The following is a 56,963-nucleotide window of genomic DNA, read 5'->3' as shown; positions in this document are numbered from 1 at the left end:
TGGCGGCGAAGGGCTCGCGGTTTTCGGACCGGGTGCCCTTGGCGGAGTGGCGGAGTGGCGGAGTGGCGGAGTGGCGGGGCGGCGGGGCGGGGTGGTGTTGTGTCCGCGGGCCCGGTGAGGGCTGGGCGCGCAGTTCCCCGCGCCCCTGAGAACGGGGCTGTGCCCCGGTCTTGCATGCACTCAGCGCAGGGTCTCCGCCTGGATTCCCAGTAGTTGTGAGAGCACCTGTTCGCCGGTGTCCGTCACCTTGACGGCTCGCTGCGAGCCGATGCGTACGCACCAGTTGGCGGCCAGGGCGTGTTGGCAGAACGCGGCGCCCGCGATTCCCGCCAGGTGGGGACGTCTTTCCGTCCAGTCCAGGCAGGCGCGGGCGAGCGGGCGCCGACCGGTGCGTACGAGAGGGATGCCGACACCCTCGAACCAGCCCACGCCCTCGTCGGTGAGCGCGAACCCGGTGTCCTGGCGGAGCAGTCCGAGGCCGGTCAGCGCGTCGGTGACCGCGATGCCGAGGCGGCCGGCCAGATGGTCGTAGCAGGTGCGGCCGCGGGCCATCGCGCTGCCGGCACCGGCCTCGCGCAGCGTGCGCGGCTGAGCGGCCGCCGTCGGTGGGACCTGGGCGGCGAGATCCTCGACGAGCTGGGCGACCCGGGCGTCGGCCAGCCGTACGTACCGGTGCCGCCCCTGCCGCTCCTCGGTGAGCAGCCCGCCCGCGACCAGCTTGCCCAGGTGCTCGCTGGCCGTCGACGCGGCGACCCCGGCGTGCCGTGCCAGTTCCCCGGCGGTCCAGGCCCGCCCGTCGAGCAACGCCAGCAGAAACCCGGCCCGCGTCTCATCGGCGGCAAGCGAGGCGAGGGCGGCGAGCCCGGCGGCCCCGGCCCCCGCACGAGAGAAGGTCATGCCCCCATCATGAGCGCCCCACACTTCGGCCACCGCCGAAGAATGTGGCGGCGCCTCCAGGGCGCGAGGGCCTTCAAGGGGCGCGGGGAACAGCCCAGTCTTGCGCCTTGGCCCTTGAGGGGCGCGGGGAACGGCGCGCTCGCCCCCACCGGCCCGCACCGTGCATCGGCCTACTCACGCAACCCCGCGTACTGCGACGCCAACCCGTCCAGCAACGCGGTGAGCCCCGTCTCGAAGGCCCGCTCGTCGATCTTCTCCTGCTGCTCGGCCAGAAGATGCGCCTGCCCGAGATGCGGATAGTCCGCCGGATCGTACGCCGTCTCGTCGTCCACGAACCCCCCGGCGAACGACGACAACGCGGACCCCATCACGAAGTACCGCATCACCGCCCCGATGGACGTCGCCTGCGCCGCGGGCCACCCCGCGGCGACCATCCCCCCGAACACCGCGTCCGCGAGCCGCAGCCCGGCCGGCCGCCGCCCCGGCCCCCGCGCCAGCACGGGAACGATGTTGGGGTGGTCGCGCAGAGCGGCCCGGTAGGACACGGCCCAGTCGTGCAGCGCGGTCCGCCAGTCCCGCCCGTCCTCGAACATCGACAGGTCGACCTGCGCGCTCACGGAGTCCGCGACGGCCTCCAGGATCTGGTCCTTCGTACGGAAGTGGTTGTAGAGGGACGGGCCGCTCACCCCGAGCTCAGCCGCCAGCCGCCGCGTGGAGACCGCGGCGAGCCCCTCCGCGTCCACCAGTGTCCGTGCCGCCGCGACGATGCGGTCGGTGCTGAGGAGGGGCTTGCGCGGTCGGGCCATGGCCCACATAGTAGGGCTGCGCATCACAAACTAGCAGTGCTAATTAAAAGCAGGGGTTGATCACAGTGAACCTGGAACTCAGCGCGGAGCAGACCGCCGTCCGACGGCTGGCCAGGGACTTCGTCGCGCGCGAGATCACCCCGAACGTGATCGCCTGGGACCGCGCGGAGGACGTCGACCGCTCGATCGTCAAGAAGCTCGGCGAGGTCGGCTTCCTCGGCCTCACCGTCGACGAGGAGTACGGCGGCTCCGGCGGCGACCACCTCGCGTACTGCCTGGTGACGGAGGAACTGGGCCGCGGCGACTCCTCGGTCCGGGGCATCGTCTCGGTCTCGCTCGGTCTCGTCGCCAAGACCATCGCGTCCTGGGGGACCGAGGAGCAGAAGCGCCAGTGGCTGCCGGGCCTCACCTCCGGCGGGTACGTGGGCTGCTTCGGCCTCACCGAACCGGGCACCGGCTCCGACGCGGGCAACCTCTCGGCGAAGGCGGTGCGGGACGGCGACGAGTACGTCGTCAGCGGCAGCAAGACGTTCATCACCAACGGCACCTGGGCGGACGTCGTCCTGCTCTTCGCCCGCTCGACCGACGCCCCCGGCCACAAGGGTGTCTCGGCCTTCCTCGTGCCCACGGACAGCCCCGGTCTGACCCGCCGCGCCATCCACGGCAAGCTCGGACTGCGCGGCCAGGCCACCGCCGAGCTGACCCTGGAGGGCGTCCGTGTACCTGCCTCGGCGATGCTCGGCCCCGAGGGCAAGGGCTTCGCCGTCGCCATGTCCGCGCTGGCCAAGGGCCGGATGTCGGTGGCGGCGGGCTGCGTGGGCATCGCCCAGGCCGCACTGGACGCCGCCGTGACGTACGCGACCGAGCGCGAGCAGTTCGGCAAGGTCATCGCCCGCCACCAGCTCGTACAGGAACTGCTCAGCGACATCGCCGTGGACGTGGACGCGGCACGGCTGCTCACCTGGCGCGTCGCGGATCTCGTCGACCGCGGGGAGCCGTTCGCCACCGAGTCCTCGAAGGCCAAGCTCTTCGCCTCGGAGGCCGCGGTGCGCGCCGCGAACAACGCCCTGCAGGTCTTCGGCGGCTACGGCTACATCGACGAGTACCCGGTCGGGAAGCTGCTGCGGGACGCCCGGGTCATGACGCTCTACGAGGGCACCAGCCAGATACAGAAGCTGGTCATCGGCCGCGCGCTGACCGGCGTTTCGGCCTTCTGAGTACGCAACCTGAGAGCGCAACCTGAGTACGCAACCTGAGTACGCGACTTGAGTAGCTGAGCGGATGTGGTTCCGGCCACCTGCGCCGACTCTGGTCGCATGAGTGAGACACAGGTCAAGCAGCAGTCCACCGCCGCCTTCTACGGCCAGGCGGTCCTTTCGTTCGCCGTCGCCATCGTCGCCACCGCCATCGGCATCTTCAAACTGGAGGCCGACACCTGGGTGCGCGCCTTCCTGGGGATCGCCGTGCTGTACCTCGTGACCTCGGCGTTCACCCTCGCCAAGGTGATCCGGGACCGGCAGGAGGCCGGGCAGATCGTCAGCCGAGTCGACCAGGCCCGCCTGGAGAAGCTCCTCGCGGAACACGACCCCTTCGACAAGCTGTGAGTCCGGCGGGAGCCGAGTTGGATGCCGACAGCTCTGAGCGGGCACTCTAAGCGCTCGCTCAGTATCGGAGGTATGGTGTTCGTTCTGTCACTGGAAGGGGCGAACGGGCGATGAGTACGGCGGAGGAGACGGCCGGCGGCGAGCTGCAGCCGTGGGCCGAGGTCACCCCTGACGCGGCCCGGCGGCTGCTCGTCGCCGCGGTGGAGGCCTTCGCCGAGCGCGGGTACCACGCGACGACGACCCGTGACATCGCGGGCCGGGCGGGGATGAGTCCGGCCGCGCTCTACATCCACTACAAGACCAAGGAAGAGCTGCTCCACCGGATCAGCAGGATCGGCCACGAGAAGGCCCTCGGCATCCTGCGGACCGCGGGCGCCCGCGAGGGCAGTCCGGCCGAGCGGCTCGCCGACGCCGTGAGCTCCTTCGTCCGCTGGCACGCCGGCGGACGCACCACCGCACGGGTCGTGCAGTACGAACTGGACTCGCTCGGCGCCGATGCCCGCGCGGAGATCATCGCCCTGCGCCGCCAGGTCGACGCCGAGGTGCGCGCGATCATCGAGGACGGCGTGGCCGCGGGTGACTTCGACGTCCCCGACATGCCGGGCACCACGCTCGCGGTGCTCTCCCTGTGCATCGACGTGGCCCGCTGGTTCAACGTGAACGGCCCCCGCACCCCGGAGATGGTCGGCGACCTGTACGCGGACCTGGTCCTGAGGATGGTCGGCGCCCGCTCGCACGCTTAGCGGCACGGGGCTGCCGCGGGCCGGGGGATCTCTGCGGGCCCGGTGGGGGCTGGTCGCGCAGTTCCCCGCGCCCCTCAAGGCGGGCTGTCGCCCTGCCCGAGGGGTGTCTGCGGTTCCGTTGTGGCTGGGCCGGGCCGCAGCCCCCAGGGGCGCGGGGAACTGCGCGGTCAGCCTTCGCCGGCCCCGCGGACACTCTCGGACCGCCGATAGCTTGCCTGCCTTTCAGGGGCGCGGGGAACTGCGCGCTCAGCCCTCACAGGGCCCGCAGGCAACCCCGGCCGCCGGTAGCCTGCCTGCCTTTCGGGGGCGCGGGGAACTGCGCGCTCAGCCCTCACAGGGCCCGCGGGCAACCTCCGACCGCCGGTAGCCTGCCTGCCTTTCAGGGGCGCGGGGAACTGCGCGCTCAGCCCTCACAGGGCCCGCAGGCAAACCCGACCGCCGGCAGCCTGCCTGCCTTTCGGGGGCGCGGGGAACTGCGCGGTCAGCCCCCACCGGCCCCGCAGGTACCCCTCCCGGGGCCCGTCCGGTCAGAAGTAGTAGCGAGACACCGACTCAGCCACACAGACCGGCTTCTCCCCACCCTCCCGCTCCACGGCGAAGCCGACAGCCACCTGCACGCCCCCCGTCACCTCGTCCACCGCGGTGATCTTCGCCGTGGCGCGCAACCGCGACCCCACCGGCACCGGAGCCGGGAAACGGACCTTGTTCGTCCCGTAGTTGACGCCCATCTTCACGCCCTCGACCGCGATGAGCTGAGGTCCGAACAGCGGCAGCAGCGACAACGTCAGATACCCATGGGCAATGGTCGTCTTGAAGGGACCGTTCGCGGCCTTCTCCGGGTCCACATGGATCCACTGGTGGTCGCCCGTGGCCTCGGCGAACAGATCGATCCGCTTCTGGTCGACCTCCACCCAGTCGCTGTACCCCAACTGCTCGCCCACCGCCGCCTTCAGTTCGTCGGCGGACGTGAAGATCCTCGGCTCTGCCATGTCCCTGGCCTCTCGCGTCGCTGCGTCTGTGTCTCTGTGTCTCTGCGCACTATCCCTAAGCAACTGCTTAGCATGGTCGCAGCGGGGTTCCCTGTCAACGGACCGTAAGGGTGGCGGGCTGGGTAGGGTTCGAGGGGTGCCCCAGATTCCCGAGAAGATCCATGAACTCACGGTCGGCCAGTTGTCGGCCCGCAGTGGAGCCGCCGTCTCGGCCCTGCACTTCTACGAGTCCAAGGGCCTGATCAGCAGCCGTCGCACCGCGGGCAACCAGCGCCGCTACCACCGTGACGCCCTGCGCCGGGTCGCCTTCGTACGGGCCGCGCAGCGCGTCGGCATCCCGCTGGCCACGATCCGTGACGCCCTCGCCGAACTCCCCGAGGAACGCACACCCACCCGGGAGGACTGGGCCCGGCTCTCGGCGGCCTGGCGTTCGGAACTCGACGAGCGCATCACGCAGTTGGGCCGCCTGCGGGACCACCTCACGGACTGCATCGGCTGCGGCTGCCTCTCCCTGGAGAACTGCGTCCTGTCCAACCCCGACGACGTCTTCGGTGAACGCCGGAGCGGCTCCCGCCTCATGGCCGAACACGCCGGACAACGCGCACGCCGGACCCCGGACCAGCAGCCCGAAGGGAACCCGGAGCCCGGAGAGTCCCGCTGAGACAGTTCCCGGACCCCGGGCTCCCTGGAACGCGACAGACCCCCTGGACGCGACAGACGCCCCGGACGCGACAGAGGCCCCGGGCGCCCCGTCACTCGTACTCCGTGCCGCCCTTGCGCGTCAGATACGCCGGGCTGACCGCCTTCGCGACGGCCCGGCCGCCCGTCACCGGGCTGTAGCGCTCGGTGGCGGGCCGGATGACGACCCCCTCGCGCAGATGGATCCCCTGCCCCGAGACGGTCTCGCGGCCGGAGGCGAACTCCAGTACCCGTCCGATGTCGTACGGACCCGTGTACAGGCTTGGTACGAGAGGCAGTTCACCGGTGAGCAGCTCCTTCGCGTCCAGCCAGCGGACCTCGCCGTCGATGTCCGCGGACACGTCGAACACCGCGTAGCCGAGGGTCTCGCGGCGGCCGTCGGCGCCGTACGTCAGGTCCTGGACGCCCGCCCCGTACACCTCGCCGAAGACGCCGACGCGGCGGGCCCCGAGCCGCTCGGCCAGCCGGGCCGCGACCGCCGCGACCCCGTGGCCGTGGACCGCACGCCAGTACAGGTTGCGCGAATCCTCCCGCAGGGCCAGGCCTTTGGCGCCGAAGCCCTTCGAGGAGACCTGGACGCGGCCGTCCTCGGCGAAGTACGTGAGCAGGCAGGCCGTGCCGTGCAGCTTCTCGGTCAGGACCACTTCCTCGCCCGGGGTGAAGATGCCGGGATACCGCTGGATGTTCTCGATGTCGACCCAGGGCAGCAGGTCGGGGGCCGCCTCGATCTCGCCGTCCATGGTGGGAGGGACGGGTGGTACCCACTTGGTGACGCCCAGCCGTTCCGCGAAGTCCGTGCCGTCGGCGGCGGCCCGCGCCAGGTCCACGTCGGCCAGCGCGCTCGGCCGGCAGACGATCCCCTGCGACAGCTCGCCGCGCAGCCGGACCGCCTTCACCCGGTCCGAGCCGCTGCCCGCGAGGCGCCCGGTGAGCCCCAGCTCCGCTATCAGCTCCTGTGGCAGCACGGACTGTTCCGGGATGTAGACGGCGCTCTCGCCGGTGCGGTACGCACCCTTGGCGACCACGGCCCGGTACAGGCCCACCTGGGCCAGTTCGAGCGCGTCGGCGTTCGGATGCTCGTGGACGGTCAGCAGTTCGGCGGTGACGCGCAGCGTCGACATGGTGGGGCTCCTCTGGGTTGCACACGGCCTCAGCCGGGTCTCGTCGCCTCCCACTGTGCGGACGGGAAAGGGGTGGAGCGACGGCTTTTGGGGCTGCTATGACCGCCGGCTCCACCGACGCCGGGCAGATGCCACGGTCGCCGGGCGGATCCCACGGCCGTCGACGTCATGGCCGCCGGCCGGACGGCCCCGCCCCCGACCCGTACCTGACCAGTGCCTCCGTCACCAATTCGGCGTTGGACGTGGCCCGTCGGCCGTCGGGGAGCGTCAGCGTGTCCTCCATGCCGATGCGGGTCGCCAGGCCGAGGCGCCCGGCGAGGGCCAGCACGGGCCAGGTGCCGCCCTCCTCGCCGTGCAGCAGGACGGGGCGGCCGTGCGCGGTGCCGATCGCGGTCAGCAGCCCGTGGGCCGTGTCTTCGGCCGTATCCGGATCCGGGTCCGTCACCTCCGCCAGGACGCGCAGCACCCGCGGTCCCAGCGGTGACGCCGCGAACCGCGCGGCCCCGTCCGTGCCGGACCAGATGCCCGCCTCGACGCCCACGCCCCGCTGCAGGAGGGCCGCGGCGACCTCCTCGGCGCCCGGCTCGTGCCAGTTGACCGATGCGTGGTCGGGCAGGACGCTCCACTCACGGACGCGCGCGACACGGGCCGCGGGGTCGGGTTCGGCCCAGGCGCCGGTGGTCACTCCGACGGGAACGTCCACCTGTGACCGGATTTCGTCCAGTGTCGCCGCAACCGCCTTCGCCGACAGCGTGTCCTCTCCACAAGGGGATTTGGGATGCACATGGATGTCCGACGCCCCGGCCGCGACGGCTTCCGCCGCGGAGCCGGCCATCGCTTTCGGCGACAACGGCACGAGCGCGCCGTCGCCGGACCCGCGCCCCCCGTTCACACAGACCTGGACCATGCCCCCGATGGTGCCAGGCGGCACCGACAACCGGAGATCGAAAGGGGATCAGGCAATGAGTCTGGCCATCTGCTCGCTCAAATGGGAAGCCGCGCACACGGGGGCCCAGCGGATCACGTACGACAGCGACGGGTACCACCTGGTGCGCTTCCCGTACGTGACGGGCGAGGAACAGTACGACCGCTGGAGCATGCACGACCCGGGGCAGGGCGGCGGTGCGTCGACGTTCCCCGACGTCCGCTCGGGTCTGATCTGGCCGAGCCACGACGGCTGGGGAGTCCTGTCGGCGCTGGTCTTCTGGGAGGCGGACGCCGACGGCCTTGAGTACCGGGCGCGTTTCGTGCGCGACCCGCTGAACCTCACCGCGGCGGGTTACAACTCGACGGCCACCACCGACTGCTCGCCCACCCGGGGCGGCCAGTACCGGTCCTACATGTGGCAGATGTTCGTCCACCCGGGCACGCCGGTCGGCCTGAAGGTGTCCGTGCGCGGCGCGGGGGACAGGAAGGTCTCCACACCGCTGATGTGCGCCGAGTTCAAGCTCGCCATCCACACCGACGTCAAGGTTCCGTAAGCCTGTACCCGGGGGTGCGGCTTCCTCCGGCGCACCCCCGGCGTGCGCTACCCCGCGACCGCCATGAGGAGGCGTCCCCGGCGGCATTCCGCCAGCGCCTCGGAGGTGAGGACCGGTCGGGGGACCACGATTCCGCAGGCCGTGCAGACCGGGCCTGAGGACGGTTCGTGGGCCAGGTCGTACTTCCAGACGAGGCGCTCGCCCGAGCAGACCGGGCAGACGGCGCCGGGCTCCCGCTCCAGGGCGGCGATCAGCCGGCGCAGCACCTCGGCGAGCGGCTCATGGGGGTGGACGCCGGGGTCGTCGCACCAGGCGACCCCGAAGCCGCCCCAGGTGAGCCGGTGCCAGTCGTCCACGCTGCCGGGGCTGCGCAGACCGTCGTGCTTCTCCTTCTTGCGGCGCTGGGCGAACCCGGCCTCGTAGGTGAGCCAGACGGAGCGGGCCGCCTCCAGTTCGTCCAGCGCGGCCACGAGCCGCACCGGATCGGGGGAGCGGTCCTCGGGGTCGAACCCGGCCCGGGAGCAGAGATGGTCCCAGGTCGCCCGGTGACCGTAAGGAGCGAACCTCTCAAGGCACTTGCGCAGTGAATAGCGCCGCAGTGCCAGATCGCTCCTCGGGTCGCGCACCTGTCTCGCCAGACTGCGGAATCCCGCCATCGCCCTGCACCTCCGTCACACCTGCACCTGTACTTCGGTCACTTCGGCGTCGTCGTCGTAAGGACGTCGCCGAATAGACGTATCGACACGCGATTCGGCTCCATCTGTTTTTCGGCGACCGCCACAAAACCGCCAATCATCCGGTTATCGGCCATCCGCAAGACGGTTGTCGGCCGTCTCCCGGCTCGTTCCCGGCCGTCGTCGGTGGCGGTCGGCGGCTCCGGCGGGGCTCCGTCGGCCCCTTCGGCGCCGAAAGTGACGCATGTTCATCTTCTAACCCGGGGATACCGGCAGTAACATCCCGCCCACCCCCGTCGTGAGGAGTCAGCCATGCCCCGGCGTATCCCACGCACCATCCTCGACAGACTGAGAACTCCCCGCAGATTCCCCAAGTTCCTCATGGGCGCTTCGGTATGCGTTCTCATTGCCGGTCTTTTGTCACCGCTTTCCCAGGCGGTCGCCGCCGACACCCCTGTCGTGGCGGCGAACGACTACTGCGGCAGCCAGTGCTCGGACATTCTTCCCGCAGGTCAGAACGGCAACGCGACCCTCGCCGAGATCCTTCTCAACCAGGCTTTCGGCACCCAGCCCGCCCACGCGGACGATCAACTGGCGCCCTACGCCGATCTGGCGTCCGGCTATTCCGCGCTCACCGACGCCAAAATTAACGATTTCTTCAGGGACGCCTCGTTCGGGGTCCCCGCCGACCAGGTCGAGTCCACCCTGAAGCCCGCGGGACGCACCGACGTGACGATCGTCCGCGACAAGAAGACCGGCGTGCCGCACATCACAGGCACCACCCGCTACGGAACCGAGTTCGGCGCCGGTTACGCCGCCGCCCAGGACCGGCTGTGGCTGATGGACGTCTTCCGGCACGTCGGGCGAGGCGAACTGACCCCCTTCGCGGGCGGCGCTCCCTCCAACCAGGGCCTGGAACAGGAGTTCTGGCGCCACGCCCCGTACACCGAGGCGGATCTGCAGGGGCAGATCGACAGCGCCGTAGCCGACAACGGCGCCCGGGGCCGGCAGGCGCTCGCCGACGTCAGGGCCTACCTCGCCGGCATCAACTCCTACATAGACGCCTCGGACAGTGGACGCTACTTCCCCGGCGAGTACGTCCTGACCGGCCACAAGGACTCGGTCACCAACGCGGGCACCATCGAACACTTCAAGGAGACCGACCTGGTCGCCCTGGCCTCCGTCATCGGCGCGCTCTTCGGCTCCGGGGGCGGCGGCGAGGTCAACAACGCCATCTCGCTGCTCGCCGCCCAGTCCAAGTACGGCGTGGAGGAGGGCACCAAGGTCTGGGAGTCCTTCCGCGAGCGCAACGACCCCGAGGCCGTACTCACCCTCCACAACGGCGAGAGCTTCCCGTACGCCACCAGACCGGCCACCCCGCAGGGCGCCGCGCTGCCCACGGCGGGCACGGTGACCGAGGAACCCCTGGTCCACGACCGCACCGGCAGCGCGGCCACTTCCACGGCCACCGGGACGTCCGCCTCGGCGACGGCGAGCGCCCTCAGCTCCGCCAAGCGCGGTATGTCCAACGCCCTCGTGGTGAGCGGCAGATCCACCGCTAGCGGCCACCCGATCGCCGTCTTCGGACCGCAGACCGGCTACTTCGCGCCACAGCTGCTCATGCTCCAGGAGATCCAGGGTCCAGGGCTCAGCGCCCGCGGCGCCTCCTTCGCCGGCCTGAGCATGTACGTCGAACTCGGCCGCGGCCAGGACTACGCGTGGAGCGCCACGACCTCCGGCCAGGACATCATCGACACCTACGCGGTCGAGCTGTGCCAGGACGACACCCACTACCTGTACCGCGGCACCTGCACGGCCATGGAGAAGATCGAGCAGACCAACGCCTGGAAGCCCACCACCGCCGACAGCACCCCCGCGGGCTCCTACCGGATGCAGGTGTGGCGCACCAAGTACGGCCCGGTCACCCACCGGGCCACGGTCGACGGCAAGAAGGTCGCGTACACCACGCTGCGCTCCTCCTTCCTGCACGAGGCCGACTCGATCATCGGCTTCCAGATGCTCAACGACCCGGACTACGTGAAGAGCCCACAGACCTTCCAGGCGGCGGTGCAGCACATCAACTACACCTTCAACTGGTTCTACGCCGACTCGGAGCACACCGCCTACTACAACAGCGGCGACAATCCCGTACGCGCCGACGGCGTCGACGCCGAGTTCCCGGTCTGGGCGCAGGCGCCGTACGAGTGGAGGAACTGGACGCCGGCGACGAACACCGCCGACTACACCCCGGCGTCCGCCCACCCCAACTCGATCGACCAGGACTACTACATCTCCTGGAACAACAAGCAGGCCAAGGACTACACCGCGGCTCCCTGGGGCAACGGCTCCGTCCACCGCGGCAACCTCCTGGAGGACCGGGTGCGGAAGCTGGTGACCGCGGGGGGAGTGACCAGGGCGTCGCTCACCAAGGCGATGGCCGACGCGGCGCTGGCCGACCTGCGCGCCGAGGACGTACTGCCGAAGCTGCTCCAGGTCGTCAAGAGCTCGCCGGTCACCGACACGACGGCCGCGGCTGCCGTGACGAAGCTGTCCGACTGGGTGACGGCGGGCGCGAGGCGCAAGGAGACCTCGGCCGGTTCGAAGGCCTACGCGAACGCCGACGCGATCCGCCTCCTCGACGCCTGGTGGCCCCTGCTGGTGAAGGCCGAGTTCGAACCCGGCCTCGGCAGCGATCTCTACACCGCGATGACCGCCAACCTCCCGGTGGACGAGGCCCCCTCGGCGGGGCACGGGCCCACGGGGTCGCACGCCGGCAGCTCCTTCCAGTACGGCTGGTGGAGTTACGTCCACAAGGACCTCCGCGCGGTGCTCGGCGAGTCGGTCCAGGGCGGCCTCACCGAGCCGTACTGCGGCGGCGGCAGCCTCAGCGCCTGCCGGGACATCCTGATCAGCACGCTCAAGACGGCGGCCGGCCGGACCGCCGCCCAGGTCTACCCCGGCGACGACCTCTGCTCGGCGGGCGACCAGTGGTGCGCCGACTCGGTCAACCAGCGGACGCTGGGCGGCATCAAGCACGGGAAGATCAGCTGGCAGAACCGGCCGACCTACCAGCAGGTCGTGGAGTTCACCTCGCACCGGTGACGCACACGCCGGCGACGTGAGTACGGGTGTCCTGGCGGCGGGTCAGCGGATGCGGCCCGCCGCCAGGACCACCTGGGCCAGTTCCCGGTGGCAGATGTCGCTGTGGGCGCCCGCCGGGGCGCCGCCCCGCCGCACCACCGCGGACACGTCGATGTTCACGCATCCCGAAGCGGGCAGTCCCGCCCGCAGCGCGTCGGCGAGCGTGAACGCCTTCGTGCCGGACACCGACTGCACCCCGTCGTGGCCCAACGCCCCCCACCTGGAGCCGAGAAGACGGGGAAGGGCGAGGTCGGCGGCCGTCCGGTCGTCGCCCGCCGTCCGCGAGGCCAGCGGATAGACCGTGCCGAGCGCCGAGTCGAAGCGGGAGAAGCAGCAGACCAACGGCCCGTCGACACGGTCCTGTTGACCGCGCAGCACACCGCCGTCCCGTACGTCGTGCGGGAGCCGCTCCGAGAACGCGTAGTGCGAGAAGGCCGCCTGGAGCAGCGTCACGGACTTCACGGTCCGCACCCCCTTGGGCAGGCCGCGCAGCGCGAACGACACCAGGCGCCCGCCGAAGCTGTGCCCCACGAGATGCACCCGCACCCCGGGCGCCGTCCGTGCGAGCCGCCCGACCAGCCGCCCGAGCCCGCGCTCGCCGACCGTGCCCGCACGGCGTTTCATCGCGAAGTACGCGGCCTGCCGCAGCAGTTCGTGTGCCCCGTCCCAGGCGCGCGCGAGGCGGGGCACTGCCTGCGCCCCCTCTCCCGCGGCTTCGGCGCCGGCGTCCTCGGCCAGTGCCCGCGCGAACTCCCGGCAGGTCCGCGCGGTGTCCCCGAGGAACATCCGCGGATCGTTCGGAGCCCCGTTCGCCGCCCTGTCCGGAGCCCCGGGCGGGGGCCCGGAATCCGCCAGGGTGTCCGCGGCGAACGCGGCACCCGGCGCCTCCGGCCGCAACTCGACGAGCAGCCGCACCAGCCGCCCGTACTCCTCCAGAGCGGCGTCGCCCTCGGGCTGTTGATCCAGCATCCGGGCGATCTGGTCGACCAGTGTGGCCCGGCCCGGAAAGACCGTCAGCAGGGCACCGCGCGTGCCCTTGTCCAGCGCCGGGCCCACGGACACCGCGGCGACGCTCCGCCCGAAGTCGGGGATCGGCTCGTCGGTGAACCGCATCGACGGCCACAGCACGCCCACGTATCCGAGGCGGGCGTTCGGCGCGAGGGCGGGGACGGGTTCGAAGAAGCGGCTGTAGAGCCCGGTCGCCGTCGAGCGGTCGTTGTTCCAGCCGTGCGCGAACACGATCAGGTCCTTGACGCCCCGGTCCACCGCTTCCCGGAGCAGCCGGTCGCGCTGCCGCGCGTCCACGTCGCCGTCCGCGTCGAACGTCAGCTCCCAGTAGGGCGTCACGCCCACTTCGAGATCCGCCATGACAAGCCCCCTTCGGCCTCCGCGACCCGTGCGACGTGCACGTAATCGTCCCGCCGACCGGGGGAGTCGGCCAGGGGCCACGTCCAGTCCGACCGGCCAGAACCCATGTTTCGGCGGATGATCCAGAACGGGTGGTCCAGGATAGGGGATCCGATGCGGGTGGGATGCCGCGGCCGATCGGGAGCGGCCGTCTCAGCGGTACAGGAGGTACTCCTTGCGTACGCGTCGGAAGGCGGCCAGTTCGCCCTGCCAGGCCGCCACGACCTCGTCGGCCGTCGCACCCGCGTCGATCATCGTGCGCACCGGCGTGGAGCCCGTCAGCTTGTCGATCCAGTTGTCCGGACGCCAGGCGAAGCCGCTCCAGACCCGCTTGGCGGTCACCAGCAGCGCGATCCCGGTGCGTACGGGGTCGTACGCGGCGCGGTCGTGGACATGGATCTGCACACCGCCGACCGTCCTGCCCTGGAACTTCGAGAACGTGGGCGCGAAGTACGCCTCCCTGAAGTGCACGCCCGGCAGCCCGAGTTGCTCCGCCTCGGCGGCCCACCGCCGGTCGATTCCCTCAGCGCCGAGCAGCTCGAACGGGCGGGTCGTGCCGCGCCCCTCCGACAGGTTCGTCCCCTCGAAGAGGCAGGTGCCCGAGTACACGAGAGCGGTGTCGGGTGTGGGCATGTTCGGGCTCGGCGGCACCCAGGGCAGCCCCGACGCGTCGTAGAAGTCCGACCGCCGCCAGCCGGACATCAGTACGGTCTCCAGGGGCACCGGCTCCGCGAGGAACTCCCCGTTGAACAGCCGGGCCAGCTCCGCGACGGTCATCCCGTGCGCCTGCGAGATCGGCTCCCGGCCGACGAACGTGGCGAACTCCTTGTGCAGTACGGGGCCGTACGCGCCGCGGCCCGTCACCGGGTTCGGCCGGTCCAGCACCACGAAACGCTTGCCCGCGATCCTGGCCGCGTCCATGCAGTCGTACAGCGTCCAGATGTACGTGTAGAAGCGGGCGCCCGCGTCCTGGATGTCGAAGACGACCGTGTCCACGCCGGAGGCGGTGAAGATGTCGGCCAGTGGCTGCCCGCTCTTGAGGTAGGTGTCGTAGACCGGGAGGCCGGTCGCCGGGTCGTCGTAGCGGCCCTCGGAGCCGCCGGCCTGCGCGGTGCCGCGGAAGCCGTGCTCCGGGCCGAAGACGGCGACGAGGTTCACACGGTCGTCGGCGTGCGTCACGTCCACGAGGTGGCGGGCGTCCCGGGTGATGCCTGTCGGGTTGGTGACGATCCCGACGCGGTCGCCTTCCAGGAGGGAGTAGCCGTCCGCCGCGAGGCGTTCGAAGCCGGTCCGCAGGCGGCGGGTCGCCGCGTCCGGGGCGGCGGATGCGGTCGCGGCTGTGGCGGGCGTGCCCGTCGAGACCGCCGCCGCGGTCGTGGTGGCGGCCAGGAGGCTTCGTCTGGACAGGCGGCGCATGTGACCTCCGTGATGTCGGAAGGCTGGCACTGGCATGTGCACGTTATGGCTTCCGCCGGTTGTTCGTAAGCCGCGGCGCCGCTGTGGCCGGCCGCGCAGCTCGCCCCCGCCCCTTACGGGCCGCGGGTCGCGCCCACGTGGCGGAGCCGCACATCGACGCGGCCCTGTGCCCCGTACGGGGCCCCCGCAGGCCCCTTCCGGACGGCATACCGACTGGTTAGTCTGGTGGTGAGCGGAGCAGAGCAGAGATGTCGTGTCGAAGGAGACCGATGGTGGAAGCCTTGCAGGATGCCGGAGTGGTCGTCACCGGGGCGGGTGGGGGGATCGGGGCCGCGCTGGCCCGGCGGTTCGCCGCCGCCGGGGCCCGCGTCGTGGTCAACGACCTGGACGCGGTGAAGGCCGCGGCCGTCGCCGAGGAGATCGGCGGGACCGCGGTCCCCGGTGACGCCTCCACCATCGTGGCCGAGGCCCGGGACGCCCTCGGCGGCACCGTCGACGTCTACTGCGCCAACGCCGGGCTGCCCTCCGGCGGCTCCGAGGCGGCCCCCGCGCGGGTCTGGGAGCTCGCCTGGGACGTGAACGTGATGGCGCACGTCCGTGCGGCCGAGGAGCTGCTCCCGGCCTGGCTGGAGCGCGGCAGCGGCCGTTTCGTCTCCACCGTCTCGGCGGCCGGACTGCTCACCATGATCGGAGCGGCCCCGTACAGCGTCACCAAGCACGGCGCGTACGCCTTCGCCGAGTGGCTCTCGCTCACGTACCGCCACCGCGGTGTGAAGGTCCACGCGATCTGTCCGCAGGGGGTCCGCACCGACATGCTCGCCGGCACCGGCAGTGCCGGGGACCTCGTCCTGCTGCCCACCGCCATCGAGCCCGAGGCCGTCGCGGACGCCCTCTTCGCGGGGATCGAGGAGGACCGCTTCCTGATCCTTCCGCACCCCGAGGTCGCCGAGTACTACCGGGCGCGCGCCGGCGATCCGGAGCGCTGGCTGAAGAACATGAACCACATCCAGCAGAAGTGGGAGGCCGACGGCCGATGACCACCGCCTCCCTGTACGCGGCCCAGCCCTGGCTCGCCCTCCTGAACGAGGCCCAGCGCGGGCCCGTCAGCCCCGACGACTCGCCCGTGCACACCCTGCGCAGGGTCGTCGCCGAGACGCCCGACCGCACCTTCCTCGCCTACTTCGACGGACGGCTCAGCTTCCGCGAGGTCGACGAGCTGAGCGACTCGGTCGCCGGTCACCTGGCCGGACGCGGTCTGGAACGCGGCGACCGGGTCGCCGTCCTGCTGCAGAACAGCCCGCTCTTCGTGCTCGCCGTCCTCGGCGCCTGGAAGGCCGGCGCGACCGTCCTGCCCGTCAACCCCATGTACAAGTCCGGCGAGGTGACCCACGTCCTGCGCGACGGCGAGGTCGCGGCGCTGATCTGCGCCGACCGGGCCTGGGAGTCGTATCTGCGCGACACGGCCGCCGACTCTCCCGTACGCATCGTGCTGACCGGCTGCGAACTGGACTTCCAGACGCGGGGCGACGCGCGCGTGCTGACCTTCGAGCGGCTGCCGCAGGCGCCGGACGCCGACGACCTGACGACCGTCGCGAAGGCCGGCCTCAAGGCCCCGGCCGACCGCGACCCGGAGCCTGCGGACATCGCGCTGATCAGCTACACCTCGGGGACGAGCGGCGCTCCCAAAGGAGCCACCAACACGCACGGCAACGTCATGTACAACGCCGAGCGCCAGCGCACGGGCCTGGCACTGCCCGAGGCGCCCGTGTACTTCGCGATGGCTCCGCTGTTCCACATCACCGGGATGGTCTGCCAGTTCCTCGCCTGCCTCGACAGCGGGGGCACGCTCGTCCTCGCGTACCGCTTCGAGTCGGGAGTCGTCCTCGACGCGTTCGCCGAGCACCGGCCGCACTACACGGTCGGCCCGTCCACGGCCTTCATGGCGCTGGCCGCGCATCCGTCCGTGGCGCCGGACCACTTCTCCTCCTTCGTGAACATCTCGTCAGGCGGCGCGCCGCTGCCGCCCGCGCTCGTCGAGAAGTTCCGGGCGGGCTTCGGGCCGTACATCCGCAACGGCTACGGACTCACCGAGTGCACCGCGCCCTGCGCCTCGGTGCCGCCCCATCTGGAGGCGCCGGTCGACCCCGTCTCCGGGACGCTCGCCGTGGGCCTGCCAGGACCGGACACGGTCGTACGCATCGTCGACGACCACGGCCAGGAGGTGCCGTTCGGGGAACAGGGCGAGATCCTCGTACGGGGCCCGCAGGTCGTGCCCGGCTACTGGCGGCGCCCCGAGGCCACCGCGGAGACCTTCCCGGACGGGGAGCTGCGCACCGGTGACATAGGTTTCATGGACACCGACGGCTGGCTCTATGTCGTCGACCGCAAGAAGGACATGATCAACGCGTCCGGCTTCAAGGTGTGGCCGCGCGAGGTCGAGGACGTGCTCTACACCCACCCGGCCGTGCGTGAGGCGGCTGTCGTCGGGGTGCCCGACGGGTATCGCGGCGAGACCGTCAAGGCGTACATCAGCCTGCGGCCCGGCGCGGCGGAGGACCCGGCCGCACTCGCCGCGTACTGCAAGGAGAGACTGGCCGCCTACAAGTACCCGCGGCAGGTGGAGATCCTGCCCGACCTGCCGAAGACGGCCAGTGGGAAGATCCTCCGGAGGGAACTGCGCTCCCGTCCGCACGACGGTCCGTAGACAACGCCATAGACAACGTCATCCACAGCGCGGACAAACAAGGCGGCGCGCAACCGGAACGCCCTGAACGGCCTCTACAACGTGAACAACATGAAGAACACTGGAAGGCAGGTGGCGGCAGTGCCCAGGACGACGGACGGGGACGGCACGCCCGTTCCGAGGCGACTGCTGGCCGCCGCCACCCGGCTCTTCGCCGAGCGCGGCTACGACCGCACCTCGGTCCAGGAGATCGTCGAGGCGGCCGGTGTCACCAAAGGCGCGCTGTACCACTACTTCGGCTCCAAGGACGATCTGCTCCACGAGGTGTACGCGCGGGTGCTGCGGGTGCAGCAGGAGCGGCTCGACTCCTTCGCGGACGCCGACGCGCCGGTGGAGGAGCGGCTGCGGGGCGCCGCCGCCGATGTCGTCGTGACCACGATCGACAACCTCGACGACGCGTCGATCTTCTTCCGCTCGATGCACCATCTGAGCCCGGAGAAGAACAAGCAGGTGCGGGCCGAGCGGCGGCGGTACCACGAGCGGTTCCGCGCGCTGATCGAGGAGGGCCAGGAGGCGGGGGTCTTCTCGAAGAAGACCCCGGCGGACCTCGTCGTCGACTATCACTTCGGGTCCGTGCACCACCTGTCCACGTGGTACCGGCCCGACGGCCCGCTCACCCAGCAGGAGGTCGCCGACCACCTCGCCGACCTGCTGCTGCGGGCGCTTCGGCCATAGGTACCTGGGGGCGCGGGGAACTGCGCAAAGGGGGGCGAGGGGGCGGAGCCCCCATGCGGTGACGGGACGGGTAGGGGCGGCGGGGGCGAAAACCCTGCCCCAGCCGCCCCTACCGGTGGATCAGACGTACCGGTGGATCAGACGTACCGGTGGATCAGACGTACTTCTTCAGCTCGTGCCGCGCCAGCGACCGCTGATGCACCTCGTCCGGCCCGTCGGCCAGCTTCAGCGTGCGAGCGCCCGCCCACAGCTCGGCCAGCGGGAAGTCCTGACTCACACCCCCCGCGCCGTGCAACTGGATCGCCTTGTCGATGATGTCGACGACCGTACGAGGCGTGGCGATCTTGATCGCCTGGATCTCCGTGTGCGCGCCCTTGTTGCCCACGGTGTCCATCATCCAGGCGGTCTTCAGGACAAGCAGCCGAAGCTGCTCGACGGCGACCCGCGCGTCCGCGATCCAGTTGTGGACGACCCCCTGCTGGGCCAGCGACTTGCCGAACGCCTCACGGGAGACCGCCCGCCGGCACATCAGCTCGATCGCCCGCTCGGCCATGCCGATCAGCCGCATGCAGTGGTGGATACGGCCGGGCCCGAGCCGCGCCTGCGCGATGGCGAAGCCGCCGCCCTCCTCGCCGACGAGGTTCGCGACCGGCACCCGCGCCCCGTGGAAGACGACCTCCGCGTGGCCCCCGTGGGAGTGGTCCTCGTAGCCGTACACCTGCATCGCGCGCTTCACCTCGACGCCCGGGGTGTCGCGCGGCACCAGGATCATCGACTGCTGACGCCGGATGTCGGAGCCCTCGGGGTCCGTCTTGCCCATCACGATGAAGATCTTGCAGTCGGGGTTCATGGCCCCGGAGATGTACCACTTGCGGCCGGTGACGACGTACTCGTCGGTGCCGGACGCGGTATCGGTGGCCCGCTCGATCAGCGTGGTGATGTTGGTGGCGTCCGAGGAGGCCACCTCCGGCTCGGTCATCGCGAACGCCGACCGGATCTCCCCGGCGAGCAGCGGCTCCAGCCACTGCTTGCGCTGCCGCTCGTCGCCGAACTGGCTGAGCACCTCCATGTTGCCGGTGTCCGGCGCCGCGCAGTTCAGCGCGGTGGGCGCCAACTGCGGGGAGCGGCCGGTGATCTCGGCGAGCGGCGCGTACCGGAGGTTCGTCAGCCCGGCCCCGTACTCGGAGTCCGGCAGGAAGAGGTTCCACAGCCCCTGACGGCGGGCCTCGGCCTTCAACTCCTCGACCACGGCCGGGGTGTCCCACGGCGAGTCCAGCCGCTCGCGCTGCTCGTGGGCGACGGCCTCCGCCGGATAGACGTACTCGTCCATGAAGGCGAGCAGCTTGGCGCGCAGTCTCTCGGTGCGTGCGTCGAATGCGAAGTCCATGATGCGGTCAGCCTTCCTGAAGGGTGGTCAGGCCGTGCTCGATGAACACGGGCACCAGGTCGCCGATCTGGTCGAAGCCCGCGCCGACGGTCTGGCCGAGCGTGTAGCGGTAGTGGATGCCCTCCAGGATCACGGCGAGCTTGAACCACGCGAACGCCGTGTACCAGGCGACGGCGGACACGTCGCGCCCCGAGCGCGCGGCGTACCGCTCGATCAGCTCGGCCGGCGACGGGTGCCCGGCGGCCGTCGCGGTCGTGGAGACGGGGGAGTCGGTCAGCCCCAGCGGCATGCTGTACATGACCAGCAGGCCCAGGTCGGTGAGCGGGTCGCCCAGCGTGGACATCTCCCAGTCGAGGACCGCCCTGATCCGGTCGTCCTCGCCGATCAGTACGTTGTCGAGGCGGTAGTCGCCATGTACGACCGTGGCCGTGGGGGAGTGCGGCAGCTCGCGCCCGAGGGCGGCGTGCAGCTCGTCGATCCCGGCCAGCTCGCGGTTGCGGGAGGCGTCCAACTGCTTTCCCCAGCGCCGCAGTTGCCGGTCGAGGAAGCCCTCGGGCCGGCCGAAGTCGGCGAGGCCCACCTCGGCGGGGTCCACGGCGTGCAGCTCGACCAGGGTGTCGACGAGGCCGAGGACCGCACTCCGTGTGCGCTCCGGGCCGAGCGGAGCGAGCTGCTCGGCGGTCCGGTAGGGCGTGCCCTCGACGAAGTCCATGACGTAGAACGGCGCGCCCAGCACCTCCACGTCCTCGCACAGCAGCAGGGTGCGCGGCACGGGTACGGCGGTCGGGTGCAGCGCGCTGATCACCCGGTGCTCGCGCTTCATGTCGTGCGCGGTGGCCAGTACGTGCCCGAGCGGCGGCCGGCGCACGACCCACTTGGAGGTGCCGTCCGTCACCGCGTACGTGAGGTTCGACCGTCCGCCCTCGATCAGCCGGCCGGTCAGCGGGCCGTCGACCAGTCCGGGCCGCTCGCTGTCGAGCAGGCCGCGCAGCCGGTCGAGATCGAGACCTGGCGGGTGGTCTGGACTCATCGTGTTTCCTCCGTAGGCGGGAATCAGGACTCCCCACATGATGCCGACCGGTCGGTATGCCGTCCAGTGGGCAAACGAAACGTGATGGGCGTCTCGGCCGCGAAAGGTCATGGGAAACCCCGGGCCGCCACTCGCGGCTCGGGGTTTCCGGGACTCCTCCGTGGGGGCTGTCGGGCCCCGTGTCGTTCAGTGGTCGTCCCAGTGCCCTTCGTGGCGGGCGTGGCGGTGACCGTCATGAACGTAGTCGACGTGGTCGCCGTGCGTCACGGCCGGGTGCCCGCAGCCGTCGCCGTGCTCATGGCCGTGCCCCGCGTGGGAGACGTGTCCGGCCGGCTCGCACTCGTCCCAGTGCTCCGAGTGCCTGCGATGCAGATGCCCGTCGTGCGCGTAGTCGACGTGGTCGCCGTGCGGCACCTCGGCGTGCCCGCAGTCCGGACCGTGGACGTGCTGGTGGGAGGGGTGTTCGTGGTGAAGGGTGGTGGTCATGGTGCTCGCTCGCCTTCGATGTGCGGAGTGTGACATGGGCCGGGTCGGCCACATGAACCACGATATATCCGTCCAAAACGCCACGTGATGAACGTGATGAACGTGATGGACGTGACGATTGCCGGAACCTCAGAAGACCAGCGCCGCCGCGCAGACGGCCAACGCGATCGTGCACAGGGCGGCCGTGCTCGCGTGCCTGTGGGTGAACGCCTCCGGAGGCACGCTCCCGGACAGGGCGCGGATCCGTCGGTGTGCCACGGCGAGGAACCCCAGCCACAGCCCGCAGCACAGCGCGCACACCACCAGGGCGGTCACACCCGGTCCTTCGCTCAGCGCCGACTTTCCCGCGAGCACGGCGGCCACGGTTGCCGCCAGGGTCGTCCGCCGCCAGGCCAGCCGGGTGCGCTCCGGCTGCAGTCCCGGGTCCCGGCCTCCGGGTCCGCCGGCGCCCGCCGTCACTCCCAGCCCGCCAGCACGACCACCACCATCGCGATGGCCACCAGGGCCACACCGACGCTCAGCAGCGCCGGAAAGCGGGACACCGGCAGGTCCTCGCCCCTGCGCATCGCGCGCTCGCAGCGGACCCAGTGGTTCACCGACCGCAGCGCGGACAGCGCTCCTGCGGCCAGCAGTCCGAGCGCCAGCCCGGCCCGCCACTCCCACCGCAGATCCGGCAGGAACTGGTCCACGGCGAAACCGCCGCCGATCAGGGCGAGCGAGGTCCGCAGCCATGCCAGGAACGTCCGCTCGTTCGCCAACGAGAACCGGTAGTCAGGGGTGACCCCTTCCTCCTCGATCCGCGCGGGCGCGAACCACAACCGGACGTTCCGCACAAATTCGATCACACCAACGACCCTACCGGCACCCTGACAAGGGCCCCGCAGACCCACTACGGGGCGTGGGGAACGGCGCGGTCCTGCCGCGTTTCGCCTTTCGGGGGCGCGGGGAACGGCGCAGTCTTGTCGCGTTTCGCCCCTCAGGGGCGCGGGGAACGGCGCAGTCCTGTCGCTTTACGCATTTCAGGGGCGCGGGGAACGGCGCGACAAGCCCCACCGGCCCGCACAGGTGAACGAACCTGAACAAACCTCAACCCGTCCCCGCCCCACCCGCACGAAACGCCCGCAGCCGCGCATACGCAGCCACTCCGTCCGGCACGAACTCCCACTCCCCCAGCCGCTCCTCCACCTCGCCCTCGGGCAGGAACGCATGCCAGGCGACCTCCTCCACCTGAGGCCGCACAGCCACCTCGCACCGCACCTCGTACACGGCCGACCACCAGCTCTTCCCGGCCCCGTCGTCGTACAGGAACTTGAACAGGAAGGACGGCCGGGCCAGCCCGGACACCCCCAGCTCCTCCTCGGCCTCCCGCAGCGCCGCCTCGTCGTAGCTCTCGCCCGCGCCCACCACCCCGCCGACGAACATGTCGTACAGGGAGGGGAACACCAGCTTGGTCGACGTGCGCCGGTGCACGAACAAGCGCCCCTGTGCGTCCCTGACCTGGATGAACGCGCACCGATGCCGCATCCCGCGCGCGTACACGTCCCCGCGCCGGGCCCGGCCCACCACCTCGTCGTGCTCGTCGACGACGTCGAGAATCTCGTCAGCGGAACTCATCCGACCATCAAAGCAGCCCGCCGCCGGCCCGCCCCGGTCGATCGGGAGGCCGGGAGGCAGGGAGGCAGGGAGGCAGGGAGGTCAGCGGGGCTGCAGATCCCGCAGCCGCTCCTTCAGCGCCACCCCGTTCGGCATCGCGGGATGCAGTCCCAGCAGGACGACCCCCACCACGATCCCGGCGAGTCCGGCGGCCTCCCAGGCCAGCGCCCCGGTGTCGGCCCGCAACCGGTCTCCGAGAAAACCCACCCCGCACGCGATCCCGGCAAGCGGCTGCGCGGCCGTGAGCGCGGGCAGCGACATCCGCAGCGGCGCGGTCTCGAAGGCACTCTGCATGAGTACGAGCCCGGTGATCCCGAGGGCGATGACCGCGTACAGCTGCCAGCCGGTGGTGAGCGCGACCCAGCCGCCGTCGGAGAAGCGCTGTCCGCTGACCCGGGTGAGCGCGTCCTGGACCCCGTACAGCAGGCCCGCCGCCACTCCGAGTGTCGGTCCCGAGCTGAGCCGGGACCGCTTGGCGTACGCGGTGAGCAGCAGCGCGAGGCCCACCATGACCCCGATGATCAGCCAGTGCCGTACCGGGTCGGAGATCGCGTCGCCGCCGCGCGGCTGCCCGGCCACGATGAAGGCCGTCACCCCGCCGGCCAGCAGCAGAAGCCCGCCCCAGCCCTGCCGGCCGAGCGGTCGGCGGGTCTGGCGCCGGGAGAGTACGAGTGCGAAGAGCAGATTCGTGGCGAGGAGCGGCTCGACGAGGGACACCTCACCGTGCGCCAGCGCGATCGCGCCGAGCACCATGCCCACCACCATGAACGCGATGCCGCCCAGCCAGCGCGGCACCTTCACGAGGTCCAGGAGCAGCCGGGGGGAGAGGAAGTCGCCCAGGGGAGCGTGCGCCGCCGCGTTCTGCTGGAGGACGAAACCGACGCCCAGACAACAGGCCGCGCCGACGGCGAGGACGAGAACCAGAACCGACACGCTGCGTACCTCAAGACTTCGGACGGTGACGGGCGGGGGTGTGGTCGCGATCGACTGTAGCCCGAGTACCCGCGACCGGGCAGTTGACTGGGTCACTCCGTTGCCCAAGGATCTGACCGGTCGGTAACAAGCGATCGGTAACAAACGATCAATGACAAGTGATCAGTGACCGCCGGTCAGTGACAAGCCCCAGGAGGACCCGCTCATGGCGTACGACGCAGATGTGATCGTGATCGGAGCGGGGCTCGCCGGGCTCGCGGCGACCGCGGAACTCGTCGACGCGGGGCGCAAGGTGATCCTCCTCGACCAGGAGCCGGAGCAGTCGATCGGCGGCCAGGCGCACTGGTCGTTCGGCGGCCTGTTCTTCGTGGACTCGCCCGAGCAGCGCCGGATGCGTATCAAGGACAACCGCGCGCTGGCCCTCCAGGACTGGATGGGCACCGCGGCCTTCGACCGTCCTGAGGACCACTGGCCCCGCAAATGGGCCGAGGCGTACGTCGACTTCGCGGCCGGCGAGAAGCGGAGCTGGCTGCACAAGCAGGGCGTGCGCTGGTTCCCGGTGGTCAGCTGGGCCGAGCGCGGCGGCTACGACGCGAACGGCCACGGCAACTCCGTGCCGCGTTTCCACATCACCTGGGGTACGGGCCCCGGCATCGTCGCCCCCTTCGAGCGGCGGGTCCGCGAGGGCGTGGCGCGAGGCCTCGTACAGCTGAGGTTCCGCCACCGCGTGACGGGTCTGTCGCGCAGCGCGGGCGCGGTCGACACGGTGAGCGGCGAGGTCCTGGAGCCGTCGGGCGTCGAGCGCGGCCGGGCCAGCGGCCGCACGGTCAGCGGCGCCTTCGAGCTGCGGGCCCAGGCGGTGATCGTCACCTCGGGCGGCATCGGGGGCAACCACGAACTCGTGCGGGCCAACTGGCCCGAGCGCCTCGGCGCCCCGCCCGAGCGGATGATCTCCGGTGTGCCCGCGCACGTGGACGGCCGGATGCTCGGTGTCGCGGAGGACGCGGGCGCGCACTTCATCAACCGCGACCGCATGTGGCACTACACCGAGGGCATCCAGAACTGGAACCCCGTCTGGGACAAGCACGGCATCCGTATCCTCCCCGGCCCGTCCTCGCTCTGGCTGGACGCCCGCGGCAACCGGCTGCCCGTACCGCTGTTCCCGGGCTTCGACACGCTCGGCACGCTGGAGCACATCATGGGCACGGGGTACGACTACACGTGGTTCGTGCTCAACCAGAAGATCATCGGCAAGGAGTTCGCGCTCTCCGGCTCCGAGCAGAACCCCGACTTCACCGGCAAGTCCGTCAAGGGCGTCTTCCAGCGGGCACGGGCCGACGTGCCGGGGCCGGTGCAGGCGTTCATGGACAAGGGCGCCGACTTCGTCGTCGAGAAGGACCTCGGCGCACTCGTCCGCGGCATGAACGCGCTCACCAAGGAGCCGCTCATCGACGAGGCGGAACTGCGCCGCGTGATCACCGCGCGCGACCGCGAGATCGCCAACCCCTTCACCAAGGACCTCCAGGTGATGGCCGTCCGCGGCTCCCGCGCCTACCTCGGCGACCGGCTGACCCGCACGGCGACCCCGCACCGCATCCTCGACCCGAAGGCCGGTCCCCTCGTCGCCGTCCGCCTCAACATCCTCACCCGCAAGACGCTCGGCGGCCTGGAGACCGACCTCTCGTCGCGGGTGTTGACCGAGGGCGGCGACCCGCTGTCCGGGGTGTACGCGGCAGGGGAGGCAGCCGGTTTCGGGGGCGGCGGAGTGCATGGGTACCGGGCCCTCGAAGGGACGTTCCTGGGCGGCTGCCTGTTCTCCGGGCGCACGGCGGGGCGGGCGGCGGCGAAGGCCGTGGACTGACGGTGAGGCTCAACTCACCCCGCCCGGCGCCGTGTTGAAGCGTGTCAGTCATCATGGGGCCTTGACGTGAACCCGTGACGGGGGGTTGGCTGTCCGTGACCGGGAGCTGACAGAACCAGTCGACGGTGAATGTCAACCGGTCGCACAGAACAGACACTGAACATCCGCGTCGTGCGAGGGAGTTCCGCGGTGTCCCCACCTCCGCCGCCCCTCGGCCGCGCCCGCAAGCGCGCGGTCCAGCCCTTCGACGCCGCGCTCGACGACACCGAACTCGTCGCCGCCCGAGCCGCGTTGGCCCAGGGACGGTGGACCGCCGTACGCGCCCTGCTGGCCGCGACCGGTGACGACTGGGACCGCCGGGGCCACCGCGTCACGACCCTCGCCCAGGAGAGCGGCACGCTCGCCTGGGCGCGCGACTGGCAGCTCGCCGAACCCGAGTCGCCGGACGCCGCCGTGCTGCTCGCCGTCGCCACCGTCCAACGCGCTCTGCACGGCAGGGAGAAGCCGGCCAGGGCGCGTGAGGCGTGCCGTACCGCGGCCGAGGCACTGCCCGCCGACCCCACGCCCTGGCTCGGACTGCTGATGCTGGAGCGCGTCCTGGGCGCCGACCAGGACGTGGTGCGGCTCTTCGACGAGGTCCGCCACCGCTACCCCGACCATCACCACGCCCACCATCTGATGGTCGCCCGGCTCGCCGAGCGGCGCCCCGAGTCGGGGCAGGACCCGCTGCACGAGGTCTACGACTTCGCGACCTGGTCCGCCGAACAGGCGCCCGCCGACTCTCCGCTGGCGATCCTGCCCGTCGTCGCGCACGCCGAGCGCTATCGCGCCCTGGCCGCCGCCGGCAGCGAACCGCCCGACCCGGTGGCCTCCGGGCACTGGGTCGGGCGCCGGGCACGCCAGGTGATGAAGTCGGCCTTCGACTGGTGGCTGGAGTGGGAGCGCGACGACCATCCGCGCAGCCGGCTCGACCTCAACTTCCTCGTCCACGCCAAGTTCTGCGAGGGCCGGGGCGCCGAGGCCGCCGCCCTGTTCCACCGCATCGGACCGCACGCGACCGCGGTGCCGTGGTCGTACCCCGACCGGGACCCGCACAAGGCATTCCGTGCCGCACGCGACAGCGTGCTCGGCACGGTCTGAACGACCCCCCAGCCCTCCAGCCCTCCAGCCAGCCAGTCAGCCCGCCGGCCGAACGCCGTCGGCCTGCCAGCCGAAAGGACAACCCCGCCATGACGACGGGCAGTTCGCACACCACGAGTGCGTCGAGCGCGAGCACGGGCACGAGTACTGGTACGGGCACGAGTACTGGTAAGGGCACGGGCGGTCCGGCCGCCGACGGCGGCGGCATCAGCACCTTCAAGGGCCAGGACCGGGCTCTGCGTTCCGACCGGCTCGGTACGGGGGGCCTGCTGCTCTCCGTCCTCGCGGCGACCGCCCCCCTCATGGTGGTCGCAGGTGTCATGCCCACGACATTCGCGGTGATGGGTATCGTCGGGCAGCCCCTGCTCTTCGTCCTGCTCGGCATCGTGCTCGTCCTCTTCAGCGTCGGATACGCCGAGATGAGCCGCCACGTCCACAACGCCGGCGCCTTCTACGCGTACATCTCCCGAGGACTCGGCGGCCTGGCCGGCTCGGGTGCCGCGGCGGTCGCCCTCGTCGCCTACAACGCCCTCCAGGTCGGCATCTACGGCATCTTCGGCTTCGAGGTGTCCGGCCTGTTCGCCACCTACCTCGACATCGAACTCGCCTGGTGGATACCGGCGTTGCTGGCCGCCGTCCTCGTCGGAGCCCTCGGCTGGCTGAAGATCGACGTGAACGCGCGCGTGCTCGGGGTGCTGCTGCTCATCGAGGTCGCCCTCGTCGTGATCTTCGACATCGCGGCCGTCGCCGACCCCGCCAGGGAAGGCCTGTCGCTGCACGCCTTCAACCCGGACACCCTCACCGGAGCGGGCCTCGGCACCGCCCTGTGCTTCTGCGTCGCCGCGTTCCTCGGCTTCGAGCAGGCCCCCGTGTACGCGGAGGAGACCAGCCGTCCGCACATCCTGGTCCCGCGCGTGATGTTTCTCGCGATCGGGTTCGTCGCCGTGTTCTTCGCGCTCAGCTCCTGGGCGCTGACCGTCGCCGCGGGCCCCTCCGGGATCGTGGGCGCCTCCCAGAAGCAGAGCGCGGGACTGCTGTTCTTCCTCACCGAGTCACGGCTCGGCGCCACGTTCACCGACGTGCTCCATGTGCTGTTCGTGACCGGCATGTTCGCCGCGATGCTCAGCTTCCACAACGTCGTCGCCCGGTACGCCTTCGCCATGGGCCGCGAAGGACTGCTGCCCGCCGCCTTCGGCCGGACCACGGGCGCGAGCGGCGCGCCCGGCACGGGCTCACTTCTCCAGTCGGCCGTCGCCGTGGTGGCCGTCGTGGCGTTCGCCGTCGCCGACGACAAGCCGGTCGGCGACCCGACCGCGCCCGTACTGCACCTCTTCACCTGGATGGGCAACGTCGGCGCGCTCGGCGTCATCGTGCTGATGGCCACGGCCTCGCTCTCCGTCGTCGTCTTCTTCGTCCGCCGGGGCGCCGGGCGCCCCCAGGCCTGGCGCCTGGCCTGCTCGGCGATCGCGGGACTCGCGCTCCTCGTCATCGCCGTCTACACGATCAAGGACTTCGACGTCCTGGTGGGCGCGGGACCCGGCTCCTCGCTGAGCCGGCTGCTGCCCGGCATCATCGTGCTGGCCGCCGCCGCGGGCGTCGTCCAGGGCCTGTTCCTGCGCGCCCGCAAGCCCGAGACCTACGCCGGCATCGGCATGGGCAACGAGGCGTTCCAACTGGACAAGGCGGCGGGGTCCGACTCCTGAGAAATACGTAAGAAGTCATTACGGAACGCTGACGAGCACCCTTGGGCCCTGGCTTCGGGGGCCCCGGGGTGCTCGAATCAGTATGTGAACCCGGAACTTTCGTCAGCGGCCGCGGGAGGTCCCGAAGAGGGTGGCGCCCCGGTGGGGCGCCGGCTCATGCTCGGGATGCTCGGACTCGGCGCCCTCGGTGTGGTCACCGCGCCCACCCTCCAGCGCGGCCTGGAATCCTTCCTCGGCGGCGCCGCCGACAAGGACCCGACCGGTCTGACCGGCCTGCTCCCCAACGGCGGCGGCTTCCGCTACTACTCGGTCACCTCCTCCGTCCCGCACAAGGACGAGGACTCCTACCGCCTGAAGATCGACGGCCTGGTCGACCACCCCGGTACGTACACCCTGTCCGACCTGCGCGCCCTGCCGCAGACGCGGATGGTCCGGGACGTCCAGTGCGTCACCGGCTGGCGGGTGCCCGACACCCCCTTCGAAGGGGTACGCCTCTCCCGGCTGCTGGACGCGGCGGGGGTGCGCCCTTCGGCCGGGGCAGTGCGCTTCACCTGTTTCGACGGGGCGTACTCGGAGAGCCTGACGCTGGACCAGGCCCGCCGTGCCGACGTCGTCGTCGCCCTGCGCATGCAGGACAAGGACATCAACCACGCCCACGGCGGCCCCGTGCGCCTCTACGTGGCCCCCATGTACTTCTACAAGTCGGCGAAGTGGCTCTCCGGCATCACCGTCACCGAGGACGTCCGCCCCGGCTACTGGGAAGAGCGGGGTTACGACGTGGACGCCTGGGTCGGCCGTTCGAACGGGCGTGACGATGAGACCACCTGAGACACCACCTGAGACACCGCCCGAGACACCGCCTGAGGCCGACGTCTCCGGGGCACCGCCCGCCGGCGAGCGCCTCGCGGGTGCGCTGCGGGTCCGCCGCTTCACGCCCGCCGAACGCTGGGTCCACCGGACCACGGCCCTTCTGATGGGGCTGTGCGTGCTGACCGCGGGCTGCCTCTACCTGCCCCAGCTCGCCGAACTCGTCGGCCGCCGCGAGCTCGTCGTGCGGGTGCACGAGTGGTCCGGGCTGCTGCTTCCGGTGCCCGTTCTCGCCGGGCTCGCCTCGCGCGCCTTCCGGGCGGACCTGCGGCTCCTCAACCGCTTCGGACCGCACGACCGGGTCTGGCTGCGTTCCGCGCTGCGCCGGGACGCCCGGCCCGCATCCCGGCCGGCCGGTAAGTTCAACGCCGGACAGAAGACGTACGCGGCCTGGATCGCCGGGGCCGTCCTGGTCATGGTGGGCACGGGGCTGCTGATGTGGTTCACGCACCTCGCCCCGCTGGTCTGGCGCACGAGCGCGACCTTCGTCCACGACTGGCTCGCGCTGACCATCGGACTCGTCCTCGCGGGTCACATCGGGATGGCCCTCGCCCGCCCGGAGTCCCGGCGGGGACTGCGAACGGGCTCGGTCAGCCGGGAGTGGGCCGAGCGGGAGCACCCGCTCTGGCGGCCGTGACCGACCGGACGGGCTACCGGGCGAGCGTCGCCGCCAGGAGTTCGGCGGCCCCGGCGACGAGTGCCTCGTCCATCGGGGCGGACTGGTCGGACTTGGTGGACAGGACCGACAGCACGACAGGTGCCCCGCCCGGCGTCCAGGCGATGCCCACGTCATTGGTCGTGCCGTACTTGCCCGTGCCCGTCTTGTCGCCGAGCGCCCAGTCCGCGGGCAGGCCCGCGCGGAAACGATTCGTGCTGGTGGTGTTGGCCAGCAGCCACTCGGTCAGCTGCCGCCTGTCCCGGGGCACGAGCGCGTCACCGAGGGCGAGCTTCGCGTACGTCCGCCCGGCGGCGGCGGGGCTGGTGATGTCCGTCGTACGCCATGGCTCGGCCGAGTTCAGCTCGGGCTCCCACCGGTCGAGGCGGGTCGTGGTGTCCCCGATCGAGCGGCAGAAGCGGGTGATCGCGGTCGGGCCGCCCAGTTCGCGCAGCAGCAGGTTCGCCGCGGCGTTGTCGCTGTGCGCCATGGCCGCGTGGCACAGGGCGGCGACGGTCATGCCGTTGGCGAGGTTCTCCGCACGGCCCGTCAAGGGGGAGCCCCCCGCGTCCTCCAGATCCTGTGCGGTGTACCGGATCAGCAGGTCCAGGTACTCGCCGTGCCGGTCGAGGTCGCGCAGGACGGCCGCGGCGGCGAGGGTCTTGAAGACCGAACACATCGGGAAGGTCTCGTCCGCGCGGTACCGCACGGTTCTGCCTGTGGCGGTGTTGCGGGCGTAGACGCCCAGGCGGGCGTCGTGCGTCCGCTCCAGCTCGGCGAGGGCCTTGACGATGTCGGGCGTGGTCGCTCCGGACGCCGCCTGGGCCGCGTGGGCCGCGGGCGCGGCGGTCGCGAGGGCGGCTCCGGCGCCCAGGGCGAGTGCGGTTCGGCGGCCGGGGTGGGGGATTGAGCTTTTCAAGGTGACTCTCTCTTCCGCTGCGAGCGTGATCACTTGCATGGAGGAAGACTTCTGAGGGGGCCCGGTGGTTCCTGGGGCGTGAAGTGGCCGGTCGTGGGGGCTGGTCGCGCCGTTCTCCGCGCCCCTGAAAGCCGAAAGGCAAAAGATTGCGCCGTTCCCCACGCCCCTGGAGAGCCCTCCCGGGCCCCCCGGAGGTATCCCCCGGCCGACCACCAGGTTGCCGGGGAAGGAGCCCCGCCGCGCCCTACGAGGACGGCTCGTCCGCGCGTACGGCGGAGTCGGCGCCCGCGGCCACCGCGTACTCCAGTGCCCGCGGCAGCAGGTAGGTCGCCGTCACGTGCGCGGCCCCGCCGCCTTCGCCACCGCGACGACCAGGCAGCCGACGGGGCCGCACCGGTCACCGGGACGTGCTTCCCGCGCACGTCGCCGCCCGGCGCAGCGCGTGCAGGGCGACCGAAAGCGGCTCGGCCGGTGCGGCCCGCCGCAGCGGGAGCTTCGCCGACAGTGACCTCGACCGGCCCGACGGCACCACGACCTGCGCCGAGAACCCGCCCTGCACAAATGAGGAGCACCTGACCTGAGGAGCGCCTGAGGAGCGCCTGAGGAGCGCCTGAGGAGTACCTGCGGAGCGGGAGTGCTAGATCACAAGCGACAGCAGCAGCACCAGGCCTCCGGCGACCACCGAGATGATGGTCTCCATGACCGACCACGTCTTGATGGTCTGGCCGACGCTCAGGCCGAAGTACTCCTTGACCAGCCAGAACCCGGCGTCGTTCACATGGCTGAAGAACAGCGAACCGGCGCCGATCGCCAGGACGAGCAGCGCCGTGTGCGTGGTCGACATGTCGGCCGCCAGCGGGGCCACCAGACCGGCCGCCGAGATGGTGGCGACGGTCGCGGAACCTGTCGCGAGCCGGATCGCCACCGCGATCAGCCAGGCGAGCAGCAGCGCGGGGATCGACCAGTCCTTGGAGATGTCCAGGATCATCTGGCCCACCCCGCAGTCGATCAGCGTCTGCTTGAAGCCGCCGCCCGCGCCGACGATCAGCAGGATGCCCGCGATGGGGGCGAGCGACTTCTCGACGGTCGTCGAGAGCCGGCCCTTGGTGAACCCGGCAGCGCGGCCGAGCGTGAACATGGCGACGATCACGGCCGCGAGCAGCGCGATCAGCGGGGAGCCGATCACGTCGAAGACGCGCTGCACCAGGTGGGTCGGGTCGTCGACGACGATGTCCACCAGCGCCTTGGCCAGCATCAGCACGACCGGCAGCAGCACGGTGGCGATGGTGACGCCGAAGCCGGGGCGCTTCTCCAGGTCCTCGGAGGCGCGCTGGGGGATCATTTTCTCCGGCGCCGGGACGTCCACCCAGCGGGCCGCGTACTTGGAGAAGACCGGCCCCGCGATGATCACGGTCGGGATGGCGACGAGGATACCGAGGGCGAGGGTGACACCGAGGTTCGCCCCGACCGCGTCGATCGCGACCAGCGGGCCGGGGTGCGGTGGGATCAGCCCGTGCATCACCGACAGGCCCGCGAGCGCCGGGACGCCGATGCGCATCAGCGAGTAGTTGCCGCGCTTGGCCACCATCAGGACGACGGGGATGAGCAGGACGATGCCGACCTCGAAGAAGAGCGGCAGCCCGATCACCGAGGCGATCAGCACCATCGCCCAGGGCATCGAGCGGCCGCCCGCCCTGGCGAGGATCGTGTCGACGATCTGGTCGGCGCCGCCGGAGTCCGCGAGCAGCTTGCCGAGGATCGCGCCGAGCGCGATCAGGACGCCCACGCCGGCGACGGTCGAACCGAGACCGGCCGAGAAACTGGTGATCGCCTTGTCGAGCGGTGCACCGGCGAAGGCGCCGAGCGCCAGCGACCCGATGGTCAGCGCGAGGAAGGCGTGGAGCTTGAATTTGGTGATGAGCAGGACGATGACGGCGATGCCCGCCAGTACGGCGATGCCCAGCTGAGCATGGCCCGCCGAGGTGATCGGCTCGACGGGATCCGCTGCCAGCAGCTCGACGCTGAGTCTGGTCACGGTGCGTTTCCTTGTATGGGAGGGAAGAGGGGAGGGGCGCCCTGCGGGAGGCGGGGCTTTCAGTGGGCGAGGCCGTCCAGCGCCGTCACGGCTCGTTCGGTGATCTCGTCGGGGGTGCCGATGACGTCCACGGCGACACCCGTCTCGTCCGCCTGCAGCGGCTGGAGGGTGGCGAACTGGGAGTCGAGGAGCGCCGTGGGCATGAAGTGGCCCTGGCGGTGTGCCATCCGGTCCTCGATGAGCTCGCGGTCACCGGTGAGGTGCAGGAGGACGACGTCGGGAGCGGCCGCCCTGAGCCGGTCCCGGTAGTCACGCTTCAGCGCGGAGCAGCTGACGACGCCGCCGAGTCCGGCCCGCCCGTGGGCCCAGGCGCCGATGGCGTCCAGCCAGGGTCGGCGGTCCTCGTCGGTGAGCGGAGTACCGGCCGACATCTTGGCGATGTTGGCCTCGGGGTGGAAGTCGTCGGCCTCGGCGTAGGGAACGCCGAGCCGGTCCGCAAGCAGGGGCCCGATGGTGGTCTTGCCCGTGCCTGCCACGCCCATCACCACAACGACGTGGGGGGTGGTCATAGCTGCCTCGCTGTCTTCTTCGACATCGGATTCGGATGAATGTCAGGTGCCGCATCCGTCACGACACTGAAACCCATAGGTCAGACGAATTCAAGAGTCTGTGACGTATAAGTCTGACTTTTTGTTCGGGCTCTCTCCCTCGTACCCTGAACCCATGAGCACACCCGGCCGGGGGCTGCACGGCCATGTACTGGAAAGCCTCGGGCCATCGATCACCGCGGGCGAGTACCCCCCGGGCAGCGTTCTGCGCACGGACGAACTGGCGCAGCGTTTCGAGGTGTCACGCTCGGTGATGCGTGAGGCGGTCCGGGTCCTGGAGTCGATGTACCTCGTCGAGTCCCGCCGCCGGGTCGGCGTGACCGTCCGTCCCGCGAACGAGTGGAATGTCTACGACCCGCAGGTCATCCGGTGGCGTCTGGCGGGTGCCGACCGGCCGCGCCAGCTGCGCTCGCTGACCGTGCTGCGGTGTGCCGTGGAGCCCGTCGCGGCGGGGTTGGCCGCGAAGCATGCCACGGCCGAGCAGTGTGCGGAACTGACCGAGTGCGCGCTCGGCATGGTGGCGCACTCACGCGGCCACAAGCTGGAGGGGTATCTCGTCCATGACATCGCCTTCCACCGGATCGTGCTGAACGCCTCCGGCAACGAGATGTTCGCGCGGCTCGGGGATGTGGTGGCCGAGGTGCTGGCCGGGCGTACGCATCATCAGGTGATGTTCGAGGATCCCGACCCCGCGGCGGTGACGCTGCATGTGCGGGTCGCTGAGGCGGTGCGGGCCGGTGACGCCGTGCGGGCGGAGGCGTTGACGCGGGAGGTCGTGCTCGGTGCGCTTCAGGAGTTGGACATTCTCAGCCCGGAGGGCTGACACGTCCCGACTTGCTGCCGGCTGCGGGTACGTCGTGGCTGGTCGCGCCGTTCCCCGCGCCCCCTGGGAGCTGCGCCCCCTGAAAGGCAAAAGCCGAAAGACCGCGCCGTTCCCCGCGCCCCTAGGACACGTCTCCGTCCACATACACCCAGGCGCCGTCCGCCCGTTCGAAGCGGCTGTGTTCGTGGAGTGAGCCGCCCGCGTAGGTCGCGCGGAATGTCACCGTGCCCGTGGTGTGGAAGGGCGTGCCCTCCGTCGTGGCCAGGATCACCAGGCCCGTCCAGCGTGTCGCCGGGTCCAGGTCCAGGTGGGTCGGTCTGGTGCGGGGATGCCAGGTGCGCAACAGGTATGCCTCGTCGCGCTTGACGAACGCGCAGTAGCGCGAGCGCATCAGTGCCTCGGCGGTCGGCGCCGCACCCTCACCCCGGTGAAACCGGCCACAGCACTCCTCGTACGTCTCCGCAAGACCGCAAGGGCATGAGGGGTTGTGCGCGGGAGCGGAACGGCGCTGGTTGCGAGAGTGCGGGGTGCGTCGGGACATGCGCTCCATTCTGCTGCACCACGGCCTGTGGCGGATCGGTGAATCAGGCGCTCCGACACGAGTACATCGTGTGCGAGCTGTGTGCACTGCCCTCCACCGAATCTCCGCAAGGGGTGGCGTGAACACGCCTTGCATACGCAACTGCTCAGGCAGCACGGTGGATCGAGCACTTGAGCATCAGGAGTCACAAGCGTGCTGCTTGACCCCGGACGGCCGTCCGGCCGGGGCACTGACGGGGGAAACTGATGCGGTGCCGTGGACCGGTTGTGCTCTCGTGCGCCCGGTGGAGCTCCGCGTGCGCCGGACAAAAAAGCCCCCTCTGTCGCCTCTTGGTGCATATGATCCGATGCCCGAGCATGGATTTGGAGGGGGAACGCCGATGACCTCGGTGAACGCTGCCAGGCCGACTTATCCCGGCGTCTACGTCGAAGAACTTCCCAGCAGCACACGGACCATCTCGACCGTCACCACTTCGGTGACCGCCTTCGTGGGGCACACCCGGCGCGGCCCGCTGAACGAGCCGGTGCGCGTCACAAGCTTCACCGAGTTCGAGCGCCGTTTCGGGGGCCTGAGCTCGCGGAGCGCCGTCGGCTACGCGGTGCACCAGTTCTTCGGCAACGGCGGCACGGTCGCCGTGATCGTCCGCGTCGCCAAGGCGAACAGCGGCAAGGCCGCCCGCGTCACCCTGCAGTCCACCGAGGGCCACAGCGCAAGCGCGGTCCTCGAAGTGCACGCCAAGGAGTCCGGCGGGTGGGGCAACGGCCTGCGCGTCGCCGTCGACTACGACACACCCTGCCCGGACGAGACCTTCAACCTGAGGGTGTACGACGCCAAGGGCCGGGCCCGGGAGAGCTTCACCGGGCTGTCCATGGACACCTCGCACGGCCGGTACGCGCCGACGGTGGTCAACGCCGGGTCGCGGCTCGTCCGCGTCGAGGCCGTGGGCGAGGGCCGGCCCGACCCGTCCGGCACCGTTTCCAAGCCGTTCGGCCACGAACTGCCCAATCTCGCCGTCGACCTGACGGTCAAGATCGGTGACGTCGAGCGCGAGTTCACGCTGTTCGACCCCGACTGCGACGGCGAATCCCCGTCCACCGTGGCCGAGTTGGCCCTGCTGCTCGAACGCAAGCTGCGGGCGCTGCCCGACGCGCCGGGGCGACACGCCTTCGCGGGCGTCGAGGTCACCGCCTTCGGCAGGCGCCTACAGGTCGTCGCGGGCTCCACCGACCCCGACGACGTCGTCCGGTTCGTCGGCGAGTGCGCCAACGACCTGGGCCTTGAGGCCTCCGTCAACCCGCCCGTCTTCCCGCTGGAGGACGGCGAGGACGGCGAGGCCCCCGGCCCGCGCGACCTCATCGGCAGCGAGGCAGGCAAGACCGGCCTCCAGGCGCTGCGCGGGGTCGCGGACGTCAACCTGCTCGTCCTGCCGGAACTCGCGGCGTACGAGTCGGCCGACGACGCGATCACGGTCGTCTCCGCGGCCCAGCGGCTCTGCGAGGAGCGGCGGATCTTCCTGCTCGTCGACGCGCCCGGCACCTGGGTCAGCGTGGACACCGCCCGCGCCGGACTCGCCGCCTTCGACGCCGTCCGCGGCAACCACGCCGGCCTGTACTTCCCGCACCTGCGGCTCACCGACCCGCTCACCGGCCGGCTGCGTTCCTTCCCGCCGTCGGGCGCGGTCGCGGGTGTCATCGCGCGCACGGATGCCGAGCGCGGCGTGTGGAAGGCGCCGGCCGGCACCGAGGCACGGCTCGCGGGCGTCCACTCGCTCACCGTCGACCTCACCGACCGCGAGAGCGGACTGCTCAACCCGCTCGGTGTCAACTGCCTGCGCACCCTGCCGATGGTGGGCCCGCTCGTATGGGGGGCGCGCACCCTGGAGGGCTCCGACGCGCTCGACAGCGAGTGGAAGTACGTGTCCGTGCGACGGCTCGCCCTGCATGTCGAGGAGAGCCTGCAACGCGGCCTGCATTGGGTCGTGTTCGAGCCCAACGACGAGAACCTGTGGCAGCAGATCCGCCTCGGCGCCTCCTCGTATCTGCACACGCTCTTCCGGCAGGGCGCCTTCAAGGGCGGCACACCGCGCGAGGCGTACTTCGTCAAGTGCGACCGCGACACCACGACGGACGAGGACATCGCGAACGGTGTCGTCAACGTACTGGTCGGCATCGCACCGGTCAGGCCGGCCGAGTTCGTGGTCGTCAGAATCCAGCAGACGTCCGGGCAGTTCGAGCTCTAGAACCGACAAGCCGGCGAGGGAGAACGTGAAGGAAACCGATGGCTGAGTTCACTGTCAACGCCCAGCGTTTCGACCCCTACAAGAACTTCAAGTTCCTCGTGCTGTGGGACGGTCGCACGGTCGCGGGCATCAGCAAGATCAGTCCACTGAAGCGGACCACCGAGGTCGTCAAGCACCGGCACGGCGGCGACCCCAGCTCGCCGCGCAAGTCGCCGGGGCGCTCCGAGTTCGAGGGCATCACGCTGGAGCGCGGGGTCACGCACGACGCCGAGTTCGACCGCTGGGCCAACAAGGTCTGGCAGGTCGGCGCGGGCCTCGGCTCCGAGGTGTCCCTCGCCGACTTCCGCAAGGACATCGTGATCCAGGTCCTCAACGAGGCCGGGCAGGTGGCCGTCTCGCACAAGCTCTACCGCACCTGGCCCAGCGAGTACCAGGTGCTCGGCGAGCTGGACGCCAACGCCAACGCGGTGGCCATCCAGTCGCTGAAGCTCGAATGCGAGGGCTGGGAGCGGGACTACGAGGTGCCCGAGCCGGAGGAGCCCTCGTTCCTGAACCCCGCCTGACCGGCGGGGGGTTGCGCGACAGCCAGGACAGCCAGACGGCTGGACGGGGCTGAACGGCTAGGACAGCAAGGGCTGCGGGGGCTGCGGGGGCAGCGGGGAGCCAGAACGGCCAGAACGGCTAGAACGGCTAGTACGGCCAGTAGCTCTAGTAGGGCCAGTAGGGAACGGGGGCGGGCATGACGATCACTCGGGCGGCCGAACTACTCACCACCTGGGAGACCGGGCTTGCCCAGGTTCCGTCCGGACGCGCCCTGCTGCTGCACCGCGCGGCCCGCCCGGACGCCGGGGGCGAGACGCTGTCCGCGCTGCCGGTGGGCGAGCGCGAGGCGGACCTCTTCGCACTGCGCCGGACTCTGTTCGGCGAACGGATGCAGGTCCGCCTCGGCTGTTCCGCCTGCGCCGAGGACATGGAATTCGACCTCGAAGCGGCGGAGTTGGCCCGGTCGACAGGCAGTCCCGCCCCGTCCTCGGTGCGGGTCGCGCAGGACGGCTGGGAGGTCGAACTCCGGGTGCCGAGTGCCGCCGACCTGACGGCGGCGGCCCGGCACCCGGAACCCCGCCGGGCCCTGCTGGAACGGTGCGTCGTCTCGGCCGTACGCCACGGAGCCGACGTCCCCGCCGACGCGCTGCCCGAGGAGGTGCAGCGCCGGCTGGCAGAGGCCGCCCAGGAGGCCGACCCGGGCGCCGATCTCACGCTCAACGTCAACTGCCCCGAGTGCGGAGCGGCCACCCGCGCCGAACTCGACATCGCCTCCTATCTGTGGACCGAACTGGACGCATGGGCGCGCGACGTGCTCCTCGACGTCCATCTGCTCGCCACCGCCTACGGCTGGAGCGAGCCGGAGATCCTGGCGCTGAGCCCGCTGCGGCGCCGCTACTACCTGGAGCTGTGTGCCGATGTCTGACCCCCTGGGCGGACGCCCCGAGCAGGAGCGGGCGTCAAGGTCGCCCGACTTCTTCGACCGGCTGCTCGCCCGGCACACCCCGGCCGCCGTGCCGCCCGCGGACGTGGTGCGGCTGCGACCGCGACTGGCCGGCCCCTTCGAACGGGCCGAGGCGGTACGGGCCACCGCGCCCGAGCCGGACACGGCGGGAGCACTGTGGCCGACCGCACCCCAACAGAGCCCGTGGGGCCCGGACTTGGTGAGCCCGACCGTGCGCGAGGTCCAGCTCCGTACAGAGCGCGAGCGGACCGTCGTACAGGCCGGGCGGCCGGTGTCCGAGGAGCCGACGCCCCGGCCCAAGCCGCGGGGACTGCCCGAGGCGCCGTTGCTGAGGCCCGCCGCCGAGGTCGTACGGGCATTGCGGCCGGCGCCCGACGTCGTGCGGCGTCCCGCCGGACGGGGCGAGCCGGAGCGGGCTTCCACCCCGAGCGCGGTGTCCGTGCCCCTCCCCTCGGGCACGGCCGTCGCTCACCCCGCTGCCGGGTCCACCGCGCCGCGACCCAGCGCCGCGGACACGGCGGCGGCCCGCGACGCCGTACGGCAGGCCACGGGCCGACGGTCCGGGCGTGGCGGCGAACAGGTGGTTCAGGTGCAGATCGGGCGCCTCGAAGTGACGGCGGCGGGTGCGGCCCCGGCCGGCGGCAGCCGTCGGTCCGCCGCTCCCGGGCGACCGGCGGCGACCGTGAGTCTGGCGGACTACTTGGCGAGGGGGCGCGAGTGAAGCACGCGGGGACACGCGGAACGGGCGACCGATCCGCGGACCGGACGACAGACGGACCGACTGGTCGAGGGACAAGCCGACCGGCGGAGCGGCGGACCAGTGGGGCTAAGGAACCGCGGACCAGTGGGACTGAGGAACTGACGTCATGAGCAACGCACTCGCCATCGCCCACGTCACCCAGGCCCTCGCCCTGCTGATCGAGGCCAACCTGCAGCCCGGGATCGACATGGCCGTCAAGGTCGAGCCGCGCAAGCCGTCGGCCGACCCGCCCGCCGATCCCACGATCACCGTCTTCCTCTACCAGGTCACCCCCAACACCTCGCAGCGCGGCACCGACCTGCCGACGCGCGCTTCCGACGGCACGCTGCTGAAGCGGGCCGCGACGGCGCTTGACCTGCACTTCCTCATCAGCGCGTACGGCGACGAGACGGAACTGGTGGGCCATCGGCTGATCGGCTCCGTCGTGCGCACGCTGCACGAGATCCCCGTCCTGCCGCTGGACATCATCGAACTGGCGGGGGAGAAGCCGTACTTGGCGGACAGTGACCTCGCCGACGCTGCGCAGCGGGTGCGGTTCACGCCCACGGTGATGGACATCGACGAGACCTCGAAGCTCTGGGGGATGCTCCACCAGACCCCGTACACCCTCTCGGTGGTCTACCAGGCGGCGCTCGTCCTGATCGAGGGCCGCGAGATACCGGTGGTGGCGAAGCCGGTGGAGCGGTCGACGGTACGGGTACTGCCGTTCGGCGCGCCGGGAGCGCCGGGTGCGCCCGGGGGGCCCGATGGGCCGGTTTCACCCGGGGCAGGTGACGCGTCCGGCGCACCCGGCGCCCCGGACGGCGGCGCACCCGTCAAAACCACCGCCGCGAAGGAACCGGCCGGGACGTCGGCCGGGACGTCGGCCGAGACCGCGACCGCGACTGGGACTGGGACCTCGATCGGGACTGTGACTGGGACAGCGACCGGAACGACCTCCGGGAAGGCGCCGGTGAAGGCTGCGGCCAAGGCGGCGGCCCGTACCCGCAAGGGGGCGCAGCCCAGCAAGGCAACCCAGGCAACTCAGGCGACCCAGGCGACCCAGGCAGGCAGGTCCGCGCGCCGCGCGGCCAAGGGCGCGACGCCCGCGACCCCGACGTCCATGCCCCCGACGGACTCCATGACAGCCGACGGCGGTCCCGACCGCACGGAACGGTGAGGCGGGATGCGGACGACGGGGGCAGGTGAGGGCATGGGCGGAGACGGGCCGGGCGAGGAGAACACAGGGGCCGGCAGCCCGACGCTGACCTCGGAGATCCGGCGCGTCCTCGCCCGCGTCGACGCGCACGCGGCCCGTGGGTCCCGTGGGTCCCACGGGTCCCGTGTGAACGAGTCGGCGGGCACCTCTGCGGGCACCTCCACAGACCCGGACTCCGGCCCGGATTCAGGCCCGGGCGGTTCTGCGGGTTCTGCGGGTGCGGCGGGTCCGGGGGCGGGCCCCCTCGACGCGCTGGTCGGCTGCTTCGGGCTGACCCCGTTCGAGCGGGACCTCGTACTCCTCACCGCCGCCTGCGAGTTGGACACCACGACCGCCGCCCGCTGTGCCGCGGCGAGCGGAGACCCGGAGCGCGCGTACCCCACGTTCTCGCTTGCCCTTGCCGCACTCGCCGATCCGCACTGGAGCGCGCTGACCCCGGTCGCGCCCCTGCGCCGCTGGCGGATCGTAGAGCCGGCCGACGAATCACGGCAGTCCCTGACCCTGTCCCGGCTGCGGCTCGACGAACGTGTCCTGCACTTCCTTCTCGGCTCGCCCTATCTGGACGCGCGCCTGCACGGCCAGTTGCGCCGCACGCCGGTCCCCGAGGAGCTTCCGCCGTCGTACGAGCTGGCCGCGAGCCGGGTCGCCGCGGGCTGGACGACGGGCGCGCGGCCCGACGCACCGCTGCTCGTCGAGGTGGTCGGCGGCGACCTGCGCAGCCGGGCCGACATCGCCGCCGCCGCGGCCGGCCGCTCCGGGCTCGCCCTGTACGCGATGAACGCCGAGGACATCCCGACCGCCCCCGGCGACCGCGACCTGCTGGCCCGGCTGTGGCAGCGCGAGGCGATCCTGCTGCCCGCCGCCCTGCTCGTGGAGGCGGGCGAACTCGACCGCGACCAGCGCGCGGCGACCGATGCGTTCCTCGCCGGGGTCGCCGTACCCGTCGTCGTGTCGAGTCACGATCCGCGGCGGACGGACCGGCCGCACGGCGAGCGGGTAACCGTGCCGCATCTGGACGACGAGGAGCAACTCGGCGTGTGGGTAGACGCGTTCGAGGGCGTCGCCGACATAGGTGAGAGCGAACTGCGGTCGCTGGTGGCGCAGTTCCAGCTGCCGCCCCATGTCGTACGAGCCGCTGCCGCCGCCGTACGCCGTGATCGCCCCGTCGCGGACGAACAGGACGCCGGCCGACTCGCATGGCGTGCAGGGATGAACGAGGCCAGGGTCGGCATGGACGAACTGGGCCGCCGTATCGAGCCGGACGCGGGCTGGGGCGACCTGGTGCTGCACGAGCGGCAGACGAGCGTACTGCGGGAGATCGTCGCGCACGTACGGCAGCGGGCAACGGTCCACCAGGAGTGGGGCTTCGCCGCGACCCTGCGCCGGGGCCTCGGAGTCACCGCGCTCTTCGCGGGCGGCTCGGGCACGGGCAAGACGCTCGCCGCCGAGGTCATGGCCAAGGAACTCGGCCTCGACCTCTTCGTCGTCGACCTGTCCCAGGTGGTCAGCAAGTACATCGGCGAGACCGAGAAGAACCTGCGCAAGGTATTCGACGCCGCCGAAGCCGGAGGCGCACTCCTCCTCTTCGACGAGGCCGACGCCCTCTTCGGCAAGCGCAGCGAGGTCAAGGACAGCCACGACCGGTACGCCAACCTCGAAGTCAGCTACCTGCTCATGCGCATGGAGGCGTACCGGGGCCTCGCGATCCTCACCACCAACATGAAGAAGGCCCTGGACACGGCGTTCCTGCGACGGATCCGCTTCGTCGTCGACTTCCCGTTCCCGGCGGAGCACGAGCGTGCCGAGATCTGGCGCCGAGTGCTGCCGCCGCAGACCCCGGTGAAGGGCATCGAACCGGAGCTGCTGGCCCGACTGACCGTCGCGGGAGGCTCGATCCGCAACATCGCCCTCTCCGGCGCCTTCCTGGCCGCCGAGGAGGGCGACCGCCTGCAGATGCGGCACATGCTGGCGGCGGCCCGCACCGAGTACCTGAAACTGGAGCGATCCCTGACGCCGGGGGAGGTCCGGGGATGGGTGTGAACAGGCCGCCTCGGGAGAGTGCGGCCGGTCGTCCCGAGCCGCGCGAGATTCACGTCGACATCGGCGAGCTGGTCCTGGACGGCTTCGGCTCGTCCGTGGACCCGTCGCGCGTATCGGCGTCGTTCGAGCGGGAGTTGACCCGTCTCGTACGAGAACACGGGGTGCCGCTGGCCGCGGACGGCGCCGTGTCGGTGGACGGGGTGTCTGGACTGCCCCCGATGCCCGCCGGGTTGTCCGCGCGCCGCCTCGGCCAGGAGCTGGCCCGCGCGGTGCACGCGGGGCTCTCGGGCCGTGGAGAGGTGACGCGATGACGACCTCCGCCACTCAGGACTCCCAAGCGGCCGAGCAGGCCGCCGCCGAGCGCCGCCGCAAACGCAAGGAGCGCGCGGCGAAGAACCGTGCGCCCGAGCCGAAGGACATGGTCAGCGGGGCCGGGCAGCCGCTGGACGCCGGTGTGCGCCGGGAGCTGGAGGAGCAGCTCGGCCACGACCTGGGCTCCGTACGCCTGCACACCGACCGCGACGCGGGTGCCCTTACCGGCATGCTTGGTGCGGACGCGGTGGCGGTGGGCCAGGACATCTTTTTCGGCGAGGGCCGGTTCCAGCCGGGCACGGAGCAGGGCCGCGCCCTGCTCGCGCATGAGCTGCTGCATACGATCCAACACCCCTTTGCCAGCGGCACGTTGATGGCCGGCCGCGACCTGGGCCAGGTCAGCGCGCCGCACGAGCCGGCCGAGCGTGCCGCCGAGGAGACCGCCCAGGCCGTGGCGCGCGGCGAGCAGGCACCCGAGGTCGCCCCGGAGGCCAACACCCCGGCGTGGATGCGCTACACCACCGTCGACGCAGACCGCAATCGGCTGGAGCACCTCGACCCCGCCACGCTGGTCGACCGCCTCGTCAACACGGTCGTCCGGTCGCTCCGTGCCGACCCGACGGACAGCGCGCAGCGCGTCCGCGCCTCCCTGGCCCAGCTCTCGGAGGAGCTTCAGGAGCGCGTACTGGACCGACTGGAGCACCGGCTGCTCACCTCCGAGCACGACTTCGTGGTGGACCTGGCCACGGAGATGGACGAGGACGGCCGGGCGGAGAGCGAGGCCACCGCCCGGCAGCGTGGCCTCCTCGCTCCGGAGGTCGAGGAGGACGCGGCCGACGACGTACGGGCGGAGCGGGAGAAGGAGCAGCAGGCCGCTCAGGAGGAGCGGCTGCGCACCGAGCGGACGGGGCCCGCTCCCGGCCCGGAGAAACAGGCCGCGGAAGGGGACACCGCTTCCGCCGCGGGCAGTACGCCGGAGAACGCGGGCGGCACGATCCCGCAGGGCGGTACTCCGGGCACGTACGCCGGGAAGGCCGAGGGCGAATACGGGCCCGCCGCGTGGACGGGCGGGGACGCGTCCAGCCCCAAGGGGGACGGCGAGCAGCCCACCCCCACCTCACCCGCCGCGCAGTCGGGGCAGCAGCCGGCGCGGCAGGAGGCCTCGGCGGGCGGGAAGGCCGGGGCGCAGGCCGGGGTTCAGGCGGCCGGGAAGCAGGGCGGGAAGTCCGGCGCGGAGAAGAACGGACCGCAGGCACAGCAGGCACAGCAGGGGCGACAGGGGCAGCAGGACAAGGGGAAGCAGGACGGCGACCGGGCCGAGGCGAAGCAGGCCGAGGAGAAGGCCAAGAAGGAAGCCGGCCAGGAGGAGGCCCAGGGCCCGCGCGGCGAGGCCGAGGACCAGGCCGCCGCCGAGGCCCGCGAGAGCGCCGCAGCGGCCGAGGCGGCCAGGCAGGACGAGCCGGGCCGCGACGAGGGCATCCCCGGGGACGCGGGCAGAGCGGCGGAGTTCCCCGGCCGGACCAGCACCTTGGACGGAGCCCGCGCCCAGGACCAGGAGGACGAGGAGGAGCGGGAGGAGTCCGCAGGGCAGGGCGGTGACTCCGAGGTGGAGGTCGGCGGCGGGGAGGAGAGTGCCTGGGACATCAAGCTCAGGCCGGAGGACTTCCTGCCGGAGCAGGACCTCGACGTGTCGAACGTACCGACCTCCGACCAGATCAATCAGTCCGCCGCGAACTCCACCCCGCCCACTACCATCCCCTCTTTCCCTGCCCCGCCACCCACCAAGGCCGACAAGGTCCATGCGGAACGTGAGCAGGAGGACCAGGAGGACGCCGAGCGCGAGGCGGCGGCGGAGAAGGACGACCCGGGCACCGAGGACTCCCCGCCCGTACCGGGCGCAGAGGAGGAGGCGGCGGCGCAGGGCCGCCGTACGGAGAGCGAACTCGACCCCGAGGAGAGGTCCGAGCCGAAACCCGCGCCGGGCGTCGCCTCCAAGGACCCCAAGCAGGGCGACGACCCCAAGGCCGGTCCGGTCGCCGCCGAGGCGACCACGCAGGAGGCCAAGGACCGTTCGAAGGAGACCGGCGGCAACACGGCCGAGCAGGCCGCCAAGGAGGAGAAGGGCACGCCGACCGCGGGCGGTCCGGGCGACAAGGCGTCGGGCGGCGCCAAGGACTCCGCGCAGGCCCGCTCCGACACCTCGGCCACCGGGTCTCCGGCGGACTCGGCCAAGAACGGTGCCGAAGGTGCCGTGGGAGCGGCGAAGGCCGAGGAGTCCCCTGGCCCGCAGGAGTCGAAGGGGCCCAAGGACCAGGGTGGAAGCGGCACTTCGGACGGTTCCGCGTCGGGCGGCGGGACGACCGACGCCGACAGCTCGGCCGATACCGATGCGGCACCGTCGTCGGGCTCGACGGCCGGCCGGCCTTCCTCGGACGGCGGTGACTCTGCTTCATCCGGCGGAGGTTCAGGCTCACGTACGGAGTCCCGTTCTCCCTCGCGTACGCAGGAGCCGAAGGAACAGGCCCCGCAGCAGGAGAGCAGGGCGGACAGCACGGCCGAATCCGGGGGCGGGGACGACTCCGGCTCCCGGTCCGCTCCCGCGGCCGCGCGCGGTGGCGGCGGTGGTGGCCGTGGCGGTGGCGGATCGAAGGGTGGAGGCAAGGGGAGCGCACCCAAGGGGAAGAAGGCGTCCAAGGCGACGCCGAACCTCTCCGGTGTCTCCCCCGAGGAGGGCCTCTCCGCCGCGTCGAACCTCAAACCGCACCAGGCCGTCGAGGCGATGGACAGCGTCGGCGGAGCCGTGGACAAGGACGTCGGCAAGGAGCACAGGCAACTGGCGTCCAGGCCGCCCGCCATGGACCGCCCGTCCGGTGCCCCGAGGACCCTGCACGGCGCGCCCGACTCCGAGGAAGCGGCGCAGTACAACGAGGACAAGGCCAGTCGCGCCGATGACGCGAAGGACGAGAAGGCCGAGGTCAAGGGCGAGAAGAAGCCCGAAGGCAAGATCGACGCCGAGGAGATGGAGGAGCCGGACTTCTTCGACCAGGTCGGGATGATGGCCGGTTATGTCATCGGCGGCATCGGCGACTGGCTCGGCTTCGATGTGACGGCGGAGGACCTGGCCGCGCAGTTCGCCGGGATGCCCACCAAGGACGAGGCCATGAAGGAGGCGCAGAACGGCGCCGCCCCGGGCGTCGACATGAAGGGCCAGGCCGAGGACAAGACCGACGAACAGGGCGGCAACACCGACGACAAGAGCCAGGAGGCCGCCGAGACCGGCGCCGACGACGCCGGTCGCAAGATGGGCGAGGACCAGATCTACCCGGACGCGCCGAAGGAACGGCTCGAAGGGAAGGTGCCGACCCAGCAGGGCGGCAAGTCCCAGGTCGGCGGCGGTGGTGCGAGCACCGGTGCGGTGCCTCCCGAGGCGGCCTCGGAAGTGGCCGAGCACGAGCGGAAGCCACAGTTCAAGCAGGCCCTGAGCGACGGCCGCCAGGACATGGGCAGGAGCCGGGAGAAGAAGACCCAGGACACCCGCACGTCCCAGGACAAGCACAAACGGCAGGTCGACAAGGAAGTCCTGGCCAACACCAAGGAGCAGACGGGCAGACGCGAGGGCGTCCTGACGGACGTGGACAAGCAGCGCGCCGACTGGACCAGGGACCAGGACGAAGAGCTGAAGAAGCTCGGCACGAAGAAGTCCGACCGCGAGACGAAGATCCGCGACGACGTCAAGAAGGAGGAGGAGGACACCGACAAGGACGTCGGCAAGGAGAAGGAGACCAGCGACAAGGACATCAAGGACAAGGGGAACAAGGCCGAGGAGGAGGCAGGGAAGAAGAAGGACGAGAAGGTCGACGACTCCAAGGGCTGGCTCTCCAAGACGCTCGACTGGATCAAAGAGAAGTTCATCGAGCTGCGGGACAAGGTCGTCCAGATCATCAAGGACGCCCGTGAGGCGATCGTCGAGGCGCTGAAGAGCTTCAAGGAGACGGTCGAGGGCTGGATCAACGCGGCCCGCAAGGGCATCGTCGAGCTGATCAAGAAGTTCATCGAGGACCTGATCGAGTTCGTCACGGCCTTGGTGGAAGCGGTCATCGAGATCGCCCGCCGCATACGCAAGTTCGTCGCGGACCTCATCAAGGCGGCGATCGCGCTCGTCAACACGCTCGCCACGCGGCTGAGGCAGATCATGAACGATCTGCTGGAGTCCATCGCGAAGCTTCTCAGCGACATTCTGAACGTCCTGAAGAAGATGCTCCTGGACGTCCTGAAGGCGTGCAAGGAAGCCCTCAAGGCGGTCCTCGACTTCGCGACGAAGTTCATCGCCGCCTTCGGCGAGTTCATGATGATCCTGGTCGACATCCTCTCGGACCCGGGCGGCTGGCTGAGCGGCGCGAAGAACTCCGCGTACGACGGAGCGAAGAACCACCTCTTCAACGAGGTGAAGAGCGCGGTCAAGCAGTGGTTCAACGACAAGGTCAAGGAGATCACCGGCCTGACCGAGGCCGTCTGGAACAAGCTCATGAAGGGCGGCTGGACCCTCGACAAGGTCGCCAAGGAGGTGTGGGACGCGATCGTCCCCCAACTCCCTTTCATTATCGGCGAGATCGTCATCACGAAGGTCCTCGCGAAGCTGATCCCGGGGGCCGGCTGGGGCGCGGCCATCCTGGAGGCCATCCAGGCCGCGATCGGCTCGCTCGGCGAGATCCTCAAGGCCATCGGTGCGGTCATCACCTGGCTGAAGTCCGTACGCCAGGGCGGCGCGGGCGTCCTCTTCGCCAAGGCGATAGCGGCGGGCATCGTCGTCCTGCTGGAAATGGCCTACGAACTGATCCTCAGCGGCATCGGCAAGTACGTGTCGAAGGTGGGCAAGCGGCTCAAGGGCGTCGCCGCCAACATGGGCAAGGACAAGGGCGGCGGAACGGACAAGGGCAAGGACGGGCAGGGCGGCGGGGACGACAAGGGGTCCAACAAGGACGGGGACAAGGGTGCGCCCTCGTCGACACCCCCCAAGACGCAGACGGCCACGACGCCACCCGGGAAGAAGTCCGAGGACACGCCGGGCAAGCCAAAGGACCTTGCCGGTCCTGGGAAGCCGAAGGACCAGGCCCCTCCCGTCAGGCCCAAAGACAAGGACGGCCCGACCAAGCCGAAGGACCAGGACGCGCCGGCCAAGCCCAAGGACACTCAGTTTCCGTCCCCCAAGCCCAAGGGCCCCACGAACAAGAACGACAAGACCGAGGGCAAGAACAACACCCCGAGCAACGAGTCGACCAAGCCGACGCCTCCCACGTCCAAGGACAAGAACGGCCAGCCGAAGGACAAGGACCAGCAGTCCGACAAGGACAAGCAGGACACGAAGCCGACTCCGTCGCCGAAGCCGAAGCCGGACCCGAGCAAGAAGGACGGGCCGGAGGGCACGAGGAAGGACGAGACCAAGGGGAACGAGGGCAAGGGAGCGGACCCCAACAACAAGCGTCACGAACCTGATTCCAAGAAGGACAGTCCGGGCAAGAAGAACGACCCGGACGGCGGCAAGAAGGACAACGCCGGAGACGGCAAGGGACGCAAGGACCCCGACAAGGACGGCAAGGACAAGGACGAGCCCGGGCGGCCGAAGAGCAAGGCCGCAAAGGAAAAGATCAGGAAAGAAGAGGACAAGGGGTCTCAGCCGGCGCCGCCGCTACCGCGGGTGCGCTTCCGGACGGAGAGCGGAGAGCTCCACACGCTGTTCTTCAACGGACGTACGAAGAGCGCCGATCTCGGCGTGCACAGTGACACGCAGTCGATGACCAAGTACTTCAACGACTGGCAGACGGAGATCCGGGACCTTACCTCACCCGAGAAGGAGCATCAGGAGGAAGCCCTCCAGGTTGCCTTGGACCTCCACGACGAGGTGGAAACCACGCAGAACGCCCTGTCACCTCGTAAATCCACCGTGGAATCGGGTGAGAGGAGGATCGGAACCACAGCCACAGGCCACCAGTACAAGAAACTCCGGGACCGGATGGTGATTCTGGCTCAGCGCATGGCCCAACGCACCGGCGGGGATGAAACCGAACTGCCTCCGACGATTTACCCGCCATTTATCGATGGAGTTCGGGCACTCGACGCGAAGGTGCACTATCTCCAGAAGACCTCTCCCCGGGGAGAGGAGTCCGATAGCCACAAGAAGGGCGATCCACTCGGCTACAGCGCTGGTCTGTACCGGGCACCGGACTGGACTCTGCGTATGCACCTGATACCCGCTCCCGTTGGCGGACTGGCATCCGGATCCAACTTGGTCCCGGCCCCGTTGCGCGTGAACAACGAGTTCAAGACCAACATCGAGCACCCGGCCGACTCGGCCAGGAAGCCGGACGGCAAGATGATCTGGTACGAAACACAGGTCAGGTTCCACCCGAGCCCCAACGAATATTTCCCGACCTCCATTTCGGCCCGATATGGCACGTACCAGAAGACCGGCAGCGGGTGGAAGGAAAGGGGCGCCATCAAGTCACTGAAGGAAAGTAATATTCCGCTGCCGCGCGGCATGAATTGGCAGTTGCGCATCAATGACCCCAAGGAATCGGCGAAGCTGTACAAGGAGCAGACGGGAGCGACCGACAACCTCATCAAGGCTGTCAAGGACCTTGCCAGGGACAGGCATTTTAACTCGGTGACTGAAGTTCAGCAGCGCCTGGATCATCGCGAGGGGAAGGGAGAGGATGACCGCGGAAATGCTCCTGTAGTGAAGCGCGGGAGGCCGCTGGCGGATTACACCGACTTCATACAGGCGCTCAGAAGGCTGGAAGCAGAGAACCCTTCCCGCCTCACCTTCAAGTAGAGGTACAGGAAGCAGCAGTCGCGCGCGAAAGAGGCAGCATGCGTCATCTCACACCGTACGAACGTCGACTCACGCAAATGCAGGAGGAGATCGGCGAAAATGAACGTCTCTCCATCTTGGAGGAGGTGGACGAGGGGATCGCAGGCCTCGACGAGGACCCCGGGGCAACATTTCGGGTGATCGCCGAGCAGTACGGGATGGAGCTGGCCCCCTACTTCCACCGGAGCTACGTGCGGTTCAACTGTCTCTGGACCTGCTGGCGCCTCGAAGAGGATCACGCAGAACTCACCGGGGAGTTCCGCATCACCAACCTTCCGGACGCACTCGCCGCGACTCCACCCCCGTTCTCCGTGAGCAGCTCCTCCCATGCCGAGCGCCAACTCCACTCAGAGCTTCGCGTGATCGACGACAAGCCGGAAAGCGGAACGGGCCACCAGGCAGCCATCAGGCTGCTGCCTGACACCTCGGACCCGGAGTTGTGGTATTTCCACCTGGGCCTTGGCACCCACCGTATGGATATCAACTACCAGGAGTACCTGGACACCCTCATTCTCACCAAGGGAACTTCTGGATGGCAGTTCCTCTTCTGCGACATCACGAAGGAATTGAAGGAGACGTACGACTTCGAAACTGCTTCCCGTCGCATGAGGACCATGCTCGACGTGTTCCCCGAGCTGTTCCCAGGGCATGACTACGCACCCTTGCAGGCTCGCCTGGAGGCCCGCACATGACCCGCTACGCCGACATCCCCAAACCCATCCGTTCAGGAATCGTCGTCATCGACCCCGACCGCGGCACCCCCCAGCGCGTCATCGTGCTCCAGTTCAACCCCGACACCCTGGAACGCTCCCTCTCGCCCCAGTCCGCCGGCGGCAGCGGCGACTCCGGCGGCGGGGGAAGCGGGTCCGGGGACCGTAATGAGGCCCTGCGGCTGAAGGGTCCCGCCCAGGAGACCTGGAAGTTCACCGCCGAGATCGACGCCACCGACCAGTTCGAGGTCGCCGCACCCGACGGCATCCACCCCCAGCTCGCCACCCTCGAAATGCTGGTGCAGCCCACGACCCAGCAGCTGCGTGACGCCACCAAGCTCTCCCAGAAGGGGGCCATCGAGATCAGCCCGATCGAGATGCCGCTGACGCTGTTCACCTGGGGGAGTAAGCGCGTCATGCCCGTCCGGCTGACCGAGCTGTCCATCAACGAGTCCGCCTTCGACGTGAACCTCAATCCGATCCGGGCCTCCCTCTCCATCGGGCTGAAGGTCCTCACCGTCAGCGACCTGCCCGCCGGGCACCTGGGCGCCGACTTCTACATGGCCCACCTCGCCCAGAAAGAACGCCTCGCGGCAGCCGCCCGCCGCGGCAGCCTCGGCGGACTCGGCCTCACGGGCTTCGGCACGGGCGCCGGCACGGGCGTCACCCTGAGCGGAAGGGGCTGAGGCAGCGGCCATGGCAGACATCGAGCCCTACGAGAACGCCCTGGACGCCATCCCGGGCGCCCACCCCTACCCCCGCTCCAGCCGCTACCACGACGCCGAGATCGGCATCCACCGCAGGCCCGACGGCACCGAAGTCCGCTACACCAAGCGCCGGTTGCTGCCCCCGCTCGACCAGCCCGACCAGCCCGATCAGCCCGGCGACGAGGGCCAGGACCACACCGTCAGCACCGGCGACCGCCCCGACCTCCTCGGCCGGCGCTACTTCGGCGACCCGGCCCAGTGGTGGCAGATCGCCGACGCCAACCCCGTACTCGACCCGCGGGAGCTGACCGACGAGGCCGGCGAGGTCATCGAGGTTCCGCTTCCCGGCGGTAGGGGAGAGCGGCGTGTTTGACGTCCCCGTGGGCCAGGGCCCCGTACACATCACCCTCCGCATGGGACCGAAACTCACCCGCCCCGTCCCCGCCGAGGTCACCCAAGCCCTGCTCTCCGCCCAGATCACCGCGACGGCAGGCGAACGCAGCGGGTTCCAGCTCGCCTTCGACCTCACCAAGAACGGGCTCATCAACCGCACCCTGCTCCCGGAGGGCTTCTTCGACCCGAAGACCCGCGTCATCGTCTCGGTGAGCGTCAAGGGCACGGCGGACGTGCTCCTCGACGGCCTCATCGTGCGGCAGGAGGTCGGCGCCAGCAATCAGCCAGGGCACTCCACCCTCACCGTCACCGGCGAGGACCTCTCCCTGCTCATGGACCTGGAGGAGCGCACCGACCGCTACCCCAACCTCCCGCCCTCCGACCGGGTCCTGGCCATCCTGCGCCGCTACTCCGACTACGGCATCCGGCCCGATGTCTACAAGGAGAAGGTGAGCCAGCCCCCGCACCAGGACCTCCGTGTCCACTACCAGACGGGCACCGACCTCCAGTACGTGACCGAGCTGGCCCGCGCCAACGGCTACACCTTCTATCTGGAGCCCGGCCCCACCCCGGGCCAGTCGTCCGCCCGCTGGGGACCCGAGATCCGCCTCGGCATCCGCCAGCACGCCCTCAACGTCAACATGGACAACAACTCCACCGTCGACCAACTGACGTTCTCGTACGACGGGACGGCGCGGGAAGAGCCGCAGGCCCGCTGGCAGGACCCGGGGACCCGCCAGTCCACGCTCCTGCCGCAGCCGCCGATCAGCCCCCTGCGCCCGCCGCTCGGCAAACGCCCCACACCCGCCCTCAAACGCAGAACGCTCCCCGGCACCGCCAAGCAGCAGCGCGAACAGGCCGAGGCCGAACTGCTCGCTCGTGCCGCCGTGTCCGCCGACGTCATCTCGGGCTCCGGCTCGCTCGACGTCAACCGGCACGGCTACATCCTCCAGCCCCGCCAGCTGGTCGGCGTCCGCGGCGCGGGACGGGCGTACGACGGCGACTACTACGTCAAGTCCGTCACGCACAACCTGCGCCCGGGCTCGTACCAGCAGAACTTCACCGTCTCGCGAGAGGGGCTTGAGGCGCGCAGCGCCTACGTCAGGCCCTGACGCGCGGTGACGCGACCGGCAACACCCGACAGAGCAGGAGCAGTTCAGCATGGCGGCAACCGGTAATCGCTACCTCGGCAAGTTCCGCGGCCGGGTGGTGGACAACGACGATCCGTTGCGGATCGGGCGCGTCAGGGCCGAGGTCCCTGACGTCCTGGGCGACGAGCCGTCGACCTGGGCGCTGCCCTGCCTGCCCTTCACCGGCCCCGAGTCGGGGCAGTTCGTGGTGCCGGCGCCCGGCGCGGGCGTCTGGGTGGAGTTCGAGCAGGGGGATCCCAGCTTCCCCATCTGGACGGGGTGCTGGTACGGAGCCGCCGAGGAGCTGCCGCCCGACGCGCGCCGCGAGCTGGCGGCGTCCTCGCCGAACAAGCCGGTCGTCGTGCAGACGCCGCTGGCGCACAAGCTCGTGATGAGCGACACCACCGGCGCCGAGCAGGGGATTCTGCTACAGGCCCAGGGCGGCGCGTACATCCGTATCACCCAGGACGCCGTGGTCATCGCGACCGGCGCGGGCGCCGAGGTCGTACTGCGCGGCAAGGAAGTGACCATCAACGAGGGCCAGTTGACCGTGCTCTCGAAGCGATAGCGATAGCGACAGCGACAGCCACGGCCACAGTTCCGGCGACAGCGACAGCGGTGGGGAAACGACAGTGAACGGAAGACGGGGGAACCATCAAGTGTCCAGAGCGACAGGGGCGGCCGGGAGCCTGCTCGGCGCAGGCGCCGTGATCAGCTGCCCACACGGCGGGCGCGCCACCACCGCCACCACATCCGACTCCACCGTGCTGATGGACGGGCATCCCGTCGCCACGGCCGCGCACGCGTACGTCGTCACCGGCTGCCCGCACACCGTCGACGGAGTGCCCGAGCCGTGTGTCTCCGTCCGTTGGACGGCCGGGAGCACCGGAGTGACGGCCGGCGGCTCGCCCGTCCTGCTCGACATCTCCGCGGCCGAGTGCTTCACGGCCGCGTTCGTGCCGCAGGGGCCGCCCGTCGTCCAGGCCGACCGGCGAAAGGTGACCGTCCGATGAGCCCACGCACCCGCCCCCGTACCGACATCGCGTTCCCCTTCAGGGCCGACCGCCGGGGCCGCACCGCGCACGCCCGCCACGACGAGCACGTGCGCGACCTGATCGAACAGGTGCTGTTCACCAGCCCAGGCGAACGGGTGATGCGCCCCGACTTCGGCTGCGGACTGCTCGACCTGGTGTTCGCGCCGCACAGCCCCGAACTCACCAGCACCCTCGAACTGTCCGTGCAGGCCTCCCTGCAGCGCTGGCTCGGCGACCTCGTCGAGATCGAGGCCCTGGACGTGGTGGGCGAGGACGACACGATCCGGGTCCACCTCTCCTACGCCGTGCGCTCCACCGGGACGCGCCGCGACGACGTCTTCGAAGGGAGGGCCGCGGCATGACGGCCCCGACCTCAAACACGACCCCGCCCCCGACCCCTCCCCCGACCGCCTCCCGGCGGGCGAAGGCGAGAGCCGCCCAGCTCAACGGAGTCGACGCGGTGGAGGTCAGCGACGACGGGCTCACCCTCACCGTCACCTTCCTCGGCAAGGCCCCGCACGGCCTGTGCGCCGAGAACGTACGCATCGACGGCGGCCGCCGTATCACTGGCATCGAGGCCGTCGACATCAGCGTCGAGCGCGAGGAGGACCCCGAGCTCGACGACCGGCTGTACGTCACCCTTGACCAGGCGGGCGACACGTCCCGCTACCGGCTCTCCCTGGTGGAGACCGACCCGTACGGGCGTCCCGGGACCGAGCCGTACCGCGGCTTCGACCAGCGCTATCACAGCGCCTCCTTCGCCTTCCGGCCCGACCGCCCGACCCCCTTCGACTGCGCGGACGAGCACGGCGCGGATTCGCCCCACGGGACGCGGGACTTCCCCGAGGCGCCCGTCGTCGACTACACCGCCCGCGACTACGACACCATCCGCAAACTGCTCCTCGACCGGCTCGCCCTCACCACTCCCGACTGGATCGAGCGCAACCCCGCCGACCTGGGCACGACGCTCGTCGAGATGCTCGCGTACACCGGCGACCAGATCAGCTATCAGCAGGATGCCGTCGCCACGGAGGCGTACCTCGACACCGCGCGCCGCCGGGTCTCGGTCCGCCGGCACGTCCGGCTCATCGACTACGCGATGCACGACGGCTGCAACGCCCGTACCTACGTCACCGTGGAGACCGCCGGCGAGCACACGCTGCTCCCGGGCACATACCGCTTCGCCTCCGTCGACGTCCGCTCACTCGACCCGCACGACCGTCCGGCGCCCGGCACGGTCATCGGTGACGGAGACCTCACCGACCTCGACGAGCGCGGTTCCGTGGAGGTCTTCGAACCGGTCGTGGCCACCGACCCGTTGGAGCTGCGGTCCGCCCACAACGCGATCCGGTTGTGGACCTGGGGCGGCGAGGTGCGCTCCCTGCCCAGGGGCGCGACGGCCGCGACCCTGCGCGACGAGTGGCGCGACACGGAGACCCGGGAGGAACGCCGACTCGCGCTGCGGGCAGGTGACCTGCTGGTCGTGGAGGAGGTGAAGGGGCCGCGCTCGGGCACCCCCGGCGACGCCGACCCCGCCCACCGGCAGGTGGTCCGGCTGACCTCCGTCACCCCCGCCGTCGACCGGATCGAGGACCAGCCCGTCCTGGAGGTCACCTGGGCCGCCCAGGACGCGCTGCGCTTCCCCCTCTGCCTCACCACCCGCGGCGGACGCGGCTGCGAGCCCGTCGAGGACGTGACGGTCGCCCGCGGCAACGTCGTCCTCGTCGACCACGGCCGCTCACTGAACCCGCGCGGCGAAGGCATCCCGGAGACGGCGACGGAGACGGTGACGGAGACGGAGACGGTGACCGTACCGCCCGGTCCCGCCGTCGTCGGCTCCTGCGGCGCCCCGGCGTTCGGTTGCGCCGACCCCGACGAGGGCAACGCGCCCGCCCGGCTCATCAACTCCCTCACGGACAAGGGGGAGCGCGGCGAACCGCTGACCCCCGGCGACATCCGCGAGCTGTTCGACGTCGTCGGCGAGGACGCGACCGTGCGCGCCGGACTCGGCCTGGAACTCACCGGACGGCGCCCCGGCCGCAAGGGGAAGCAGAGCGAGGGGCGGGTCGTGCCCGGCACGGCGTACGCCCAGGCCGCGGCCCTCAGAACCCTGCTCGCCCAGTCCGTGTACCCGGGCATCGCACCCCGCTTCCGGCCCGTGCTCGGCCACTCACCCGTGACACAGGCCGTGCCGTTCCCGGACCCCCGGGCCGTCGCCACCGGCCAGGCCGAGCGGATCGCCGCCATCCCGGGGCGGATCGAGCAGCGGCTCACCGAACTGTGGCGCAGCGCCCGCGACCGCGACGGGCTCGGCGAACAGGAGATCGCCGAACTCACCGTGCTCTACGGCCTGAAGGTCCTGGAGCGGCTCGAACTGCGCCGCCACCCGGTCCGAGCCCTGCGCGAACTGCTCTTCCGCAGCGACCGGTTGCTCCACGCCAAGCTCCAGCGCGTCGAGGTGCTCACGGCACGGGCCCGCGCGGGCACGGTCCTCGACGGACACATCGCCTGGGAGATCGCGCACAGTTGGGGGCCCGCGTACGCGGACGGACTGCACCCGGGTGAACAGGTCCTGCGGGGCCCCGCCTCGGCGGCCCTGCGGCCCGACCCACGACAGGCCCTGCCCGCCGTCCGGCTGCACGAGCTGCACCAAGGCCACGACGGCCACCAGAGCCACCGGGACCACCAGGGCCATGACGGCCATGACGGCCATGACGGCCACGAGGGTCATGACGGCCACGGCGGCCACAACAGCCGTCGCGGCGGCACGACCTGGGAGCCACGCCGCGACCTCCTCGACAGCACCCCCCGCGACCGCCACTTCGTCGGTGAACTGCGGGACGACGGACGCCTCGCCCTGCGTTTCGGCGACGGCCGGCACGCCGCCAGGCCGACCCCCGGAACCCGGCTCGAACTCCGCTACCGGCTCGGCGGCGGCACCGCGGGCAACGTGGGCGCGGAGGCCGTCAACCACCTCTTGCTCACCGCCGACTGCGAGCACCCGCCCGTGGCAGGCGTACGCAACCCG

General features: G+C 70.8%; 50 protein-coding genes and 1 pseudogene (1 of these 51 only partly in view). 31 read left to right on the top strand and 20 right to left on the bottom strand.

Annotated elements, in window-relative coordinates:
* Positions 1-180: 180 nt before the first annotated feature.
* Positions 181-897, bottom strand: coding sequence for an ArsR/SmtB family transcription factor (locus ACIOKD_RS11555; protein ID WP_402081458.1), 717 nt, complete (start codon positions 895-897; stop codon positions 181-183).
* A gap of 170 nt (positions 898-1,067) precedes the next feature.
* Positions 1,068-1,703 carry a TetR/AcrR family transcriptional regulator gene (locus ACIOKD_RS11550; protein ID WP_402081455.1) on the bottom strand — a complete coding sequence of 212 codons (636 nt, stop codon included), beginning with the start codon at positions 1,701-1,703 and terminating at the stop codon, positions 1,068-1,070.
* A 65-nt stretch (positions 1,704-1,768) separates the two neighbouring features.
* On the opposite strand from ACIOKD_RS11550, the gene ACIOKD_RS11545 reads away from it, so the two are divergent.
* From ACIOKD_RS11545 to ACIOKD_RS11535, 3 genes are all read left to right on the top strand, one after another.
* Positions 1,769-2,920 carry an acyl-CoA dehydrogenase family protein gene (locus ACIOKD_RS11545; protein WP_402081732.1) on the top strand — a complete coding sequence of 384 codons (1,152 nt, stop codon included), beginning with the start codon at positions 1,769-1,771 and terminating at the stop codon, positions 2,918-2,920.
* 99 nt (positions 2,921-3,019) lie between these two features.
* The gene (locus tag ACIOKD_RS11540; RefSeq protein WP_267025559.1) at positions 3,020-3,307 is read left to right on the top strand and encodes a YiaA/YiaB family inner membrane protein; all 288 of its coding nucleotides are present in this window, start codon (positions 3,020-3,022) and stop codon (positions 3,305-3,307) included.
* Between the two features lie 110 nt (positions 3,308-3,417).
* Positions 3,418-4,050, top strand: a complete 633-nt coding sequence (locus ACIOKD_RS11535) for a TetR/AcrR family transcriptional regulator (protein WP_402081451.1) — start codon at positions 3,418-3,420, stop codon at positions 4,048-4,050.
* A 527-nt stretch (positions 4,051-4,577) separates the two neighbouring features.
* Here ACIOKD_RS11535 and ACIOKD_RS11530 read toward each other — a convergent pair.
* Positions 4,578-5,039, bottom strand: coding sequence for a MaoC family dehydratase (locus ACIOKD_RS11530; RefSeq protein WP_402081448.1), 462 nt, complete (start codon positions 5,037-5,039; stop codon positions 4,578-4,580).
* A gap of 136 nt (positions 5,040-5,175) precedes the next feature.
* On the opposite strand from ACIOKD_RS11530, the gene soxR reads away from it, so the two are divergent.
* A complete protein-coding gene (gene soxR / locus ACIOKD_RS11525; RefSeq protein ID WP_402081446.1) occupies positions 5,176-5,700 on the top strand; it encodes a redox-sensitive transcriptional activator SoxR in 525 nt (174 codons plus the stop codon).
* 91 nt (positions 5,701-5,791) lie between these two features.
* On the opposite strand, the gene ACIOKD_RS11520 is transcribed toward soxR, so the two are convergent.
* Together ACIOKD_RS11520 and ACIOKD_RS11515 are read right to left on the bottom strand one after the other, a co-directional pair.
* On the bottom strand, positions 5,792-6,859 hold the full coding sequence (locus ACIOKD_RS11520; RefSeq protein WP_402081443.1) for an RNA ligase (ATP): 1,068 nt from the start codon (positions 6,857-6,859) through the stop codon (positions 5,792-5,794).
* Positions 6,860-7,025: 166 nt separating this feature from the next.
* Positions 7,026-7,766 carry a 3-keto-5-aminohexanoate cleavage protein gene (locus ACIOKD_RS11515; RefSeq protein ID WP_402081441.1) on the bottom strand — a complete coding sequence of 247 codons (741 nt, stop codon included), beginning with the start codon at positions 7,764-7,766 and terminating at the stop codon, positions 7,026-7,028.
* 55 nt (positions 7,767-7,821) lie between these two features.
* Between ACIOKD_RS11515 and ACIOKD_RS11510 the strand changes: the two genes are divergently transcribed.
* Complete coding sequence (locus ACIOKD_RS11510; RefSeq protein ID WP_402081439.1) at positions 7,822-8,340, top strand: hypothetical protein; 519 nt, start codon at positions 7,822-7,824, stop codon at positions 8,338-8,340.
* A gap of 47 nt (positions 8,341-8,387) precedes the next feature.
* Here the strand turns inward: ACIOKD_RS11510 and ACIOKD_RS11505 are convergent, their stop codons facing one another.
* Positions 8,388-8,996, bottom strand: coding sequence for a hypothetical protein (locus tag ACIOKD_RS11505; protein WP_402081436.1), 609 nt, complete (start codon positions 8,994-8,996; stop codon positions 8,388-8,390).
* A 330-nt stretch (positions 8,997-9,326) separates the two neighbouring features.
* Here ACIOKD_RS11505 and ACIOKD_RS11500 point away from each other — a divergent pair, with 330 nt between their 5' ends.
* Positions 9,327-12,116: a penicillin acylase family protein gene (locus ACIOKD_RS11500; RefSeq protein ID WP_402081434.1), complete on the top strand. Its 2,790-nt coding sequence runs from the start codon at positions 9,327-9,329 to the stop codon at positions 12,114-12,116.
* A 42-nt stretch (positions 12,117-12,158) separates the two neighbouring features.
* Here the strand turns inward: ACIOKD_RS11500 and ACIOKD_RS11495 are convergent, their stop codons facing one another.
* Together ACIOKD_RS11495 and ACIOKD_RS11490 are read right to left on the bottom strand one after the other, a co-directional pair.
* Positions 12,159-13,523, bottom strand: coding sequence for a serine-threonine protein kinase (locus tag ACIOKD_RS11495; protein WP_402081431.1), 1,365 nt, complete (start codon positions 13,521-13,523; stop codon positions 12,159-12,161).
* A 192-nt stretch (positions 13,524-13,715) separates the two neighbouring features.
* Entirely contained in the window at positions 13,716-14,978 is a 1,263-nt protein-coding gene (locus tag ACIOKD_RS11490; protein WP_402081428.1) for an exo-beta-N-acetylmuramidase NamZ domain-containing protein, read from the bottom strand.
* Positions 14,979-15,247: 269 nt separating this feature from the next.
* Here ACIOKD_RS11490 and ACIOKD_RS11485 point away from each other — a divergent pair, with 269 nt between their 5' ends.
* The 3 genes from ACIOKD_RS11485 (at position 15,248) to ACIOKD_RS11475 (ending at position 18,396) form a co-directional block, all read left to right on the top strand.
* Positions 15,248-16,015, top strand: a complete 768-nt coding sequence (locus ACIOKD_RS11485) for an SDR family NAD(P)-dependent oxidoreductase (protein WP_402081426.1) — start codon at positions 15,248-15,250, stop codon at positions 16,013-16,015.
* Positions 16,012-17,682: a class I adenylate-forming enzyme family protein gene (locus ACIOKD_RS11480; protein WP_402081423.1), complete on the top strand. Its 1,671-nt coding sequence runs from the start codon at positions 16,012-16,014 to the stop codon at positions 17,680-17,682. Before ACIOKD_RS11485 ends, ACIOKD_RS11480 begins: the two co-directional genes overlap by 4 nt.
* A 120-nt stretch (positions 17,683-17,802) precedes the next feature.
* Positions 17,803-18,396 carry a TetR/AcrR family transcriptional regulator gene (locus ACIOKD_RS11475; RefSeq protein WP_107021099.1) on the top strand — a complete coding sequence of 198 codons (594 nt, stop codon included), beginning with the start codon at positions 17,803-17,805 and terminating at the stop codon, positions 18,394-18,396.
* Between the two features lie 154 nt (positions 18,397-18,550).
* On the opposite strand, the gene ACIOKD_RS11470 is transcribed toward ACIOKD_RS11475, so the two are convergent.
* The 7 genes from ACIOKD_RS11470 to ACIOKD_RS11440 form a co-directional block, all read right to left on the bottom strand.
* Positions 18,551-19,783, bottom strand: a complete 1,233-nt coding sequence (locus ACIOKD_RS11470; RefSeq protein ID WP_402081420.1) for an acyl-CoA dehydrogenase family protein — start codon at positions 19,781-19,783, stop codon at positions 18,551-18,553.
* Positions 19,784-19,790: 7 nt separating this feature from the next.
* Entirely contained in the window at positions 19,791-20,813 is a 1,023-nt protein-coding gene (locus tag ACIOKD_RS11465) for a phosphotransferase family protein (RefSeq protein ID WP_402081418.1), read from the bottom strand.
* A gap of 186 nt (positions 20,814-20,999) precedes the next feature.
* Positions 21,000-21,299 (bottom strand): hypothetical protein, encoded by a 300-nt coding sequence (locus tag ACIOKD_RS11460; RefSeq protein ID WP_402081415.1) that lies wholly within the window; start codon positions 21,297-21,299, stop codon positions 21,000-21,002.
* 129 nt (positions 21,300-21,428) lie between these two features.
* Positions 21,429-21,758 carry a DUF202 domain-containing protein gene (locus tag ACIOKD_RS11455; protein WP_402081413.1) on the bottom strand — a complete coding sequence of 110 codons (330 nt, stop codon included), beginning with the start codon at positions 21,756-21,758 and terminating at the stop codon, positions 21,429-21,431.
* Complete coding sequence (locus ACIOKD_RS11450; RefSeq protein WP_402081410.1) at positions 21,755-22,144, bottom strand: YidH family protein; 390 nt, start codon at positions 22,142-22,144, stop codon at positions 21,755-21,757. Before ACIOKD_RS11450 ends, ACIOKD_RS11455 begins: the two co-directional genes overlap by 4 nt.
* A gap of 241 nt (positions 22,145-22,385) precedes the next feature.
* The gene (locus ACIOKD_RS11445; RefSeq protein ID WP_402081408.1) at positions 22,386-22,913 is read right to left on the bottom strand and encodes an NUDIX domain-containing protein; all 528 of its coding nucleotides are present in this window, start codon (positions 22,911-22,913) and stop codon (positions 22,386-22,388) included.
* Between the two features lie 81 nt (positions 22,914-22,994).
* Positions 22,995-23,885: a DMT family transporter gene (locus tag ACIOKD_RS11440; RefSeq protein WP_402081405.1), complete on the bottom strand. Its 891-nt coding sequence runs from the start codon at positions 23,883-23,885 to the stop codon at positions 22,995-22,997.
* A gap of 205 nt (positions 23,886-24,090) precedes the next feature.
* Here ACIOKD_RS11440 and ACIOKD_RS11435 point away from each other — a divergent pair, with 205 nt between their 5' ends.
* From ACIOKD_RS11435 to ACIOKD_RS11415, 5 genes are all read left to right on the top strand, one after another.
* Positions 24,091-25,746 carry an FAD-binding dehydrogenase gene (locus ACIOKD_RS11435; RefSeq protein WP_402081402.1) on the top strand — a complete coding sequence of 552 codons (1,656 nt, stop codon included), beginning with the start codon at positions 24,091-24,093 and terminating at the stop codon, positions 25,744-25,746.
* A gap of 189 nt (positions 25,747-25,935) precedes the next feature.
* Positions 25,936-26,886, top strand: a complete 951-nt coding sequence (locus tag ACIOKD_RS11430) for a hypothetical protein (RefSeq protein WP_402081399.1) — start codon at positions 25,936-25,938, stop codon at positions 26,884-26,886.
* Positions 26,887-26,975: 89 nt separating this feature from the next.
* Entirely contained in the window at positions 26,976-28,589 is a 1,614-nt protein-coding gene (locus ACIOKD_RS11425; protein ID WP_402081396.1) for an APC family permease, read from the top strand.
* 156 nt (positions 28,590-28,745) lie between these two features.
* On the top strand, positions 28,746-29,417 hold the full coding sequence (locus ACIOKD_RS11420) for a molybdopterin-dependent oxidoreductase (protein WP_402081729.1): 672 nt from the start codon (positions 28,746-28,748) through the stop codon (positions 29,415-29,417).
* A complete protein-coding gene (locus ACIOKD_RS11415; protein WP_402081394.1) occupies positions 29,398-30,093 on the top strand; it encodes a cytochrome b/b6 domain-containing protein in 696 nt (231 codons plus the stop codon). The genes ACIOKD_RS11420 and ACIOKD_RS11415 overlap by 20 nt, the downstream gene beginning before the upstream one ends.
* Before the next feature lie 13 nt (positions 30,094-30,106).
* Here ACIOKD_RS11415 and bla read toward each other — a convergent pair whose 3' ends face one another.
* The 4 genes and pseudogenes from bla to ACIOKD_RS11395 all read right to left on the bottom strand — a co-directional run bounded on the left by bla (position 30,107) and on the right by ACIOKD_RS11395 (position 33,634).
* The gene (gene bla / locus ACIOKD_RS11410) at positions 30,107-31,030 is read right to left on the bottom strand and encodes a class A beta-lactamase (protein ID WP_402081392.1); all 924 of its coding nucleotides are present in this window, start codon (positions 31,028-31,030) and stop codon (positions 30,107-30,109) included.
* A gap of 253 nt (positions 31,031-31,283) precedes the next feature.
* Positions 31,284-31,589: pseudogene (locus tag ACIOKD_RS11405) on the bottom strand (L-idonate 5-dehydrogenase); the annotation flags it as partial.
* 78 nt (positions 31,590-31,667) lie between these two features.
* Positions 31,668-33,065 carry a gluconate:H+ symporter gene (locus ACIOKD_RS11400; protein WP_402081389.1) on the bottom strand — a complete coding sequence of 466 codons (1,398 nt, stop codon included), beginning with the start codon at positions 33,063-33,065 and terminating at the stop codon, positions 31,668-31,670.
* 59 nt (positions 33,066-33,124) lie between these two features.
* Complete coding sequence (locus ACIOKD_RS11395; protein WP_402081387.1) at positions 33,125-33,634, bottom strand: gluconokinase; 510 nt, start codon at positions 33,632-33,634, stop codon at positions 33,125-33,127.
* 154 nt (positions 33,635-33,788) lie between these two features.
* Here ACIOKD_RS11395 and ACIOKD_RS11390 point away from each other — a divergent pair, with 154 nt between their 5' ends.
* Positions 33,789-34,496 (top strand): FadR/GntR family transcriptional regulator, encoded by a 708-nt coding sequence (locus tag ACIOKD_RS11390; RefSeq protein WP_402081384.1) that lies wholly within the window; start codon positions 33,789-33,791, stop codon positions 34,494-34,496.
* A 121-nt stretch (positions 34,497-34,617) separates the two neighbouring features.
* Here ACIOKD_RS11390 and ACIOKD_RS11385 read toward each other — a convergent pair whose 3' ends face one another.
* Positions 34,618-35,037, bottom strand: a complete 420-nt coding sequence (locus tag ACIOKD_RS11385; protein ID WP_402081380.1) for a YchJ family protein — start codon at positions 35,035-35,037, stop codon at positions 34,618-34,620.
* A 379-nt stretch (positions 35,038-35,416) separates the two neighbouring features.
* On the opposite strand from ACIOKD_RS11385, the gene ACIOKD_RS11380 reads away from it, so the two are divergent.
* The 16 genes from ACIOKD_RS11380 to ACIOKD_RS11305 form a co-directional block, all read left to right on the top strand.
* Positions 35,417-37,276 (top strand): phage tail sheath family protein, encoded by a 1,860-nt coding sequence (locus ACIOKD_RS11380; RefSeq protein ID WP_402081378.1) that lies wholly within the window; start codon positions 35,417-35,419, stop codon positions 37,274-37,276.
* A 38-nt stretch (positions 37,277-37,314) separates the two neighbouring features.
* Entirely contained in the window at positions 37,315-37,839 is a 525-nt protein-coding gene (locus tag ACIOKD_RS11375; protein ID WP_398289060.1) for a phage tail protein, read from the top strand.
* Positions 37,840-38,015: 176 nt separating this feature from the next.
* Positions 38,016-38,744: a hypothetical protein gene (locus tag ACIOKD_RS11370; RefSeq protein ID WP_402081375.1), complete on the top strand. Its 729-nt coding sequence runs from the start codon at positions 38,016-38,018 to the stop codon at positions 38,742-38,744.
* Entirely contained in the window at positions 38,737-39,504 is a 768-nt protein-coding gene (locus ACIOKD_RS11365) for a hypothetical protein (RefSeq protein ID WP_402081374.1), read from the top strand. The genes ACIOKD_RS11370 and ACIOKD_RS11365 overlap by 8 nt, the downstream gene beginning before the upstream one ends.
* A 145-nt stretch (positions 39,505-39,649) precedes the next feature.
* Entirely contained in the window at positions 39,650-40,702 is a 1,053-nt protein-coding gene (locus tag ACIOKD_RS11360; protein WP_402081372.1) for a DUF4255 domain-containing protein, read from the top strand.
* A 33-nt stretch (positions 40,703-40,735) separates the two neighbouring features.
* Positions 40,736-42,781, top strand: coding sequence for an ATP-binding protein (locus ACIOKD_RS11355; RefSeq protein WP_402081370.1), 2,046 nt, complete (start codon positions 40,736-40,738; stop codon positions 42,779-42,781).
* The gene (locus tag ACIOKD_RS11350; RefSeq protein WP_402081368.1) at positions 42,772-43,092 is read left to right on the top strand and encodes a hypothetical protein; all 321 of its coding nucleotides are present in this window, start codon (positions 42,772-42,774) and stop codon (positions 43,090-43,092) included. The genes ACIOKD_RS11355 and ACIOKD_RS11350 overlap by 10 nt, the downstream gene beginning before the upstream one ends.
* Positions 43,089-49,922, top strand: coding sequence for a DUF4157 domain-containing protein (locus ACIOKD_RS11345; RefSeq protein WP_402081365.1), 6,834 nt, complete (start codon positions 43,089-43,091; stop codon positions 49,920-49,922). Before ACIOKD_RS11350 ends, ACIOKD_RS11345 begins: the two co-directional genes overlap by 4 nt.
* A gap of 77 nt (positions 49,923-49,999) precedes the next feature.
* A complete protein-coding gene (locus tag ACIOKD_RS11340; protein WP_402081362.1) occupies positions 50,000-50,653 on the top strand; it encodes a hypothetical protein in 654 nt (217 codons plus the stop codon).
* Complete coding sequence (locus tag ACIOKD_RS11335) at positions 50,650-51,357, top strand: hypothetical protein (protein ID WP_402081360.1); 708 nt, start codon at positions 50,650-50,652, stop codon at positions 51,355-51,357. The genes ACIOKD_RS11340 and ACIOKD_RS11335 overlap by 4 nt, the downstream gene beginning before the upstream one ends.
* 10 nt (positions 51,358-51,367) lie before the next feature.
* Entirely contained in the window at positions 51,368-51,751 is a 384-nt protein-coding gene (locus ACIOKD_RS11330; RefSeq protein ID WP_402081357.1) for a hypothetical protein, read from the top strand.
* Positions 51,744-52,883, top strand: coding sequence for a hypothetical protein (locus tag ACIOKD_RS11325; protein ID WP_402081355.1), 1,140 nt, complete (start codon positions 51,744-51,746; stop codon positions 52,881-52,883). Before ACIOKD_RS11330 ends, ACIOKD_RS11325 begins: the two co-directional genes overlap by 8 nt.
* A 49-nt stretch (positions 52,884-52,932) precedes the next feature.
* Positions 52,933-53,469 carry a phage baseplate assembly protein V gene (locus ACIOKD_RS11320; RefSeq protein ID WP_402081352.1) on the top strand — a complete coding sequence of 179 codons (537 nt, stop codon included), beginning with the start codon at positions 52,933-52,935 and terminating at the stop codon, positions 53,467-53,469.
* Between the two features lie 91 nt (positions 53,470-53,560).
* Positions 53,561-53,914, top strand: a complete 354-nt coding sequence (locus ACIOKD_RS11315) for a hypothetical protein (protein WP_402081349.1) — start codon at positions 53,561-53,563, stop codon at positions 53,912-53,914.
* Complete coding sequence (locus ACIOKD_RS11310; protein WP_402081346.1) at positions 53,911-54,297, top strand: GPW/gp25 family protein; 387 nt, start codon at positions 53,911-53,913, stop codon at positions 54,295-54,297. Before ACIOKD_RS11315 ends, ACIOKD_RS11310 begins: the two co-directional genes overlap by 4 nt.
* Positions 54,294-56,963, top strand: the 5' portion of a protein-coding gene (locus ACIOKD_RS11305) for a putative baseplate assembly protein (RefSeq protein ID WP_402081342.1). Its footprint extends 675 nt past the window's final position; only the first 2,670 of its 3,345 coding nucleotides appear in the window; it begins with the start codon at positions 54,294-54,296; its stop codon lies off the right edge, out of view. Before ACIOKD_RS11310 ends, ACIOKD_RS11305 begins: the two co-directional genes overlap by 4 nt.

The sequence above is a fragment of the Streptomyces sp. NPDC087844 genome, from assembly GCF_044742785.1.
Classification (GTDB): Bacteria; Actinomycetota; Actinomycetes; order Streptomycetales; family Streptomycetaceae; genus Streptomyces.
The sequence above is the reverse complement of the archived record's forward strand: the minus strand, read 5'-3'. Positions and strand labels throughout refer to the sequence as shown.

Excerpts from the sequence above, each read along its gene's own strand:
- ACIOKD_RS11555 (WP_402081458.1), bottom strand. The coding sequence starts at position 897 with ATGACCTTCTCTCGTGCGGGGGCCGGGGCCGCCGGGCTCGCCGCCCTC.
- ACIOKD_RS11550 (WP_402081455.1), bottom strand. The coding sequence starts at position 1,703 with ATGGCCCGACCGCGCAAGCCCCTCCTCAGCACCGACCGCATCGTCGCG.
- ACIOKD_RS11540 (WP_267025559.1), top strand. The coding sequence starts at position 3,020 with ATGAGTGAGACACAGGTCAAGCAGCAGTCCACCGCCGCCTTCTACGGC.
- ACIOKD_RS11535 (WP_402081451.1), top strand. The coding sequence starts at position 3,418 with ATGAGTACGGCGGAGGAGACGGCCGGCGGCGAGCTGCAGCCGTGGGCC.
- ACIOKD_RS11530 (WP_402081448.1), bottom strand. The coding sequence starts at position 5,039 with ATGGCAGAGCCGAGGATCTTCACGTCCGCCGACGAACTGAAGGCGGCG.
- ACIOKD_RS11520 (WP_402081443.1), bottom strand. The coding sequence starts at position 6,859 with ATGTCGACGCTGCGCGTCACCGCCGAACTGCTGACCGTCCACGAGCAT.
- ACIOKD_RS11515 (WP_402081441.1), bottom strand. The coding sequence starts at position 7,766 with ATGGTCCAGGTCTGTGTGAACGGGGGGCGCGGGTCCGGCGACGGCGCG.
- ACIOKD_RS11510 (WP_402081439.1), top strand. The coding sequence starts at position 7,822 with ATGAGTCTGGCCATCTGCTCGCTCAAATGGGAAGCCGCGCACACGGGG.
- ACIOKD_RS11505 (WP_402081436.1), bottom strand. The coding sequence starts at position 8,996 with ATGGCGGGATTCCGCAGTCTGGCGAGACAGGTGCGCGACCCGAGGAGC.
- ACIOKD_RS11500 (WP_402081434.1), top strand. The coding sequence starts at position 9,327 with ATGCCCCGGCGTATCCCACGCACCATCCTCGACAGACTGAGAACTCCC.
- ACIOKD_RS11495 (WP_402081431.1), bottom strand. The coding sequence starts at position 13,523 with ATGGCGGATCTCGAAGTGGGCGTGACGCCCTACTGGGAGCTGACGTTC.
- ACIOKD_RS11490 (WP_402081428.1), bottom strand. The coding sequence starts at position 14,978 with ATGCGCCGCCTGTCCAGACGAAGCCTCCTGGCCGCCACCACGACCGCG.
- ACIOKD_RS11485 (WP_402081426.1), top strand. The coding sequence starts at position 15,248 with ATGGTGGAAGCCTTGCAGGATGCCGGAGTGGTCGTCACCGGGGCGGGT.
- ACIOKD_RS11480 (WP_402081423.1), top strand. The coding sequence starts at position 16,012 with ATGACCACCGCCTCCCTGTACGCGGCCCAGCCCTGGCTCGCCCTCCTG.
- ACIOKD_RS11470 (WP_402081420.1), bottom strand. The coding sequence starts at position 19,783 with ATGGACTTCGCATTCGACGCACGCACCGAGAGACTGCGCGCCAAGCTG.
- ACIOKD_RS11465 (WP_402081418.1), bottom strand. The coding sequence starts at position 20,813 with ATGAGTCCAGACCACCCGCCAGGTCTCGATCTCGACCGGCTGCGCGGC.
- ACIOKD_RS11460 (WP_402081415.1), bottom strand. The coding sequence starts at position 21,299 with ATGACCACCACCCTTCACCACGAACACCCCTCCCACCAGCACGTCCAC.
- ACIOKD_RS11445 (WP_402081408.1), bottom strand. The coding sequence starts at position 22,913 with ATGAGTTCCGCTGACGAGATTCTCGACGTCGTCGACGAGCACGACGAG.
- ACIOKD_RS11435 (WP_402081402.1), top strand. The coding sequence starts at position 24,091 with ATGGCGTACGACGCAGATGTGATCGTGATCGGAGCGGGGCTCGCCGGG.
- ACIOKD_RS11425 (WP_402081396.1), top strand. The coding sequence starts at position 26,976 with ATGACGACGGGCAGTTCGCACACCACGAGTGCGTCGAGCGCGAGCACG.
- ACIOKD_RS11420 (WP_402081729.1), top strand. The coding sequence starts at position 28,746 with ATGCTCGGGATGCTCGGACTCGGCGCCCTCGGTGTGGTCACCGCGCCC.
- ACIOKD_RS11395 (WP_402081387.1), bottom strand. The coding sequence starts at position 33,634 with ATGACCACCCCCCACGTCGTTGTGGTGATGGGCGTGGCAGGCACGGGC.
- ACIOKD_RS11390 (WP_402081384.1), top strand. The coding sequence starts at position 33,789 with ATGAGCACACCCGGCCGGGGGCTGCACGGCCATGTACTGGAAAGCCTC.
- ACIOKD_RS11385 (WP_402081380.1), bottom strand. The coding sequence starts at position 35,037 with ATGTCCCGACGCACCCCGCACTCTCGCAACCAGCGCCGTTCCGCTCCC.
- ACIOKD_RS11380 (WP_402081378.1), top strand. The coding sequence starts at position 35,417 with ATGACCTCGGTGAACGCTGCCAGGCCGACTTATCCCGGCGTCTACGTC.
- ACIOKD_RS11375 (WP_398289060.1), top strand. The coding sequence starts at position 37,315 with ATGGCTGAGTTCACTGTCAACGCCCAGCGTTTCGACCCCTACAAGAAC.
- ACIOKD_RS11370 (WP_402081375.1), top strand. The coding sequence starts at position 38,016 with ATGACGATCACTCGGGCGGCCGAACTACTCACCACCTGGGAGACCGGG.
- ACIOKD_RS11365 (WP_402081374.1), top strand. The coding sequence starts at position 38,737 with ATGTCTGACCCCCTGGGCGGACGCCCCGAGCAGGAGCGGGCGTCAAGG.
- ACIOKD_RS11360 (WP_402081372.1), top strand. The coding sequence starts at position 39,650 with ATGAGCAACGCACTCGCCATCGCCCACGTCACCCAGGCCCTCGCCCTG.
- ACIOKD_RS11355 (WP_402081370.1), top strand. The coding sequence starts at position 40,736 with ATGGGCGGAGACGGGCCGGGCGAGGAGAACACAGGGGCCGGCAGCCCG.
- ACIOKD_RS11350 (WP_402081368.1), top strand. The coding sequence starts at position 42,772 with ATGGGTGTGAACAGGCCGCCTCGGGAGAGTGCGGCCGGTCGTCCCGAG.
- ACIOKD_RS11345 (WP_402081365.1), top strand. The coding sequence starts at position 43,089 with ATGACGACCTCCGCCACTCAGGACTCCCAAGCGGCCGAGCAGGCCGCC.
- ACIOKD_RS11340 (WP_402081362.1), top strand. The coding sequence starts at position 50,000 with ATGCAGGAGGAGATCGGCGAAAATGAACGTCTCTCCATCTTGGAGGAG.
- ACIOKD_RS11335 (WP_402081360.1), top strand. The coding sequence starts at position 50,650 with ATGACCCGCTACGCCGACATCCCCAAACCCATCCGTTCAGGAATCGTC.
- ACIOKD_RS11330 (WP_402081357.1), top strand. The coding sequence starts at position 51,368 with ATGGCAGACATCGAGCCCTACGAGAACGCCCTGGACGCCATCCCGGGC.
- ACIOKD_RS11320 (WP_402081352.1), top strand. The coding sequence starts at position 52,933 with ATGGCGGCAACCGGTAATCGCTACCTCGGCAAGTTCCGCGGCCGGGTG.
- ACIOKD_RS11310 (WP_402081346.1), top strand. The coding sequence starts at position 53,911 with ATGAGCCCACGCACCCGCCCCCGTACCGACATCGCGTTCCCCTTCAGG.